The sequence below is a fragment of the Superficieibacter sp. 1612_C1 genome (assembly GCF_015234305.1).
GTDB lineage: Bacteria > Pseudomonadota > Gammaproteobacteria > Enterobacterales > Enterobacteriaceae > Superficieibacter.
On record NZ_JADGMI010000001.1, the window covers coordinates 975107 to 1032777 of the forward strand.

General features: G+C 52.7%; 52 protein-coding genes, 2 tRNA genes, 1 other RNA gene and 1 other annotated feature (1 of these 56 cut by a window edge). Of the genes, 36 read left to right on the top strand and 19 right to left on the bottom strand.

What is annotated here, in order from left to right; genetic code table 11:
* From INT84_RS04670 to INT84_RS04690, 5 genes are all read left to right on the top strand, one after another.
* Nucleotides 1–75, top strand: partial view of a C40 family peptidase gene (locus INT84_RS04670; RefSeq protein ID WP_194206113.1) — the 3' portion only. The gene continues 657 nt to the left of window position 1, outside the view; the window shows 75 of its 732 coding nt (coding positions 658–732); its start codon lies off the left edge, out of view; its stop codon occupies nucleotides 73–75.
* Complete coding sequence (locus INT84_RS04675) at nucleotides 53–640, top strand: tail assembly protein (RefSeq protein ID WP_194205820.1); 588 nt, start codon at nucleotides 53–55, stop codon at nucleotides 638–640. Before INT84_RS04670 ends, INT84_RS04675 begins: the two co-directional genes overlap by 23 nt.
* A gap of 53 nt (nucleotides 641–693) precedes the next feature.
* Nucleotides 694–7149 carry a DUF1983 domain-containing protein gene (locus INT84_RS04680; protein WP_194205821.1) on the top strand — a complete coding sequence of 2152 codons (6456 nt, stop codon included), beginning with the start codon at nucleotides 694–696 and terminating at the stop codon, nucleotides 7147–7149.
* A 303-nt stretch (nucleotides 7150–7452) separates the two neighbouring features.
* Nucleotides 7453–8154 (top strand): hypothetical protein, encoded by a 702-nt coding sequence (locus INT84_RS04685; protein WP_194205822.1) that lies wholly within the window; start codon nucleotides 7453–7455, stop codon nucleotides 8152–8154.
* Nucleotides 8155–8163: 9 nt separating this feature from the next.
* On the top strand, nucleotides 8164–9312 hold the full coding sequence (locus INT84_RS04690; RefSeq protein ID WP_194205823.1) for a pyocin knob domain-containing S74 family peptidase: 1149 nt from the start codon (nucleotides 8164–8166) through the stop codon (nucleotides 9310–9312).
* A gap of 89 nt (nucleotides 9313–9401) precedes the next feature.
* On the opposite strand, the gene INT84_RS04695 is transcribed toward INT84_RS04690, so the two are convergent.
* Both INT84_RS04695 and INT84_RS04700 read right to left on the bottom strand, forming a co-directional pair.
* Nucleotides 9402–9683: a hypothetical protein gene (locus INT84_RS04695; RefSeq protein ID WP_194205824.1), complete on the bottom strand. Its 282-nt coding sequence runs from the start codon at nucleotides 9681–9683 to the stop codon at nucleotides 9402–9404.
* Between the two features lie 356 nt (nucleotides 9684–10039).
* The gene (locus tag INT84_RS04700; protein WP_194205825.1) at nucleotides 10040–10273 is read right to left on the bottom strand and encodes a hypothetical protein; all 234 of its coding nucleotides are present in this window, start codon (nucleotides 10271–10273) and stop codon (nucleotides 10040–10042) included.
* A 990-nt stretch (nucleotides 10274–11263) separates the two neighbouring features.
* On the opposite strand from INT84_RS04700, the gene thrS reads away from it, so the two are divergent.
* The 14 genes from thrS (at nucleotide 11264) to selO (ending at nucleotide 24050) form a co-directional block, all read left to right on the top strand.
* A complete protein-coding gene (thrS, locus tag INT84_RS04705; RefSeq protein WP_194205826.1) occupies nucleotides 11264–13192 on the top strand; it encodes a threonine--tRNA ligase in 1929 nt (642 codons plus the stop codon).
* Nucleotides 13193–13195: 3 nt separating this feature from the next.
* The gene (gene infC / locus INT84_RS04710; protein ID WP_071828920.1) at nucleotides 13196–13738 is read left to right on the top strand and encodes a translation initiation factor IF-3; all 543 of its coding nucleotides are present in this window, start codon (nucleotides 13196–13198) and stop codon (nucleotides 13736–13738) included.
* A gap of 91 nt (nucleotides 13739–13829) precedes the next feature.
* Nucleotides 13830–14027, top strand: coding sequence for a 50S ribosomal protein L35 (rpmI, locus tag INT84_RS04715; protein WP_001124225.1), 198 nt, complete (start codon nucleotides 13830–13832; stop codon nucleotides 14025–14027).
* Between the two features lie 50 nt (nucleotides 14028–14077).
* The gene (gene rplT, locus INT84_RS04720; protein WP_002440151.1) at nucleotides 14078–14434 is read left to right on the top strand and encodes a 50S ribosomal protein L20; all 357 of its coding nucleotides are present in this window, start codon (nucleotides 14078–14080) and stop codon (nucleotides 14432–14434) included.
* A 107-nt stretch (nucleotides 14435–14541) separates the two neighbouring features.
* Nucleotides 14542–14665 (top strand) — a sequence feature (Phe leader region).
* Nucleotides 14547–14591 carry a pheST operon leader peptide PheM gene (gene pheM, locus INT84_RS04725; RefSeq protein ID WP_001386830.1) on the top strand — a complete coding sequence of 15 codons (45 nt, stop codon included), beginning with the start codon at nucleotides 14547–14549 and terminating at the stop codon, nucleotides 14589–14591. Its footprint overlaps the feature before it by 45 nt.
* 38 nt (nucleotides 14666–14703) lie before the next feature.
* A complete protein-coding gene (pheS, locus tag INT84_RS04730) occupies nucleotides 14704–15687 on the top strand; it encodes a phenylalanine--tRNA ligase subunit alpha (RefSeq protein ID WP_176916973.1) in 984 nt (327 codons plus the stop codon).
* A gap of 15 nt (nucleotides 15688–15702) precedes the next feature.
* A complete protein-coding gene (gene pheT, locus INT84_RS04735; RefSeq protein WP_194205827.1) occupies nucleotides 15703–18090 on the top strand; it encodes a phenylalanine--tRNA ligase subunit beta in 2388 nt (795 codons plus the stop codon).
* A 4-nt stretch (nucleotides 18091–18094) separates the two neighbouring features.
* A complete protein-coding gene (ihfA, locus tag INT84_RS04740; protein ID WP_006820203.1) occupies nucleotides 18095–18394 on the top strand; it encodes an integration host factor subunit alpha in 300 nt (99 codons plus the stop codon).
* A gap of 145 nt (nucleotides 18395–18539) precedes the next feature.
* A complete protein-coding gene (gene btuC / locus INT84_RS04745) occupies nucleotides 18540–19520 on the top strand; it encodes a vitamin B12 ABC transporter permease BtuC (RefSeq protein ID WP_194205828.1) in 981 nt (326 codons plus the stop codon).
* Between the two features lie 28 nt (nucleotides 19521–19548).
* Nucleotides 19549–20100 carry a glutathione peroxidase gene (locus tag INT84_RS04750; protein ID WP_194205829.1) on the top strand — a complete coding sequence of 184 codons (552 nt, stop codon included), beginning with the start codon at nucleotides 19549–19551 and terminating at the stop codon, nucleotides 20098–20100.
* Nucleotides 20100–20849: a vitamin B12 ABC transporter ATP-binding protein BtuD gene (gene btuD, locus INT84_RS04755; RefSeq protein ID WP_194205830.1), complete on the top strand. Its 750-nt coding sequence runs from the start codon at nucleotides 20100–20102 to the stop codon at nucleotides 20847–20849. The genes INT84_RS04750 and btuD overlap by 1 nt, the downstream gene beginning before the upstream one ends.
* A gap of 79 nt (nucleotides 20850–20928) precedes the next feature.
* Nucleotides 20929–21393, top strand: coding sequence for a C40 family peptidase (locus INT84_RS04760; protein ID WP_194205831.1), 465 nt, complete (start codon nucleotides 20929–20931; stop codon nucleotides 21391–21393).
* Nucleotides 21394–21831: 438 nt separating this feature from the next.
* Nucleotides 21832–22542: an EAL domain-containing protein gene (locus INT84_RS04765; RefSeq protein ID WP_194205832.1), complete on the top strand. Its 711-nt coding sequence runs from the start codon at nucleotides 21832–21834 to the stop codon at nucleotides 22540–22542.
* Between the two features lie 65 nt (nucleotides 22543–22607).
* Complete coding sequence (gene selO / locus INT84_RS04770) at nucleotides 22608–24050, top strand: protein adenylyltransferase SelO (RefSeq protein WP_194205833.1); 1443 nt, start codon at nucleotides 22608–22610, stop codon at nucleotides 24048–24050.
* Nucleotides 24051–24056: 6 nt separating this feature from the next.
* Here the strand turns inward: selO and hemP are convergent, their stop codons facing one another.
* The 3 genes from hemP to INT84_RS04785 all read right to left on the bottom strand — a co-directional run bounded on the left by hemP (nucleotide 24057) and on the right by INT84_RS04785 (nucleotide 26415).
* Nucleotides 24057–24281, bottom strand: coding sequence for a hemin uptake protein HemP (gene hemP, locus INT84_RS04775; protein ID WP_194205834.1), 225 nt, complete (start codon nucleotides 24279–24281; stop codon nucleotides 24057–24059).
* A 98-nt stretch (nucleotides 24282–24379) separates the two neighbouring features.
* Nucleotides 24380–25426, bottom strand: coding sequence for a 3-deoxy-7-phosphoheptulonate synthase AroH (aroH, locus tag INT84_RS04780; protein WP_176916964.1), 1047 nt, complete (start codon nucleotides 25424–25426; stop codon nucleotides 24380–24382).
* A 155-nt stretch (nucleotides 25427–25581) separates the two neighbouring features.
* Nucleotides 25582–26415, bottom strand: a complete 834-nt coding sequence (locus INT84_RS04785; RefSeq protein ID WP_194205835.1) for a pyruvate, water dikinase regulatory protein — start codon at nucleotides 26413–26415, stop codon at nucleotides 25582–25584.
* A gap of 332 nt (nucleotides 26416–26747) precedes the next feature.
* Here INT84_RS04785 and ppsA point away from each other — a divergent pair, with 332 nt between their 5' ends.
* Nucleotides 26748–29126: a phosphoenolpyruvate synthase gene (gene ppsA / locus INT84_RS04790; protein ID WP_194205836.1), complete on the top strand. Its 2379-nt coding sequence runs from the start codon at nucleotides 26748–26750 to the stop codon at nucleotides 29124–29126.
* A 75-nt stretch (nucleotides 29127–29201) separates the two neighbouring features.
* Here ppsA and rprA read toward each other — a convergent pair.
* Both rprA and ydiK read right to left on the bottom strand, forming a co-directional pair.
* An RNA gene (gene rprA, locus INT84_RS04795) (antisense sRNA RprA) lies at nucleotides 29202–29309 on the bottom strand.
* 196 nt (nucleotides 29310–29505) lie between these two features.
* Nucleotides 29506–30618: an AI-2E family transporter YdiK gene (gene ydiK / locus INT84_RS04800; RefSeq protein WP_194205837.1), complete on the bottom strand. Its 1113-nt coding sequence runs from the start codon at nucleotides 30616–30618 to the stop codon at nucleotides 29506–29508.
* A 198-nt stretch (nucleotides 30619–30816) separates the two neighbouring features.
* Between ydiK and INT84_RS04805 the strand changes: the two genes are divergently transcribed.
* From INT84_RS04805 to lpxP, 3 genes are all read left to right on the top strand, one after another.
* On the top strand, nucleotides 30817–33873 hold the full coding sequence (locus INT84_RS04805) for an FAD-binding and (Fe-S)-binding domain-containing protein (RefSeq protein ID WP_194205838.1): 3057 nt from the start codon (nucleotides 30817–30819) through the stop codon (nucleotides 33871–33873).
* The gene (gene menI / locus INT84_RS04810) at nucleotides 33870–34280 is read left to right on the top strand and encodes a 1,4-dihydroxy-2-naphthoyl-CoA hydrolase (RefSeq protein ID WP_176916955.1); all 411 of its coding nucleotides are present in this window, start codon (nucleotides 33870–33872) and stop codon (nucleotides 34278–34280) included. The genes INT84_RS04805 and menI overlap by 4 nt, the downstream gene beginning before the upstream one ends.
* 193 nt (nucleotides 34281–34473) lie before the next feature.
* On the top strand, nucleotides 34474–35394 hold the full coding sequence (gene lpxP, locus INT84_RS04815; RefSeq protein ID WP_194205839.1) for a kdo(2)-lipid IV(A) palmitoleoyltransferase: 921 nt from the start codon (nucleotides 34474–34476) through the stop codon (nucleotides 35392–35394).
* A gap of 38 nt (nucleotides 35395–35432) precedes the next feature.
* Here the strand turns inward: lpxP and iraP are convergent, their stop codons facing one another.
* Nucleotides 35433–35771, bottom strand: a complete 339-nt coding sequence (iraP, locus tag INT84_RS04820) for an anti-adapter protein IraP (RefSeq protein ID WP_194205840.1) — start codon at nucleotides 35769–35771, stop codon at nucleotides 35433–35435.
* A 434-nt stretch (nucleotides 35772–36205) separates the two neighbouring features.
* On the opposite strand from iraP, the gene sufA reads away from it, so the two are divergent.
* From sufA to INT84_RS04855, 7 genes are all read left to right on the top strand, one after another.
* Nucleotides 36206–36583, top strand: a complete 378-nt coding sequence (sufA, locus tag INT84_RS04825) for a Fe-S cluster assembly scaffold SufA (protein WP_176916952.1) — start codon at nucleotides 36206–36208, stop codon at nucleotides 36581–36583.
* A 2-nt stretch (nucleotides 36584–36585) separates the two neighbouring features.
* On the top strand, nucleotides 36586–38070 hold the full coding sequence (gene sufB, locus INT84_RS04830; RefSeq protein ID WP_194205841.1) for a Fe-S cluster assembly protein SufB: 1485 nt from the start codon (nucleotides 36586–36588) through the stop codon (nucleotides 38068–38070).
* Nucleotides 38071–38088: 18 nt separating this feature from the next.
* Nucleotides 38089–38835, top strand: a complete 747-nt coding sequence (sufC, locus tag INT84_RS04835) for a Fe-S cluster assembly ATPase SufC (protein WP_194205842.1) — start codon at nucleotides 38089–38091, stop codon at nucleotides 38833–38835.
* Complete coding sequence (gene sufD / locus INT84_RS04840) at nucleotides 38810–40084, top strand: Fe-S cluster assembly protein SufD (RefSeq protein WP_194205843.1); 1275 nt, start codon at nucleotides 38810–38812, stop codon at nucleotides 40082–40084. Before sufC ends, sufD begins: the two co-directional genes overlap by 26 nt.
* Nucleotides 40081–41301, top strand: a complete 1221-nt coding sequence (gene sufS / locus INT84_RS04845; protein ID WP_194205844.1) for a cysteine desulfurase SufS — start codon at nucleotides 40081–40083, stop codon at nucleotides 41299–41301. The genes sufD and sufS overlap by 4 nt, the downstream gene beginning before the upstream one ends.
* A gap of 12 nt (nucleotides 41302–41313) precedes the next feature.
* Entirely contained in the window at nucleotides 41314–41730 is a 417-nt protein-coding gene (sufE, locus tag INT84_RS04850; protein ID WP_176916947.1) for a cysteine desulfuration protein SufE, read from the top strand.
* A gap of 97 nt (nucleotides 41731–41827) precedes the next feature.
* Complete coding sequence (locus tag INT84_RS04855) at nucleotides 41828–42856, top strand: L,D-transpeptidase family protein (protein WP_194205845.1); 1029 nt, start codon at nucleotides 41828–41830, stop codon at nucleotides 42854–42856.
* Between the two features lie 65 nt (nucleotides 42857–42921).
* Here the strand turns inward: INT84_RS04855 and INT84_RS04860 are convergent, their stop codons facing one another.
* Nucleotides 42922–43158 carry a major outer membrane lipoprotein gene (locus INT84_RS04860; protein WP_049840772.1) on the bottom strand — a complete coding sequence of 79 codons (237 nt, stop codon included), beginning with the start codon at nucleotides 43156–43158 and terminating at the stop codon, nucleotides 42922–42924.
* A 310-nt stretch (nucleotides 43159–43468) separates the two neighbouring features.
* Nucleotides 43469–44881 carry a pyruvate kinase PykF gene (gene pykF, locus INT84_RS04865; protein WP_176920865.1) on the bottom strand — a complete coding sequence of 471 codons (1413 nt, stop codon included), beginning with the start codon at nucleotides 44879–44881 and terminating at the stop codon, nucleotides 43469–43471.
* 462 nt (nucleotides 44882–45343) lie between these two features.
* On the opposite strand from pykF, the gene fumD reads away from it, so the two are divergent.
* A complete protein-coding gene (gene fumD, locus INT84_RS04870) occupies nucleotides 45344–45556 on the top strand; it encodes a fumarate hydratase FumD (protein WP_194205846.1) in 213 nt (70 codons plus the stop codon).
* 102 nt (nucleotides 45557–45658) lie between these two features.
* Here the strand turns inward: fumD and INT84_RS04875 are convergent.
* The 3 genes from INT84_RS04875 to mdtK form a co-directional block, all read right to left on the bottom strand.
* Nucleotides 45659–45735: transfer RNA gene (locus INT84_RS04875), tRNA-Val, on the bottom strand.
* A gap of 9 nt (nucleotides 45736–45744) precedes the next feature.
* A tRNA-Val gene (locus INT84_RS04880) sits at nucleotides 45745–45821 on the bottom strand.
* A 151-nt stretch (nucleotides 45822–45972) separates the two neighbouring features.
* A complete protein-coding gene (mdtK, locus tag INT84_RS04885) occupies nucleotides 45973–47346 on the bottom strand; it encodes an MdtK family multidrug efflux MATE transporter (protein WP_194205847.1) in 1374 nt (457 codons plus the stop codon).
* Between the two features lie 231 nt (nucleotides 47347–47577).
* Between mdtK and INT84_RS04890 the strand changes: the two genes are divergently transcribed.
* A complete protein-coding gene (locus INT84_RS04890) occupies nucleotides 47578–48216 on the top strand; it encodes a riboflavin synthase subunit alpha (RefSeq protein ID WP_176920862.1) in 639 nt (212 codons plus the stop codon).
* 35 nt (nucleotides 48217–48251) lie between these two features.
* On the opposite strand, the gene cfa is transcribed toward INT84_RS04890, so the two are convergent.
* Complete coding sequence (gene cfa, locus INT84_RS04895; RefSeq protein WP_194205848.1) at nucleotides 48252–49400, bottom strand: cyclopropane fatty acyl phospholipid synthase; 1149 nt, start codon at nucleotides 49398–49400, stop codon at nucleotides 48252–48254.
* 291 nt (nucleotides 49401–49691) lie between these two features.
* Nucleotides 49692–50888, bottom strand: a complete 1197-nt coding sequence (punC, locus tag INT84_RS04900) for a purine nucleoside transporter PunC (protein ID WP_194205849.1) — start codon at nucleotides 50886–50888, stop codon at nucleotides 49692–49694.
* 111 nt (nucleotides 50889–50999) lie between these two features.
* On the opposite strand from punC, the gene punR reads away from it, so the two are divergent.
* Nucleotides 51000–51929 carry a DNA-binding transcriptional activator PunR gene (gene punR, locus INT84_RS04905; RefSeq protein WP_194205850.1) on the top strand — a complete coding sequence of 310 codons (930 nt, stop codon included), beginning with the start codon at nucleotides 51000–51002 and terminating at the stop codon, nucleotides 51927–51929.
* 1 nt (nucleotide 51930) lies between these two features.
* Here the strand turns inward: punR and purR are convergent, their stop codons facing one another.
* Nucleotides 51931–52956 carry an HTH-type transcriptional repressor PurR gene (gene purR, locus INT84_RS04910; protein ID WP_194205851.1) on the bottom strand — a complete coding sequence of 342 codons (1026 nt, stop codon included), beginning with the start codon at nucleotides 52954–52956 and terminating at the stop codon, nucleotides 51931–51933.
* A 298-nt stretch (nucleotides 52957–53254) separates the two neighbouring features.
* Between purR and INT84_RS04915 the strand changes: the two genes are divergently transcribed.
* Both INT84_RS04915 and INT84_RS04920 read left to right on the top strand, forming a co-directional pair.
* Nucleotides 53255–53344 (top strand): YnhF family membrane protein, encoded by a 90-nt coding sequence (locus tag INT84_RS04915; protein WP_176920857.1) that lies wholly within the window; start codon nucleotides 53255–53257, stop codon nucleotides 53342–53344.
* Nucleotides 53345–53510: 166 nt separating this feature from the next.
* Entirely contained in the window at nucleotides 53511–54677 is a 1167-nt protein-coding gene (locus INT84_RS04920) for an MFS transporter (protein WP_194205852.1), read from the top strand.
* Nucleotides 54678–54715: 38 nt separating this feature from the next.
* On the opposite strand, the gene sodB is transcribed toward INT84_RS04920, so the two are convergent.
* Nucleotides 54716–55297 carry a superoxide dismutase [Fe] gene (gene sodB, locus INT84_RS04925; RefSeq protein ID WP_194205853.1) on the bottom strand — a complete coding sequence of 194 codons (582 nt, stop codon included), beginning with the start codon at nucleotides 55295–55297 and terminating at the stop codon, nucleotides 54716–54718.
* Nucleotides 55298–55415: 118 nt separating this feature from the next.
* On the bottom strand, nucleotides 55416–56225 hold the full coding sequence (locus INT84_RS04930) for a C40 family peptidase (RefSeq protein ID WP_194205854.1): 810 nt from the start codon (nucleotides 56223–56225) through the stop codon (nucleotides 55416–55418).
* A gap of 343 nt (nucleotides 56226–56568) precedes the next feature.
* On the opposite strand from INT84_RS04930, the gene INT84_RS04935 reads away from it, so the two are divergent.
* Nucleotides 56569–56916: a Grx4 family monothiol glutaredoxin gene (locus INT84_RS04935; RefSeq protein WP_176920853.1), complete on the top strand. Its 348-nt coding sequence runs from the start codon at nucleotides 56569–56571 to the stop codon at nucleotides 56914–56916.
* Between the two features lie 48 nt (nucleotides 56917–56964).
* On the opposite strand, the gene rnt is transcribed toward INT84_RS04935, so the two are convergent.
* A complete protein-coding gene (gene rnt, locus INT84_RS04940; RefSeq protein ID WP_176920852.1) occupies nucleotides 56965–57612 on the bottom strand; it encodes a ribonuclease T in 648 nt (215 codons plus the stop codon).
* Between the last annotated feature and the right edge of the window lie 59 nt (nucleotides 57613–57671).

Consider the following 57671-nt stretch of genomic DNA (forward strand, 5'->3'; position numbering starts at 1 on the left):
GGGTATTACCTCGATCGCACCATCAAAATTGTGCGCCATAAGGAGCTGCTAAATGCACAACACGACAGTGATTAAACTCAGCGGCTCAATGGCACAGCGCTTTGGCCGCACGCATTACCGCGTTCTTGATTCGTCGCGGGAGGTCTTTCGCGCGCTGTCGGCCACCCTTGACGGCTTTGATGCCTGGCTGCGGGAGGCGCGGGCGAAAGGCCTGGATTTTGTCATCTTCCGCGACCGCCGGAACATCGGGCAGGACGAATTTGAAATGGTCAGCGCCGGGAGTGAACTTCGGATCATACCTGTTATTCGGGGCAGCAAGCGGGCGGGGGTATTTCAGACTATCCTCGGCGCGGTGGTTGTCGCTGTGGGCGCGATCGCCACCTTTGTTTTTGAGCAGCCGTGGGGTGTCAATGTCATGTACGCAGGCGGCTCGATGATGGCGGGCGGCGTTGTCCAGATGCTTTCTCCACAACCCGCCGGGCTGCGTATGCAGCAGGATCCCGATAATAAACCGTCCTATGCGTTTGGTGGTCCTGTAAATACCACGGCTGCCGGGAATCCGGTTCCGCTTCTCTACGGTCAGCGCGATATCGGCGGCGCGATTATTTCAGCGGGCATTTACGCCGAAGACCAGCAATAGCATTTTTCAGTAAATCCCTGCCGCCTTATGGCGGCTTTTTTTATGGATGCGATATGGCAACGATTATTGGTGCAAAGGGTGGCAGTAAACAGGGACATACGCCGGTTGAATCCCCGGACAGCATTCAGTCCATCGCCCGCGCAAAAATGCTTATCGCCCTGGGCGAAGGAGAATATGCGGGCGGGCTTGACGGAAAAACAATTTTTCTCGGTGACGGCACGTCCTACACGCCGCTGCTGAACGCCGACGGTTCAGAAAACTTTCCCGGTGTGGTGTGGGAGTTTCGTTCCGGCACGCAGGACCAGACCTATATCCAGGGTTTTCCGGGCATTGAAAACGAGCTGCAGGTCTCCCAGGTACTGAAGCAGAATGTGCCGTATGTGCGCGCCATCTCCAACACGCAGCTTTCCGCTGTGCGCGTGCGCGTCGGCTGGGAAACCCTGCTCTGGCAGAAAGACAACGGCGATAAGGTCGGTACCCGCGTTGAGTACGCCATCGATCTGTCTGTTGACGGCGGCGCGTACGGGACCGTAGTGAATGGCATTGTGGACGACAAGTCCACCACGCTTTATGAGCGCAGCCACCGCATTAACCTGCCCAAAGCCACGACCGGCTGGCAGCTGCGCATCCGCCGCGTCACGCCTGATGCCACCTCCGTGAACATCGTGGACACGATGAAGGTTCAGGCCAGCACCGAAATCATCGATGCAAAACTGCGTTATCCGCATACCGCGCTGCTGTATATTGAGTTTGATGCAAAACAGTTTCCGAACGGTATTCCGCAGGTGGTGTGCTGCCCGAAGGGACGTATCATTCGTGTACCGGACACCTACGATCCGGAAACACGCGGTTATAGCGGTACCTGGACCGGGGCGTTTAAGTGGGCATGGACCGATAACCCGGCATGGATTTTTTACGATCTGATCCTCAACGAGCGCTTTGGTCTCGGCCAGCGCATCACCGCCGATCAGGTTGACCGCTGGGAACTTTACCGCATTGCACAGTACTGCGATCAGCTGGTGCCCGACGGCAAGGGCGGTACCGGCATGGAGCCGCGCTTCCGCTGTAACGTTTATATTCAGGATCGTGCTGAAGCCTGGACGGTATTGCGCGACCTGGCCGGTATTTTCCGGGGGATGACCTACTGGGGAGACAACCGCCTGTATGTGCTGGCGGACATGCCGCGCGACATCTGGCACGTTTATAACCACGCCAGTGTGGTCGACGGTAAATTTACCTTCTCCGATCCGAGCGAAACCACCCGTTATACCTCGGCAATGGTCAACTGGTCCGATCCGAAAAACCATTACAAAGACACGCCGGAAGTGGTGTACGACAACGATCTGGCGATGCGGTATGACTTCCGCCAGATGGAAATGACGGCGATTGGCTGTGACCGCCAGTCCGAGGCGAACCGCCGCGGGCGCTGGGTACTGCTGACGAACGGGGCCGGGGAAGTTGCGTCCTTTGCCACCGGGCTGGACGTGCCGCCGGTGGGCGAGGTTATCGGCATCGCGGCGAACGAACTGGCCGGGCGGATCATCGGCGGGCGCGTCAGCGCAGTGAACGGACGGAATATTACCCTCGATCGCATCGCTGACATCAAACCTGGCGATCGGCTGTTCGTGAACCTGCCGTCCGGTCCGGCGCAGGCGCGCACGGTTCAGGCGGTGAACGGTAAAACCGTGACCGTGACTACCGGCTGGAGTGAGACGCCGGAAGCGGAAACCAACTGGGCGGTTGAAGCCGACGATCTGTATATTGCCCTGTTCCGCGTGACGGGCGTCAGCGATAACAATGACGGCACCTATGCCATTACCGGCACCACCTACAATCCTGACACGTATCCTGCCATCGATCACGGCACCCGTCTGGATGAGCGCCCGATCAGTGTCATTCCGCCGGGCGTTCAGGGTCCGCCAGTGAATGTGACGGTCGACAGCTATTCCAGCGTCAGCCAGGGCATTGCCATTACCACCCTGCGCGCGTCATGGGAAGCGGTAACCGGGGCGGTGGCCTATGAAGCCGAGTGGCGCAAGGATTCCGGGAACTGGGTAAGCGTGCTGCGTACCTCCTCGCTGGGCTTTGAGGTACCTGCCATTTATTCAGGCCGCTATCTGGTGCGGGTGCGGGCGGTGAATGCCAGCGATGTCTCATCGGTCTGGGCTGTCAGCCCGGAAACCATCCTCACGGGTAAAACCGGTGCACCACCGAAACCGGAAGGACTGCGCACACAGGGTATTGTCTTTGGTGTCGTGCTGAACTGGGATTTTCCGGCCGGTACCGGCGATACCCTCAAAACCGAGATCCAGTACAGCGCGGCGGCCAGCGGCACAAATCCGCTGTTGCTGGCCGATGTGGCGTACCCGCAAAAGACTTACCAGCAGCTCGGCCTTAAATTCGGGGTGACGTTCTGGTACCGCGCGCGGCTGGTGGACAAAACCGGCAACCAGAGCGCCTGGACAGGCTGGGTCAGCGGTATGCCGGCCGATAACGTCGCTGACTACATCGACAACATGGACGAGGCGATCCGCGACACCGACACGTACAAAGAGCTGGACAAGTCGATTCAGGACAACCAGACCGCGATCGCGAAAGAAGTTACTGATCGTGCAGCCGCCCTGACCAAAGAGGCCAGCGATCGCACAGCTGCTATTTCGAAGGAAACTACGGCCCGCACGCAGGCACTGACCAAAGAAGCCTCTGATCGCACAGCGGCAATCGCGGCTGAGGCAACCACCCGCGCGCAGCAGGATCAGAAAGTCGCGTCAGACGCAGCCAATGCTCTTCTTAACGAGCAACTGACGCGCGAAGCGGCGATTACTGAAACCAACCTGATTATTCAGAACAAAACGGACTCGCTGGCGCAGTCGATCGCGCAGGTGGCGGCGGGCAGCGGCACGCAGTTCGATTCCCTGAAAATCTGGCATTTCAACTCTTCGGGCGTTGAAGGCTGGACCGGCAACGGCACACCGACAGTGGTCGATAACTGCCTGCGTCCGGCGAATCACGCTAATAACCCTTACGTTGTCTCTCCGGCATCGCTGGCAGTGGATGCAGCGTCTTATCGCTTCGTTAAGCTGCGTATCAGAAAGGTAGGCAAACCAGCCTGGCGGGGTCAGCTGCGCTGGCGCGATACGGCGGCCTTCAACGACACGAATATGGTGACACTGGCTGAGCCTGCTTTTGATGCCGGCGGCGTGGCCACCATTGATTTCAGCGATATAAAATGGAATACCCTGGCTAACGTGGCACAGATCCGCCTGGATATTGGTGCAACACAGACCGCCAGCGATTATTTCCTGATTGACTGGATAGCGGTGGGTCGCCCGGCACCGGGTGCCAGCACCGCGGCGCTTGAGGATGAAGCGACAGCGCGTATCGCGGCAGACTCTGCCGAAGCCACGGCACGCAGCACCCTGGCGGCGCAGCTGCGCGGCGGTACCGATGGCACCGATCCGTCGAAACTTACCAGCGGCCTGATTTACAACGAACGCCAGGTGCGCATCTCTTCGGAGAAGGCCATCGCCGAAGACGTTGAAGCGCTGGAGACCAGTTTCAACGGTAACAAAGCAGCAGTGCAGCAGTCGCTGGAAATCCTGACCGATGCCCAGACGTCACAGGGTAAAGCTATTACGAACATCAGTGCATCGCTGAAATATGCCAACATTGATGCGGCTAACATGCTGACGAACGGCTCCTTTGAAACGGACTTTGATTTCTGGGACAAACGCGATTATCCGCAGGCTCAGAGCATCATCAATGGCGGCGCATACAGTGGTGATAAAGTTCTTCGTTTCACTGCATACGTCAGCGCTTCACGCATCACGCAGAAAAATATCCTCCTTCTGAAAGGGCGAACCTACCGCCTGTCAGCGGTCTGTAAGTTTTCTTCTGATGCGGTGGCCGGGGCGGGGGACAGTACAAAACTTGCCTTTCGAAACAGCGCATCGGATGCACTGATTAAAAGCGTTACCCTCCTGGCAAATGGCGATACTGCACCAACAGCATGGACAGAAAGAACGCTCGATTACACCGTTGGCAACAATAACGATCTGGTGGTAGCCGTAGCGGTGATGTCATACCTGACCGCCGGGACGATGGATATTGACTCTGTCCGAGTCATGGATATCACCGATACCAAAGCCATTGAGACGAAAGCCGACGCTGGCGCTCTAACCACGCTGGACGGAAAAGTGAAGGCTATCGGCGATACAGTGGATGCGCAGGGCACCGCGCTGACGCAGGTTCAGTCCAGTATCGGTCGACGAACTGTCTACCGGGCTGTATCAGTCGGTAATGGTGGCACTGGTGGTATCGGGGCCGCGGGTATTTTTAAGGAAGATGGTACTAAGCTGGCGACACCGGCGCGGTCATACATGCTGTCAGTTTTCAGAACCAATGCGGACGGCTCTACAACTTTTACATCTACTAACTTTGATGTTTACTCCGGATCGGCAGCGGCATCATCTTTTAATGATGCTGTAGCAGCATTACCCAATGGGACGTATGTAGCCGTCACAACATGGGACGAGCCTAACGGGTACAAATCTCTAATCTTTGATGCTATTGAAAGCCTGGGGGGTAGTCGTGAAGCCATGGGAACAATGGCAGTCCGAAGCGCGTATATCCTTCTTGGATGCAAAGGAATTGGCAAGGGTAATGGGCAAGAGCTGGTAAGTCCATCCGCCAATGGACCTGATGCTCGTGTTTTCGCGGCCATTGAGTTCATCAACGGGACGATGGTTGGTCTCGGTGCCGGCGCATCGGCGATTGCCAATGCTAACGCCTCCGCCACGACCGCGCTTGACGCGAAGGTGACGCAGCAGGGCAAAGATATCAGCACCCAGGCTGATGCCATCACTCAGCTGAAAACGGATGTGGGAGGGAAAGCAAGTCAACAGGCGTTAAGCCGGCTGAGCCAGCGAGTTACAGACGCAGAAGGTGACATTGAAAGCCAGCAGACGGCGATCACCGGGCTGAATAACAGCCTCAAAAATAAAGCTGACGCCAGTGCGTTCAGCAAGCTGGAAACGACTGTTAAAGGTCAGGGCGAGCGTATCGATGCTGTTGAAACAAAAACTGTCAGGGTAGACCTGTCAGCGTTTGATCCCGATACGTATTATCCGGTGACGCTGGCACTGGCTAACGCCGCCCAGATAAGGCAGCGCATCCGCGTTGTTCGTCCATTTAACTCGACCAGTGACTGGACCAAACCAGTCTGGAGTACCCACACTAACAAAAACTTTGGGCTGACGCTTGAGTGGACGACGATCGGGAGCGGGTGGGGGGCAAATAACATTGACCGGAATATTGAGGAATTCCAGTACACGTTTGCCGCTAAATCTCCGGCGGTCGGAATAAATCAGATGAGCCGCAGCTCTCAGGAGTATGTCTATCTCCGGGGCGGGGCTAACTACAATTTTATTCTACCGAAGTCACTACCTGATCCTGTCGTCAGGACCACTGATTTCACTCAGAACGATATTACCATCAGGCCAATTGGACTGAATGATCCGCTGGCCATTCCACCGTCTACTACCCGGCAGGATACGGTTGCCAACGCAACGGCGACGACACAGCTTAAGTCAGAGCTTAAGGAATTCAGTACAAATACGGCAACAGCCATCACTCAGTTAAAGACAACCGTTGAGGAGCATGGCGATACGCTGACGTCTCAGGCTGAAAGTATCGAGGGGCTGAATACCAGTCTGGGTGAAAAGGCTGAAGCGAAGGCGCTGAATGACACTGTTGCGAATGTAACGCAGCAGGGCAAGGACATTACCGCTAATACCAAATCAGTCGGTGAGCTTAAAACGCGTGTGGAGGGCGCGGAATCGGGGCTGGCCCAGACGTTTGAATCCATCGCCCAGGCCGGGCTTGCGCAGTTCAGGGGCTTCTACGATCAGCGCGCTGAAATTGTCAGTAATGACACGAAAATCAGCGCGTCAATCAATGAAGTCAATGTGACTATCGCGAACGAGACCGGCGCGCTGGCGCAGCAGATGAGCACGTTGCAGGCGAGCGTCGGCGATAATGCCGCCGCTATCCAGGTGACGTCCTCCGCGCTGGCGGATGTATCCGGCAAACTGTCGGCGCAGTGGGGCGTTAAAGTGCAGGTAGATGCACAGGGGCGCTCATACGTTGCCGGTATGCAGCTGGGTATTGACGGCAATGGGTCATCTCAGTTTTTGATTGATGCTGACACGTTCGGAATTTATAACCCGAATGCTGCCGGTGGTCGGGTGCTGGCGTTCGCGGTGAGTGGTGCGACCGCTTATCTTCGGGCGGCGATGATTCAGGATGCGAGCATTGATTTCGCCAAAATCAGCGATTCTCTTCAGTCGAGTAACTTTGTTGATGGTCAGACAGGGTGGCGCCTGCCGAAGAATGGCGCGTGGCAGGTTAACGGCAGCGTGGCGGGCGAGGGGCGTATGACAATCAATAATGATGGCATCAGCATTTATGACGGTAACGGTGTGCTGCGTGTCCGCCTGGGGAGGCTGTAATGTCCATCGGGATTGGTACGTGGAGTGCGTCAGGCAGTCCGAATAACTATGGGATCAAGCCCGTCCCTGTGGTCGGGTTTATTTCTCTGGCCGCCGGGCAGAATACCGGCTCATGGTCATTTCCCATTCCGGCGGGTCATAAACTTAGTGTGATTGAGGTACCCACTGGCTACGCATACGACGCAGGGGAGCGTTATGTTTCCGTGTCCGGAAACACGATATCCCTTTCCCCTGTCGGCGGTGGGAACTTCCGTATGCTGGCTAACCCCGGCTACCTCATCGTCTATATACAGAGGACATAGTATGCAATACGGCGGGCTTTTTTCTCTGCCCAACGGTGAAACCTTTACCACGCCTGATGCCATTCCGATGCGGCTCAGACAAACCTATGACTTTCGTTCTTCCATTACCAATGCCACTGCCCGCGCAGCAGGGTTTATTCCGGTGGATTTATCCCGGCCTTTTCTGCCTGTGTTCTTTGCGTGGAATGACGGTAACAGCACTTCTCAGTTAGTCACCTGCAACTGGAATCCTGTCAGCGGTGGAATAAACGTGGAAGGGTTTGCCTATGGCGGAGGTAATACAGTCAATTTCACGATGCGCGTGTATCTGTTTTCCATGGAGCCGAGAAGTAATCCCGGTGGATATGGTCTGGCCGTATACGACGCGCAGGGAAATTTAATTATTACCCATGAGGATAAAGTCTTGACGGATATTCAGTCTTTAGGTGACCGGGGAAGCCAGAATGCCGGAACGGGCATAGATGTAACTTTCGGCGGGCGGTGGGGATATATCCCCGGGATAGCCGGAATACAGTTCTGGCGGTCAGCCGGTGGCGGTCCGGGGGGAACGCTGACACCGATTAACATGAGGTTTGGTAATTATTTCGACGGGACATCCACCCGACTCAGTTCCGCCCTGACGCTGGCCCCTTCGGGTCAGGTCGAAAGTGGAGCAAATGCGTTAAGCCCGATGACTGTTTTCAATCTCAGTATTTATGATTAAGGAAAAAATATGGCAACTATTTCCGATGAACTGGCTGCAGGACTGACAAAGATTCTTCAGCTTGCCCAGCTCGATATCCAGAACCAGGACAAACTGTTTAACGGTAACGGCGACGTGACTATCACCCGCGCCGACGGTTCCACGTTCGCGGCGGCAACGTGGGCCAAAATGATGGCGGCAACCATCGACAATATTAAAAACCGGGGCAGTCTGGGTGTTAATAATCTGAATGAGATTAATGGCACCCTGGACGGGGCCTGGCGCCAGCCCAGCACATCTAATGCCACCACGTCCCGAAACTATCCTGAAACTGTCGCTGGCTCGTTATTTGTTATGCAGAACAGCGCAAATTCTTTGTACGGGTGTACTCAGATGTATTTTCCATATAACAGCAATATTGTTTATGTGAGGACCGGCATCGCTAACGCAAGTGGCATTTCATCATGGACGGCCTGGCAAAAGCTGGCCTTTACCAACGACCCGGTATTTACCGGGAAAGTCGTTTTCCCTAACCAGATTCATATCCGTGACGGTAAGGCGAAAATCACCTCTAATACCGAAAACAGCATGACGTTTACGGTTGGCGGGAATTTTGACGCAATTCAACTCGACGGCGACGGACTTTATAACAACGGGCGAATAGATTGCGTTCGCGGTTACGCGTCACGTAAAGGTGTAGGACAAAATAGCGCCGTAACCGGGAACCTTTATTCTTTTGGGTGGGAAAGTACCGCAAAGATGGGGTTATACGTCGACAGCTCCACTATCGGCTTCCTTGCTATGCAATCTTCGTCAGATCGTGAGCTAAAGAAGAGCATTAAATACAGGTCGAAAGAAGATCGTCTGAAGGCGCTGGGTGAAGTGATGGGCTGGAAAACGGCCACATTTAAATTCAAGGCGCGCGGCGATGGTCTTATCCCTGAATCTGACACTAAACTGGGCTTCATCGCTAATGACCTGAAAGAAGTCAGTCCGGAGTGCGTTGAGGGCGAGGGACTGGCGGAAGGTGATGAACTCGACCCGACAAAAGCGTTTAGCCTGGACACCGTGGCAATGATGGCAAAAATGACATTAGCGATGCAGGCAATGGAAGACCAGATCACCGATCTGCAAAATACGGTTAAAGAATTGAAAGCTCAGCTTCTTTCCCGGCTATAAACTCGTCGATATCTTACTCCAAATAAATCATCCACTTTTAAAATACTCCAGCCATCCATGGCAAATCGGGAGTTGTTAAGAGCCGGCTATTACGCTGGTATATTTGTGGGTAAATATGTAGAAAAAAACACAATCTCCCTCCTGATGCTCATCCTTCTGGATGTTGATGCATCAGTTTTTGGCAGATTAGCTTTAACTAAATTAATGGCCGAAAGGATTGCTTTTTTCCTTTCAGCAATTCTTTCGGCCATCAACATTGATTCCAGTTCAGTCAGAAGAGCCTCAAAACTAACCGGCTCGTCAGAATCCAGTATCTTAATCACAGCTTCGCCAAGAATAATGTCAGTAAGCTTTTTGTCTTCTTTATACATAACAGCCACTTATTAGGTGTAATACGGTGAACTCAGGAAGAAAAGTTTGGGCAGATAGGTATCTGTCTGTGGCTTCACTTAAGACTGTCAGGATGTCCATGCAGACATCTGTTTTACTAACGACACTTCTCGAAAGCCTGGCAGGATTTCTAAGCATAGCGCTCTTATCTGAAAATTCAAACCTTCACGGTAAAAAGCATAGTGAAATTGCCATAAAGGTATGTTTTTTTTAGTTAAGATTGTAGGTTAGAAGCGTAACTTATTGCTGGAGCATCGGGGTATAATTAACTAAGGGAAAAGACTATTTATTAAAAGGTATCATCATATATTTTATATAAGGCATTACATATTATCATTCAAATCTTGCCAAACATTTTTTTATTTTCATTGAGCAAGTCAATTGCAGTTTGCATTGCAATTTTATTATCTCTTCTCTTTTGCTTTTGCTGCGTTACCAGCAGGTATTCAAGCAAGGTTCTGGCGTTTATAGGTCTTCCCTGACGGGCGACTACTAACACTGCATCGCCAATAGCCAGTTTAACATGGGGTAATTGGCTTGGGAACCAGTCAAGCGTGTCTTCAGATTTCATTTTATTTCTCAAAACTTTGTTATCAGTAATCATCTTGATTATTGGAAATAGCTATACCTAAGCGTGTTAAAGCCAGTGCCATTGTGATGAACACAACTAGCCCACCTAAAGGTATTAAAAATATCAACATATTCATGGGTACTCCTTTTGCCATTATTTTTCAGTGAAGAAAAAATAGGCTGCGGACTTATGGAAGAAAACACTATCGTTCTATTACAATGCACGCTAAGTGCTAAAAAAGATACTTAAATTTATGCTGTTTCTTAAAATAAAAAACATTGAAAGTCCTTTAATTCTTATGCTCTTGTTTTGTGGTTGTTTTATCCTTAAGAGGTGCAATGAAAAGTTTTGTCAGTGATTATGGGTTAAGGGGATCGCTTTACTTAAAATTATATTTTTATCTGCTTCATGCCCATTCCCTACATGCACAATAGTGTTTGACGAATTGTTAGATTGCATGACGTGAGGGTGGATAAAAGATAGATGATTTGGTGTAACCTGTCATCAGTCTTTGTAAGACGTTACAGGCAATGATGTTATGGGGCATGGGTGAGATATAGAATCCCTGACATTGTCAGATTAACTTAGCAACCAGAACCCACAACAACACTAACCAAAGGTTACTTAATGCGCTGTAGGACGATCTTTATCGTTTATAAAATCTGCATAGTCATTTACGCAAAATGAAGCTACTTGGTGCTATCATTTTGATGATACTGTTATGACAGAGTGAAGCTTCCCTAAGGGAAAACTCATAATGATTCCCGGTCATCAGCTAAATCTCCCACTTTTAACAATCGGCTCAGACGTGTAGTATTAACAGCGAGCTTATCTTCAAAGGGTAAGGGTACATTTTCAAAGTAGTACACAGGAATGTACACATTCCGCAGAGTGAAGCGGAAAACTTTCCCTAACTGAATGATAATTAACTAAAATGCAATTTTGTATGTGATCTTTCGTGTGGGTCACCACTGCAAATAAGGACATAGAATGCCTGTAATTACTCTTCCTGATGGCAGCCAACGCCAATTCGACCGCCCCGTAAGCCCGCTGGATGTCGCCCTTGATATTGGACCTGGTCTGGCAAAAGCCTGTATCGCGGGTCGCGTTAACGGTGAGCTGGTAGATGCTTCCGATCTTATTGAAAGCGATGCTCAATTAGCCATCATTACTGCAAAAGATGAAGAGGGAGTGGAAATTATTCGCCACTCCTGCGCGCATCTGCTGGGTCATGCCATTAAGCAACTCTGGCCCAACACTAAGATGGCGATCGGCCCGGTTATCGACAACGGCTTCTATTATGACGTTGACCTTGATCATACGCTGACTCAGGAAGATATCGACGCGCTCGAAAAGCGGATGCACGAGCTCGCCGAGAAAAACTACGATGTCATTAAGAAAAAAGTAAGCTGGCACGAAGCGCGTGAAGCGTTTTTACAGCGCGGTGAAATTTATAAAGTCACCATTCTTGATGAAAACATCTCCCATGATGATAAGCCTGGTCTTTATCATCACGAAGAATACGTTGATATGTGCCGTGGTCCGCACGTGCCGAACATGCGTTTTTGCCATCACTTCAAACTGATGAAAACCGCAGGCGCATACTGGCGTGGCGATAGCGACAACAAAATGCTACAGCGCATTTACGGTACTGCCTGGGCAGACAAAAAAGCGCTGAATGCTTATCTGCAACGCCTGGAAGAGGCGGCCAAACGCGATCACCGTAAAATTGGTAAACAGCTTGACCTGTACCACATGCAGGAAGAAGCGCCGGGTATGGTATTCTGGCACAATGACGGCTGGACGATTTTCCGCGAACTGGAAACGTTTGTTCGCTCTAAGCTGAAAGAGTACCAGTATCAGGAAGTCAAAGGCCCGTTCATGATGGACCGTGTGCTGTGGGAAAAAACCGGCCACTGGGACAACTACAAAGATGCGATGTTCACCACCTCTTCAGAGAACCGTGAATACTGCATTAAGCCGATGAACTGTCCGGGTCACGTGCAGATCTTTAATCAGGGTCTGAAATCTTACCGCGATCTGCCGCTGCGTATGGCGGAGTTTGGTAGCTGCCACCGTAACGAGCCGTCAGGCGCGCTGCATGGCCTGATGCGTGTTCGCGGCTTTACCCAGGATGATGCTCACATCTTCTGTACGGAAGAGCAGGTGCGTGATGAAGTTAACGCCTGCATTCGTTTAGTCTATGATATGTATAGCACCTTTGGCTTCGAGAAGATCGTCGTCAAACTCTCCACTCGTCCGGAAAAACGTATCGGCAGTGACGAGATGTGGGATCGTGCTGAGGCGGACCTGGCCGTTGCGCTGGAAGAGAACAATATCCCATTCGAGTATCAACTCGGGGAAGGTGCGTTCTACGGTCCGAAAATTGAATTTACCCTGTATGACTGCCTCGATCGTGCATGGCAGTGCGGTACGGTACAGCTGGACTTCTCGTTACCTGCGCGTTTAAACGCCTCTTATGTGGGCGAAAGCAACGAACGTCAGGTTCCGGTAATGATCCACCGTGCCATTCTTGGTTCACTGGAGCGCTTTATTGGCATCCTGACTGAAGAATTTGCTGGTTTCTTCCCAACCTGGCTTGCACCCGTGCAGGTTGTGGTGATGAATATTACCGATTCTCAGTCCGAATATGTCAGTGAATTAACGCGAAAACTGCAAAATGCGGGCATTCGTGTAAAAGCGGACTTGAGAAATGAGAAGATAGGCTTTAAAATCCGCGAGCACACTTTACGTCGTGTCCCTTACATGTTGGTCTGTGGCGACAAAGAGGTTGAAGCCGGCAAAGTTGCTGTGCGCACCCGTCGTGGCAAAGACTTGGGCAGCCTGGACGTAAATGAAGTTATCGAGAAGCTGCAACAAGAGATTCGCAGCCGCAGTCTTCAACAACTGGAGGAATAAGGTATTAAAGGCGGAAAACGAGTTCAAACGGCACGTCCGAATCGTATCAATGGCGAGATTCGCGCCCTGGAAGTTCGCTTAACAGGTCTTGAAGGCGAAGCTTTGGGTATTGTGAGTCTGAGAGAAGCTATCGAAAAGGCTGAAGAAGCTGGAGTAGATTTAGTTGAAATCAGCCCTAACGCCGAACCGCCAGTTTGTCGTATTATGGACTACGGCAAGTTCCTTTATGAAAAGAGTAAGTCTTCTAAGGAACAGAAGAAGAAACAGAAAGTTATCCAGGTCAAGGAAATTAAATTCCGTCCTGGCACCGATGATGGCGACTACCAGGTAAAACTCCGCAGCCTGGTTCGCTTTCTGGAAGATGGCGATAAGGCTAAAATCACGCTGCGTTTTCGCGGCCGTGAAATGGCCCACCAACAGATTGGTATGGAAGTGCTGACGCGCGTCCGTGACGATCTGAGTGAACTGGCAGTAGTCGAATCCTTCCCTACGAAGATCGAAGGCCGCCAGATGATCATGGTGCTCGCTCCTAAGAAGAAACAGTAAGGCCATCAAGTAATCTTACCTGTGGGCTGATGTCCACAGGTGGATTCGCCTTTGTTTCGTTTATTAACAATGCGAAGTGGAAGTTATTAAAATGCCAAAAATTAAGACCGTACGCGGTGCTGCTAAGCGCTTCAAAAAAACCGGTAAAGGTGGTTTTAAGCACAAGCACGCTAACCTGCGTCACATTCTGACCAAAAAAGCTACCAAGCGTAAACGTCACCTGCGTCCGAAAGCCATGGTTTCTAAAGGCGATCTGGGCCTGGTAATCGCGTGCCTGCCGTACGCATAAGTCGTTAACCCTTTTAACTTTTTAATTAGAATAGATACAGGAGAGCACATATGGCTCGCGTAAAACGTGGTGTAGTTGCCCGTGCACGTCACAAGAAAATTTTGAAACAAGCCAAAGGCTACTACGGTGCGCGTTCACGCGTATACCGCGTTGCCTTCCAGGCTGTTATCAAAGCTGGTCAGTATGCTTACCGTGACCGTCGTCAACGTAAGCGTCAGTTCCGTCAACTGTGGATTGCGCGTATCAACGCAGCAGCACGTCAGAACGGTATCTCTTACAGCAAATTCATCAACGGCCTGAAAAAAGCCTCTGTTGAAATCGACCGTAAGATCCTGGCTGACATCGCAGTATTCGACAAAGTAGCGTTCACCGCTCTGGTCGAAAAAGCGAAATCAGCTCTGGCATAAGCCAGTTGAGAAGAGGGAGCCTGGCTCCCTCTTTTTTGTTTTGATTGACATTTTTCCGTTAAGCCTTTTCAATGACGGCTTACGGTTCCGACTTACACAAGGTAACGCAAGCATGAATGCTGCTATTTTCCGCTTCTTTTTTTACTTTAGCACCTGAAACCGGGAGGCTAGCGCGTGAGAAAAGAAACGGAAAACAGCGCCAGAAAGCCTCCCAGTGGAGGCTTTTTTTGTATCTGGCGTTTATATATCGTCACATAATGAGGAAAATCATGTCACATCTCGCAGAGCTGGTTGCCAGTGCGACGGCAGCCATTAACCAGGCGTCAGATGTTGCCGCGTTAGATAACGTACGCGTTGAATATTTGGGCAAGAAAGGGCATTTGACCCTGCAAATGACGACCCTGCGTGAACTGCCGCCGGAAGAACGTCCTGCGGCAGGTGCGGTGATCAATGAGGCCAAGGAGCAGGTTCAGCAGGCGCTGAACGCGCGTAAAGCGGACCTCGAAAGCGCCGCGTTAAACGCACGTCTGGCGCAGGAAACCATTGATGTCTCCCTGCCTGGCCGTCGTATCGAAAACGGCGGGCTGCATCCGGTAACCCGCACCATCGACCGTATTGAGAGCTTCTTTGGTGAACTGGGCTTTACCGTGGCAACAGGGCCGGAAATCGAAGACGATTACCATAACTTTGACGCGCTGAATATTCCGGGCCACCATCCGGCGCGCGCCGATCACGACACCTTCTGGTTTGATGCCACCCGTCTGCTGCGTACCCAAACTTCCGGCGTGCAGATCCGCACCATGAAAAACCAGCAGCCGCCAATCCGCATTATCGCCCCGGGACGCGTCTATCGTAACGACTACGATCAGACCCATACCCCGATGTTTCATCAGATGGAAGGGCTGATTGTCGACACCAATATCAGCTTTACCAACCTGAAAGGGACGCTGCACGATTTCCTGCGTAACTTCTTTGAGGAAGACTTACAGATCCGTTTCCGTCCGTCCTATTTCCCGTTTACTGAACCCTCAGCGGAAGTTGACGTGATGGGTAAAAACGGTAAGTGGCTGGAAGTGCTGGGCTGCGGCATGGTGCATCCGAACGTACTGCGCAATGTGGGTATTGACCCGGAAGTGTATTCCGGTTTCGCCTTTGGTATGGGCATGGAGCGTTTGACCATGCTGCGTTACGGTGTCACCGATTTGCGCGCGTTCTTCGAAAACGATCTGCGTTTCCTCAAACAGTTTAAATAAGGGCAGGATAGAACAATGAAATTTAGTGAACTGTGGTTACGCGAATGGGTGAACCCGGCTATTGATAGCGTCGCGCTGTCCGATCAAATCACGATGGCGGGTCTGGAAGTCGATGGTGTGGAGCCAGTCGCAGGGGCCTTCAACGGTGTCGTGGTCGGTGAAGTGGTTGAATGCGGTCAGCATCCGAACGCGGACAAGCTGCGCGTAACCAAAATCAACGTAGGTGGTGAACGCCTGCTTGATATCGTCTGCGGCGCGCCAAACTGCCGTCAGGGGCTGAAAGTCGCCGTAGCAACGATCGGTGCGGTGCTGCCGGGCGATTTTAAAATTAAAGCGGCTAAACTGCGCGGCGAACCGTCGGAAGGCATGCTGTGCTCTTTCTCTGAGCTGGGTATTTCCGACGATCATAGTGGCATTATCGAACTGCCAGCCGATGCGCCGATTGGCACCGATATCCGTGATTATCTGAAACTCGACGATAACACTATTGAAATCAGCGTTACTCCTAATCGCGCCGACTGCTTAGGGATTATCGGCGTTGCGCGTGATGTCGCTGTACTGAATCAGTCACCGCTGATTGAGCCAGAAATTAACCCCGTCGCGGCAACGATTAGCGATGTACTGCCGATTGCCGTTGACGCGCCTGATGCATGTCCGCGTTACCTGGGCCGCGTGGTTAAAGGCATCAACGTTAGTGCGCCGACGCCGCTGTGGATGAGAGAGAAACTGCGTCGCTGTGGCATTCGCTCTATTGATGCGGTGGTTGACGTGACCAACTACGTCCTGCTTGAGCTGGGACAGCCGATGCATGCGTTCGATAAAGATCGCATTGAAGGCGGGATCGTAGTGCGCATGGCGAAAGAGGGTGAAACGCTGGTACTGCTCGACGGCAGCGAAGCGAAGCTCAGCGCCGATACGCTGGTTATCGCCGACCACCACAAAGCGCTGGCGATGGGCGGTATCTTTGGCGGCGAGCATTCAGGCGTCAACGCAGAAACGCAAAACGTACTGCTGGAATGTGCTTTCTTCAACCCGCTGTCCATCACCGGTCGCGCACGTCGTCACGGCCTGCATACCGATGCTTCTCACCGTTATGAACGTGGCGTCGATCCGGCTCTGCAATATAAAGCGATGGAGCGTGCGACGCGTTTGCTGATGGATATCTGCGGCGGTGAAGCCGGTCCGGTGATTGATGTTACCAGCGAAGCCACGCTGCCAAAACGTGCCACCATTACCCTGCGTCGTAGCAAACTGGACCGCCTGATTGGTCATCACATTGCTGACGAACAGGTAAGCGATATCCTGCGTCGTCTGGGTTGTGAAGTGACGGAAGGCCAGAATGAATGGCAGGCTGTCGCCCCAAGCTGGCGTTTCGATATGGAAATCGAAGAAGATTTGGTCGAAGAAGTGGCGCGCGTGTACGGCTACAACAACATTCCGAATGCGCCAGTACAGGCGGGTCTGATCATGGGTAACCACCGTGAAGCCAACCTGTCTCTGAAACGTGTGAAAACGCTGCTCAACGATAAAGGCTATCAGGAAGTTATCACCTACAGCTTTGTCGATCCTAAGCTGCAACAGCTGATCCACCCGGCAGAAGAGGCGTTGATCCTGCCAAGCCCGATCTCCATCGAGATGTCGGCAATGCGTCTGTCGCTGTGGACCGGGCTGCTCGGCACCGTGGTTTATAACCAGAACCGTCAGCAAAACCGGGTACGTATTTTTGAATCCGGCTTACGCTTTGTCCCGGATACGCAGGCCAATTTAGGTATCCGTCAGGATCTTATGCTGGCAGGTGTCATTTGTGGTAACCGCCACGATGAACACTGGAACCTGGCGAAAGAGGGCGTTGATTTCTATGATTTGAAAGGCGATCTGGAATCTATTCTCGACCTGACCGGCAAACTCGCTGACATCAGGTTCAAAGCAGAAGCCAATCCGGCGCTGCATCCGGGTCAGTCAGCAGCGATTTATCTGAAAGATGAACGTATTGGTTTTATTGGCGTTGTTCATCCTGAGCTGGAACGTAAACTGGATCTTAACGGTCGCACACTGGTGTTTGAACTGGAGTGGAACAAGCTTGCAGACCGCGTGGTGCCTCAGGCGCAGGAGATTTCTCGCTTCCCGGCAAACCGTCGCGACATCGCTGTCGTAGTGGCTGAAAATGTCGCCGCAGCAGATGTTTTGGCAGAATGTAAGAAAGTTGGCGTAAATCAGATAGTTGGCGTAAACTTGTTTGATGTGTACCGCGGTAAGGGCGTAGCGGAGGGTTACAAGAGCCTCGCTATTAGCCTCATCCTTCAGGATACCAGCCGTACACTCGAAGAAGAGGAGATTGCCGCTACCGTTGCCAGATGCGTAGAGGCACTGAAAGAGCGATTCCAGGCATCATTGAGGGATTGAACCTATGGCGCTTACAAAAGCTGAAATGTCAGAATATCTGTTTGATAAGCTTGGGCTTAGCAAACGGGATGCCAAAGAGCTGGTTGAGCTGTTTTTCGAAGAGATCCGTCGCGCTCTGGAAAATGGTGAGCAGGTAAAACTGTCCGGTTTTGGTAACTTTGATTTGCGTGATAAAAATCAACGCCCGGGACGTAACCCGAAAACGGGCGAAGATATTCCCATTACAGCCCGGCGCGTAGTGACCTTCAGACCCGGCCAGAAGTTAAAAAGCCGTGTCGAAAACGCTTCGCCCAAAGCAGAGTAATCTGAACTAACCAAAAAGGCCGCTTATGCGGCCTTTTTTCTTAACGTGCCTCTGACCGGCCCGGTGTTTCTATTCACCCTGTAATCCAGTATATTTCAGGCGTTTCTTCTCCATGCGGGGGAGTTTTCTTTACGGAGACGTTCACATGCTTGTCTGGGAGCAACGACAACAGCGGCGCAACCGATACTGGCTTCTCAGTCTGTCACTGGCGCTGACGCTGGTCGTGATACTCGGTATTTGTGAAGGCGAGCAGTGGATAAGCCCCGCCTCCTGGTCCACCCCGCAGGGGCATCTCTTTGTCTGGCAAATACGATTGCCCCGCACGCTGGCCGTGATCCTTGTGGGTGCCGCGCTGGCGCTCTCCGGAGCCATCATGCAGGCGCTTTTTGATAATCCGCTGGCAGAGCCAGGATTACTCGGTGTTTCAAACGGTGCGGGCGTAGGGTTAATCGCGGCGGTGCTATCAGGCGAGGGGAGGCTGCCGCAATGGGTGCTGGGGCTATGTGCCATCGCCGGTGCGCTTATCATCACGCTTATTCTGCTGCGGTTTGCCAGACGACATCTTTCCACCAGCCGTTTATTGCTTGCGGGCGTAGCGCTGGGGATTATCTGTAGCGCCTTCATGACCTGGGCCATCTACTTTTCAACCTCTTTTGACCTTCGACAGCTGATGTACTGGATGATGGGCGGTTTCGGCGGCGTCGACTGGCAGCAAAGCTGGTTGATGGTGGCCCTGCTGCCTGTCATGGTATGGGTGTGTTTTCAGTCATCCGCGCTTAATTTACTGGCGCTGGGTGAGACCTCCGCCCGGCAGCTGGGATTACCGCTGGGGCTATGGCGAAATCTGCTGGTGGTGGCGACCGGCTGGATGGTCGGCGTCAGCGTGGCGCTTGCTGGCGCGATAGGCTTTATTGGTCTGGTTATCCCGCATATATTACGGTTATGCGGCCTGACCGATCATCGCGTGCTGTTACCCGCCAGCGCGCTGGCGGGGGCGATAGCGTTGCTGATTGCCGATATTATTGCCCGCCTGGCGCTGGCATCGGCAGAATTACCCGTTGGTGTTGTGACGGCAACACTGGGCGCACCTGTTTTTATCTGGCTATTATTAAAGGCCGGGCGATAAGACCCGGGAAATCCACTAAGGGGACGCTATGCAACACGATATTCTGAATACCGGTGTGACCACCATTGATGGGGAAAACACCACGCTTGAGCACTACAAAGGTGATGTTCTGCTGATAGTCAACGTTGCCTCAAAATGCGGTCTGACACCGCAATATGAAGGGCTGGAGAACATCCACGCTGCGTGGGCAAAAGAAGGCTTTAAGGTTCTGGGGTTCCCCTGCAATCAGTTTCTGGGGCAGGAGCCGGACAGCGAAGAGGAGATTAAAACCTTTTGCAGCACGACCTATGGCGTCACTTTCCCGCTGTTCAGCAAAATCGAGGTAAATGGCGAAAACCGTCACCCGCTATATCAGAAACTGATCGCCGCTGCGCCGACGGCCGTCGCGCCAGAAAGCAGCGGATTTTACGAGCGGATGGCGAGTAAAGGGCGTGCGCCGCTTTACCCTGACGATATTTTATGGAATTTTGAGAAATTCCTCGTCGGGCGCGACGGTCAGGTAGTGCAACGTTTCTCACCGGATATGCAGCCGGAAGATCCTATTGTTATGGAAGCGATTAAACTGGCATTAGCCAAATAATGTCTGTGGTGTTAGAAATGCGTAATGTCGTGGAGGCCGGGCGGGTAGGCCCGATCTCCGCCGACGTTAACGCCGGAGAGATTGTTCATCTGGTCGGGCCAAACGGTGCCGGTAAAAGCACGTTATTAACCCGTATTGCCGGTCTTAGTACGGGCTCCGGTACGGTGGCGTTGAACGATCGGCCGCTGGACCAATGGTCAGCCGCCGGGCTGGCACGCCATCGCGCCTTTCTGACCCAGCTCCAGACGCCGCCTTTTGCCATGCCCGTGTGGCACTACCTGAAACTGCATCAGACGGCTTCTGCACAGACATCGCTGCTTGAGGATGTCGCTACCAGGCTTGATTTGGGTGATAAGCTGGGCCGCCAGGTAAACCATCTGTCCGGCGGTGAATGGCAGCGCGTCAGACTGTGTGCTGTCATTTTGCAAATTCATCCCGGCGGCAATCCCCACGGGCAGCTATTATTACTCGACGAACCGATGAATAGCCTTGATGTCGCACAGCAAGCCGCGCTGGATGCGATGCTCAGTGAGTTGTCTCAGGCCGGAATCGCCATTGTGATGAGCAGCCATGACCTCAATCATACGCTGCGTCATGCGCATCGTGTCTGGTTACTGCGTGGCGGTCAGATGGTGGCTTGCGGGACGCCTGATGAGACGCTTACGCCAGCGTGGCTTGCCGCCACTTACAGTATGCCGTTTCGTCGCCTGGACATTGAAGGGCATCGCATTCTGCTTTCAGACGGGTAGCACGAATGGTCTCTTGCCAGTCTGATAATTAACAGGGTAAATTATTCCGTCATTAAAAGCGTAGAGGGATCGCACGGACATGCGTTGCTGGTTTATTTTATTTACGGCACTCCTTTTAGCCGGGTGTAGCTCGCATCGGGCACCTCCGCCAAATCCGCGACTCGCGGACTCCATTCTCGTTATTGCCAATCTCAATGAGCAGCTCCATGACTGGCGCGGCACACCTTATCGTTATGGCGGCATGAGTCATCGCGGGGTTGATTGTTCGGGTTTCGTGTTGATGACATTTCGCGACAAATTTGCCCTCCAGCTGCCCAGGGAAACCCGCCAGCAGGCCAAAATAGGTACTGAAATAGATAAAGAAGAGCTCCTTCCTGGCGATCTGGTTTTTTTCAAAACCGGGTCGGGTGAAAGCGGGCTGCATGTGGGTATCTATGATACCGACAATACCTTCATCCATGCTTCCACCAGCCGGGGCGTGATGCGTTCTTCGCTGGATAACGTCTACTGGAGCAAAAATTTCTGGCAGGCGCGTCGCATTTAGCAGAGAAAACCGTTATTTGCGGTTTTTCTCAATACAAGAAAAGATGATTTAACGCAAATTACTTAGCTGATTCTGAACGTATTATCAGTTTTCTGATTCCCTGTAGCGGGGTAATCAGCAACATTCTGCATTCGTCCTGGTTTTAACTTTAATTTATAAGCACCTGCCCGCGCCGGGAGAGGCGTTGAAAAAGCGAGCCTGCTAAGCATTATCACCACCACGGTGACAATAAAAAGCCGCGTTGAATTCAGAGATTTCCGCCAGGGACTTTAATTGTATTACTTACCCGACATAGATTACACTGAAGCGCGAAGGGTAGGGAAAATCCGTAATGAAAATGGACAATATGCAACACTCTTTATTAAAAGCTATTTGGCAGAGCCACTTAACTCATCATTCTAAAAAGCCTGTTCTTACCCTTAATGAGGGGTTGGTATAATGATAGTTTCTCTGGATAACGATTATCGTTCAGATCTATTATTTCTGCCTGCCAGAAATGGTAGTGGCGAATTGGTCGGACTTGAAGTTGTCGCCACCTTTTCCGCCGTCAGGGCCGATGTGCGGTTCCCCGTCGAACTCCTTTCTCCTCTTCTTACTGCGGAACAAGAACTTAGCCTTTTTCTGGAAAAACTGGCGCTACTGGAAACCTGTCAAATATTCTTTATTCAACAACAATTATTAGCCTGGATTTCTATTACCCCGGCCATCGTCGAAGCGCTGTTAACGGATGCAGAATTTGCTTCCGTTATTGAACGGTTTCCTTTTCTGGAATTGACCTTAAATGAGAATTATCCAGGATTAAATACATTAACAGAAAGTCATCCGCTGGTACGTCTGGCAAAGCGCTATCCGCTTGTATTAGCCAATTTTGGTGCCGGGGACGCGACTACCCATGCAGTATTCGCCGGGCTATTTAAACGTATTGCGCTGGATAAGAATTTTGTCCAGCGACAATTATCAGGCATTGCTTTCGAACCCTTTATGCGTGCGATGTTTGCGCAGATAAGTCCTTTCTGTACATCCGTTATGATTGCTGGCATAGACAGTGAAGAAATACACCGGCGCGTGACTGCGTTTCCATTCAGTGCGATGCAGGGCACACTATGGCCGATGGTCAATAAAGAAGAGGTCACGTCGCTGGTTCAGTGATAACCCTGTAAACCCTCCGTGTTCACTCCCGGCCTGAGGCACTACACTTACAGGCAGGAGGATCTATGGACCTGACTTTTATTAATAGCTGGCGCGATGAATTGCCAGACTTTTACACCGCGCTGGCCCCAACGCCGTTACGCAATGCCCGCGTAATCTGGCGTAATGAGGCGCTGGCTGACACTCTCAATGTGCCTGATAGCCTTTTTCACCCTGAGCAGGGGGCGGGCGTCTGGGGTGGAGAAACGCTACTACCCGGCATGTCGCCTCTTGCTCAGGTCTACAGCGGACATCAATTTGGCGTATGGGCGGGGCAGCTCGGCGACGGCCGGGGGATTTTACTTGGCGAGCAGCAACTGCCCGACGGGCGAAAATTTGACTGGCACCTGAAAGGGGCCGGAAAGACGCCCTATTCACGCATGGGCGATGGCCGGGCGGTGTTGCGTTCGACGATCCGCGAAAGTCTCGCATCAGAAGCTATGCACTGGCTCGGTATCCCCACCACGCGGGCGCTGTCTATTGTCACCAGCGATACGCCAGTGCAACGCGAAACCACTGAGCAGGGCGCAATGTTAATACGCATCGCCGAAAGTCACCTCCGTTTCGGCCATTTTGAACATTTCTACTATCGTCGCGAGCCGGAAAAGGTGCGTCAACTGGCAGATTATGCGATCCGCCATCACTGGCCCCATTTGCAGGATGAGGCGGATAAATATGCCTTATGGTTCCGCGATGTGGTGGAGCGCACGGCGGTAATGATTGCCCGCTGGCAAACGGTCGGCTTTGCGCATGGCGTGATGAATACCGATAACATGTCGATTCTTGGTCTGACGATGGATTATGGCCCGTATGGGTTCCTTGATGATTATCAGCCCGGTTTTATCTGTAATCATTCCGATCATCAGGGACGGTATAGCTTTGACAACCAGCCTGCGGTAGGACTGTGGAACCTTCAGCGGCTGGCGCAAACGCTCTCGGTATTTATTGATGTCGATACCCTGAACGCGACGCTGGATCATTATCATCATGCGCTCTTTACCGAATATGGGCAGAAAATGCGCCGCAAGCTGGGGTTCTTTAACGAACAACAGGCCGACAACGAGCTGCTAAATGCGCTCTTTGCCCTGATGGCGCGCGAAGGCAGCGATTACACCCGCACTTTTCGCATGCTTAGTCACGCGGAGCAGCATAGCGCCGCCTCGCCGCTGCGCGATGAGTTTATCGACCGTGGCGCGTTTGATAGCTGGTTTGCGCGTTACCGCGAGCGTTTACAAACGGAACAGATTGACGACGCGCAGCGTCAGCAGGCGATGCAAAACGTGAATCCTTGCGTGGTATTGCGTAACTGGCTGGCTCAACGCGCTATTGAGCAAGCGGAACAGGGGGATATCAGCGAGCTTGAGCGGCTGCACGCCGTCCTGCGAGAACCCTTCCGTGAGAGAGACGATGACTATGCCGCCCGCCCGCCGGACTGGGGCAAGCGACTTGAGGTCAGCTGCTCAAGTTAACACGCACTATTTCGTGAGGATCAACTTACCGGCCTGGGTCTGACGCAGCAGATACTGTTGACCATCATGTTCGATGACGACGCGGCCTTCGCTGCCCAGTAATTCATTACTGTCAATGCGGCGATCTTCTGGCTCAGGATGCGGGGTGTAACGTTTGCAGGTGTCGGTAAGGTCTGTGGGTTGCATAGCGTAATGATATAAAATGATTATCAATCTCGTATTGATAATCATTATCACGAATAGTCTGGCTGGCGGCAAGAAATATTGCCGCAGAACCCACAGAAAGAGTGCAAACGCCATCGCAATTGCTATGGCGTTATTTCAGCATCTCAGAAGCGGCTATCCACGGCGGTTGCCAGTTTTTCCAGCAGCTGTTCGCTATCTTCCCAGCTCAGACACGGATCGGTGATCGACTGACCATAGATCAGCGGCTGACCGGCGATGATTTTTTGCGTTCCCTCACGCAGGAAACTTTCTGCCATAATCCCGGCAATGGCGGTTGAGCCATTGCGGATCTGCTGACAAATATCATCACACACCTCTAACTGACGACGATGCTGTTTCTGGCAGTTGCCATGGCTGAAATCGACGACCAGTTGCTCTGGTAAATCGAATTCATGCAGCGTATCGCACGCGCACGCAATATCGTCCGCCTGATAGTTAGGCTTTTTGCCGCCGCGCATAATGATGTGGCCATAAGGATTGCCGCTGGTCTGATAAATGGTCATCTGACCGTTTTTATCCGGCGACAGGAACATATGGCTGGCGCGCGCGGCGCGGATAGCGTCCACGGCGATACGCGTATTACCGTCCGTCCCGTTTTTAAAACCGACCGGGCAGGAGAGCGCCGAGGCCATCTCACGGTGGATTTGGCTCTCCGTGGTCCGCGCGCCGATAGCACCCCAACTGATCAGGTCAGCAATAAACTGACCGGTCACCATATCGAGAAATTCAGTTGCGGTGGGAACGCCTAATTCGTTAACCTGAAGTAAGAGCTTACGTGCCAGTTCAAGACCGTGATTAACGCGATAGCTGCCGTTGAGGTCCGGATCGGAAATTAGTCCTTTCCAGCCGACTACCGTGCGCGGTTTCTCAAAATAGGTGCGCATCACGATTTCCAGCCGCGACTGATATTTCTCGCGCATCGGTTGCAGGCGGCGCGCATAATCCATCGCGGCATCCAGATCGTGAATGGAACACGGCCCAATAACCACCAGCAATCGGCGATCTTCACCGCTGAGTATTTTCTCAATGCCACGGCGCGACGCGGTAACATGATCCGCGACGTCAGGCGTGACGGGATAGCGTGACGCCAGCTCAGCAGGCGTCACGAGGCTGTCGATCTGCGCGGAGCGCAGTTCATCTGTCTTATTCATCAAATGTCTCAAAAATTTTTTACTTACGCGACATCAGTGCCGGGAAGTGATGCGCATCACGATAAACCAATCCCTGTCGATTTCAAGTGCAGGGCGTGTGGCGTCTGAATTCTGGAGACAGATAATAACTGAATTTGAGATGTTGTACTAGTTTATTAGTACATGCGACGACTTAACCCCATAATGTCGAGGATCTTAGTCGCCATTTCTTCAACGGAAAAGTTGGTGCTATTAAGGAACGGGATTTGGTTTTTGCGATACAGCGCTTCGACCTCGGCGACTTCCATTCGGCACTGGCGCATAGAGGCGTAGCGGCTGTTTTCGCGGCGCTCCTCGCGGATCGCCGCGAGCCTTTCGGGGTGAATGGTCAGGCCAAACAACTTATGCTGCAATGGTTTTAAGGCCGCCGGCAGGACAAGGTTATCCATGTCATCGGCAATAAAGGGGTAGTTGGCGGCGCGAACGCCAAACTGCATCGCCAGATACAGGCTGGTGGGTGTTTTGCCGCAGCGTGAAACGCCCAGCAGGATCACCTGCGCCTGATCGAGATTACGCAGGGAAATCCCGTCGTCGTGTGCCAGAGTGTAATCAATGGCGGCAATACGCGCATCATACTTGGTCAGGTTGCCCGGCGTCAGACCGTGGGTGCGGTGGGCAATGGGCGTCGGATCGAGCTTCAGCTCCTCCTGTAGCGGCGCAACCAGCGCCTGCACGATGTCCTGACAGAACCCCTCGCTTTGCAAAATAATCATGCGGATTTCCGGGATCACGATTGAATAAAACACCAGCGGACGAACGCCAGTCTGCTGGAAGATGGCATCTATCTGATCTTTCACGGCCCTGGCACGACTTTCACTTTCCACAAACGGCAGCGTGATACTGTTTATTGCCACCGGAAACTGCGACATCACCGCATGTCCTAACACTTCAGCGGTAATGGCCGTACCATCAGAAATATAAAAAACATGACGATCTACAGAGCTATCCATTTTATTCATCCCGATTATTTTGCGTGGTCAATGGGTTGTATGAATTAAGTTAAACACATTCCAGACTTTTTTGTCGCCGACTAAAAATGAAATGCTGTTTTTATATTTTCTGAAATAACTGGTTCAATTTCAGGGCCGGCAATAGACCGCTGGTCTGCAAGGGAATCTATCTGAATCATAGCCTTAGCATAAACGGGTAAACTCTCCTAAAAAATAAAAAAATAGGGTGCTTGAACGATTCACCGTTTTTTTTAACGGGTTAACTATGTCAGGATAAATGACGAATCAGTAGATTCTTATCTCTCGCACATAAATCACAAAAGGATTGATCGATGTCCAACAATGGCTCGTCACCGCTGGTGCTTTGGTACAACCAACTCGGCATGAATGATGTAGACAGAGTCGGAGGCAAAAATGCCTCCCTGGGAGAAATGATTACAAACCTGGCTTCTGTGGGTGTCGCCGTACCCAACGGGTTTGCCACAACCGCTGATGCGTTTAATCAGTTTCTTGATCAAAGCGGCGTCAACCAGCGTATTTATGAACTGCTGGATGAAACCGACATTGACGACGTCTCTGAACTGGCGAAAGCCGGGGCACAGATCCGCCAGTGGATCATCGATACTCCGTTCCAGGGTGAGCTGGAACACGCTATTCGTGAAGCCTATGACCAGCTTTCGGCTGATGATAGTGAGGCCTCTTTCGCGGTGCGTTCTTCTGCTACAGCAGAAGATATGCCGGACGCCTCCTTTGCCGGACAGCAGGAAACGTTCCTTAACGTGCAGGGCTACGACGCCGTGCTGGTGGCCGTGAAGCACGTTTTTGCATCGCTGTTTAACGACCGCGCGATCTCATACCGTGTCCATCAGGGATACGATCACCGCGGCGTGGCGCTCTCCGCTGGCGTACAGCGCATGGTGCGCTCCGACCTGGCCTCGTCTGGCGTGATGTTCTCCATCGATACCGAATCTGGTTTCGATCAGGTGGTCTTTATCACGTCGGCCTGGGGTCTGGGTGAGATGGTGGTGCAGGGCGCGGTGAATCCGGACGAATTTTATGTGCACAAACCAACGCTGGAGGCGGGGCGTCCCGCTATCGTGCGCCGTACCATGGGATCGAAAAAGATCCGCATGGTGTATGCGCCGAGCCAGGAGCATGGCAAACAGGTCGACATCGAAGATGTGCCGCAGGCGCAGCGAGATGTGTTCTCCCTCACCGATGAGGAAGTGCAGGCGCTGGCACAGCAGGCGGTGCAAATTGAGAAGCACTATGGCCGGCCAATGGATATCGAGTGGGCGAAAGACGGTCATACTGGCAAGCTGTTTATTGTCCAGGCGCGTCCGGAAACCGTGCGTTCGCGTGGACAGGTCATGGAACGCTATACGCTGCACGCGCAGGGTAAAATCATCGCCGAAGGCCGCGCCATTGGTCATCGCATTGGTGCCGGCAAAGTGAAAGTCATCCACGACATCAGTGAGATGAACCGCATCCTGCCGGGAGACGTGCTGGTCACCGACATGACCGACCCGGACTGGGAACCGATCATGAAGAAGGCGGCCGCTATTGTCACTAACCGTGGCGGACGAACCTGTCATGCGGCGATCATTGCGCGCGAACTGGGGATCCCGGCTGTCGTTGGCTGCGGCGACGCCACCGAGCGGATGAAGGACGACGAGGAAGTGACCGTCTCCTGTGCCGAAGGCGATACCGGCTACGTGTATGCCGAAAAACTCGACTTCAGCGTTAAAAGCTCCAGTGTAGATAAAATGCCCGATCTGCCGCTGAAAATTATGATGAACGTGGGCAACCCGGATCGCGCGTTTGATTTTGCCTGTCTGCCTAACGAGGGTGTCGGCCTGGCGCGTCTGGAATTTATCATCAACCGTATGATCGGCGTTCACCCGCGTGCGCTGCTGGAATTCGACGATCAGGACGCGAAGCTGCAAAACGAAATCCGCGAAATGATCAAGGGCTACGACTCGCCAAAAGAATTCTACGTTAGCCGCCTGGCGGAAGGTATCGCCACCCTCGGCGCGGCATTCTGGCCGAAGCGGGTGATCGTGCGCCTGTCAGATTTCAAATCGAATGAGTACGCGAACCTGGTCGGCGGCGAACGCTACGAACCGGAAGAAGAAAACCCGATGCTTGGCTTCCGTGGTGCGGGGCGTTATGTCTCCGACAGCTTCCGTGACTGCTTCGCGCTGGAGTGCGATGCCGTTAAGCGGGTGCGTAATGAGATGGGGCTGACTAACGTCGAAATTATGGTGCCTTTCGTGCGTACCGTCGATCAGGCGAAAGCGGTAGTGGACGAGCTGGCGCGTCAGGGGCTGAAGCGCGGTGAGCAGGGACTGAAAATCATCATGATGTGTGAAATCCCGTCGAACGCCCTGCTGGCTGAGCAGTTCCTTGAACATTTCGACGGTTTCTCCATTGGCTCTAATGATATGACGCAGCTGGCGCTGGGTCTGGATCGCGACTCCGGCGTGGTCTCCGAGCTGTTTGATGAGCGTAACGATGCGGTGAAAGCGCTGCTGTCGATGGCAATTAGTGCAGCGAAGAAACAGGGTAAATACGTCGGCATTTGCGGTCAGGGACCTTCCGACCACGAAGATTTTGCCGCCTGGTTAATGGAGGAGGGGATTGATAGTTTATCCCTCAATCCTGATACCGTGGTGCAAACCTGGCTGAGTCTGGCTGAGCTGAATAAATAACGTATCCGGCAGTTTTTATTGATCCCTGGCAGAGATGCCGGGGATTTTTTTTATTATTACGCCAAATAAAAAAGCATAAAAAAAAGCCCATCATAGGAGATGGGCAAAGACTACACACAGCAATTCGTTGTTTCACTCAGGGGATTTCCATGCTTATAAATCAAGGCGTTGATTTATAACCGTGACCTAATAGTAGAGTGCGCCATCTCCGGCGTCGATCAGATTCATCTCATTAGTTTAATGAATATGATGGTTGCGGAAGCGATATTCCATCTGCACAGGGAAAATAACCGTCTGGTGCGCTAACAAGCTAAACTTTTAATTAGCCATGCTTAACTATTAAATAAAACAGCCTGCTAAAAAGCAGGCTGTTTAGCGATCAATGACTGGACGACTCAGGTGGCGTAAATTCGTCTGTCACCTCGTCAGCATTATCCAGCGGCGGCGGTACTTCCTTCACCCAGGCATCAAACAGACGCCAGGTGACGGCCAGCAGCACCGGACCGATAAACAGGCCGATCATACCGAAGGCGACCAGTCCGCCAATCACGCCGGAGAGAATAAGGATCATCGGTAAATCGGCACCCATGCGGATCAGTACCGGGCGCAATACGTTGTCAATAGTACCGACGACGCAGCTAATCACCAGCAGTACCGTTCCCCAAGTGGTATCTCCACTCCAGTACAGCCAGATAATAGACGGGACCAGTACCGGCAACGGGCCAAGCTGGATCAGGCAGGAGAAAAGCATCACCACGGTGAGGATGGTCGCGTAAGGAACCCCGGAAATCGCCAGACCAATCCCGCCGAGCACCGCCTGCACCAGTGCGGTCACCACCACCCCCAGCGCAACTGCACGAATGGCTTGTGCGGCGAGAACCACCGCCGCGTCACCACGTTTGGCCGCAAGACGGGTGGCAAAGTGGCGGATACCACGCGCCACTTTTTCACCCTGCCAGTAGAGCAGCGCGCTGAATAAAAGCATTAACGCGCAGTGCATCATAAAGCGGCCAATATGCGCGGCCTGACCCACAAACCAGGTGGTCGTCGTGCCGATATAGGGGCGGATTTTGGCCATAATCGCCGTGCCACCCATATCCAGCAGGTTATGCCAGCCGGTATAGAGACGTTCACCGACCATGGGAATACTGTTAAGCCAGTTCAGGTCTGGCAGCGTCATCTCTCCCGACGATACTGAGCGGATCAGCGGCACGCCGCTATCAACCATACTGTTGACCAGCAGCGCAATCGGAATAATAAACAGCAGAAACAGCAGCAGCGTCATTACCAGCACCGCCAGCGCCCGTCGTCCAAACAGCAATCGCTGTAAACGAATTAAGACCGGCCACGTAACAATGACCACGGTTCCTGCCCAGGCGAAGCCGAGAATAAAGGGCCGCACGATCCACAGGCAGGCGACAATCATGAGTGATAAAAACAGCACCGACAGCAAAATTTGCGGTACATCCCTGGGCTGGTTTGGATTAACCATAACGTAAATTTACCTTTTTAATCTCGCCACAATGCGGGCGCGGCATAAAGCTGGACCATTAATGATACCAGTGATTTCGACAGCGTTTATAGTCCGTAATTCTGTCAGGCAGGTAAGAAAAAAATGTGGTAAAACGATGAATGCACAACGCAAACGATTAATCACTCACATTACAACAGTCAGGCAGGGTCAACGGTAATGATCCCACAGATTTCTCAGGCTCCAGGTGTCGTTCAACTGGTGCTGAATTTTTTGCAGTCACTGGAGCAACAGGGTTTTACAGGTGATACCGCCACCAGTTATGCCGACCGGCTAACCATGGCGACCGACAACAGTATTTACCAGCTTCTTCCTGATGCCATCGTTTTTCCGCGCTCTACGGCGGACGTTTCGCTGCTGGCACGGGTGGCGGCGGAGGAGCGCTTTAAAACGCTGATCTTCACGCCGCGCGGCGGTGGTACGGGCACCAACGGGCAGGCGCTGAACCAGGGCATCATCGTTGATATGTCCCGCTATATGAATCGCATCATTGAAATTAACCCCGAAGAGGGGTGGGTGCGCGTCGAAGCCGGGGTGATCAAAGATCAGCTCAATCAATACCTGAAACCGTACGGCTACTTTTTTGCCCCGGAATTATCGACCAGTAACCGCGCTACGCTTGGCGGCATGATTAATACCGACGCCTCAGGGCAGGGATCGCTGGCCTACGGTAAAACCTCCGATCACGTACTTGGCGTACGCGCGGTATTAACCGGCGGCGATATTCTGGATACCCACCCGATGCCCGTGGCGCTGGCGGAAACGCTGGCGAAAGAGCAGTCCGCATCCGGACGGATTTACCGCACGGTGTACCAGCGCTGCCTGGAGAATCGCCAGTTGATACTGGATAAATTCCCCAAACTGAATCGCTTTCTCACCGGTTATGACCTGCGTCACGTCTTTAATGACGCGATGACCGAGTTCGATCTGACCCGCATCCTGACCGGTTCCGAAGGAACGCTCGCATTCATCACGGAAGCACGGCTGGATATCACCCGGCTGCCGAAGGTGCGTCGTCTGGTCAACGTGAAATATGACTCTTTTGATTCAGCGCTGCGCAACGCGCCGTTTATGGTGGAGGCGAAGGCATTATCTGTTGAAACCGTCGATTCGAAAGTGCTGAATCTGGCGCGGGAAGATATTGTCTGGCATTCGGTCAGCGAACTGATCACCAGCGTGCCAGATAAAGAGATGCTCGGGTTGAATATCGTTGAATTTGCCGGCGATGATGACGCGCTGATTACCCGTCAGGTTGACGGGCTCTGTGCCGGTCTGGACGCCTTAATGGCGCGAGGGGCCGGTGGCGTTATCGGCTGGCAGGTATGCGACGACCTCACGGGGATAGAACGCATCTATGCCATGCGTAAGAAAGCGGTGGGGCTACTGGGTAACGCAAAAGGGATGGCGAAACCGATTCCTTTTGCCGAAGACACCTGCGTTCCGCCAGAGCATCTGGCCGACTATATTACCGAGTTTCGTGCGCTGCTGGACGGTCACGGCCTGAGCTACGGGATGTTTGGTCATGTGGATGCCGGCGTATTACACGTGCGTCCGGCACTGGATATGTGCGATCCGCAACAGGAAATGCTGATGAAGCAGATTTCCGATGAGGTGGTGGCGTTGACGGCCAAATATGGCGGACTGCTTTGGGGTGAACACGGCAAAGGGTTTCGTGCCGAGTATAGCCCGGCGTTTTTTGGCGAACAGCTTTATGGCGAACTGCGTAAAATTAAAGCCGCGTTTGATCCCGATAACCGCTTAAATCCGGGAAAAATCTGTCCGCCGGAAGGTGTGGACGCGCCGATGATGAAAGTGGACGCCGTTAAACGCGGCACCTGGGATCGGCAAATTCCGATTGCGGTGCGCGGTGCCTGGCGTGGTGCAATGGAGTGTAACGGCAACGGTCTGTGCTTCAACTTCGACGTGAAAAGCCCGATGTGTCCGTCAATGAAAATCACCAGCAACCGCATTCATTCGCCGAAAGGCCGCGCGACGCTGGTCAGAGAGTGGCTACGCTTGCTGGCGGACCGGGGAATCGATCCGAACCAGCTGGAAAAAGAGTTGCCTGAGCAACGTGCCAGTCTGCGCACGCTAATTGAGCGCACGCGCAACAGCTGGCATGCGCGTAAAGGCGAATATGATTTTTCCCATGAGGTGAAAGAGGCGATGTCGGGTTGTCTGGCCTGTAAAGCCTGTTCGACCCAGTGTCCGGTGAAGATCGACGTGCCGGAGTTCCGCTCGCGTTTCCTGCAACTTTATCACTCCCGCTACCTGCGCCCGCTGCGCGATCATCTGGTGGCGTCGGTGGAAAGCTACGCGCCGCTAATGGCGCGGGCACCGAAAACCTTCAACTTTTTTATGAGCCAGCCGTGGGTGCGCAAGCTCTCAGAAATGCATATCGGAATGGTCGATTTGCCGCTGCTTTCATCGCCATCGCTTCAGCAGAAAATGGTGGCGCATCGTTCAGCGAATATGACGCTTGAGGAGCTTGAAGCGCTGGATGCCGGGCAAAAAGCGCGGGTTGTACTGGTGGTGCAGGATCCGTTCACCAGCTATTACGATGCGCAGGTGGTTGAAGATTTTGTCCGGCTGGTGGAAAAACTCGGTTACCAGCCAGTGCTTTTACCGTTTTCCCCTAACGGTAAAGCGCAGCACATCAAAGGCTTTATGACCCGCTTTGCGAAAACCGCCCGTAAAACGGCTGACTTTCTCAACCGCGTCGCGCAGCTTGGCATTCCGATGGTGGGTGTGGACCCGGCACTGGTGCTCTGTTATCGCGATGAGTACAAACTGGTGCTGGGGAAAGAACGCGGCGATTTTCACGTCATGCTGGTTCATGAATGGCTACCGCTGGCGCTGGAAGGCGGCGCTCGCCAGGAGGTGAGCGGCGAATCCTGGTATCTGTTCGGCCACTGTACGGAAGTGACAGCGTTACCTGGCGCGCCAAACCAGTGGGCCGCTATTTTCGCGCACTATGGCGCAAAACTGGAAAGCGTTAGCGTCGGCTGCTGCGGTATGGCGGGAACCTACGGTCATGAAGTAAAAAATCATGCGAATTCATTGGGCATTTATGCGCTCTCCTGGCAGCAGGCAATGCAGCGCTTGCCGCGCAATCGCTGTCTGGCGACCGGCTACTCCTGTCGCAGCCAGGTAAAACGTATTGAAGGTAATGGTGTACGCCATCCACTTCAGGCGTTGCTGGAGATAGTGGGATGATCTGGAAGCGTGCAGTGACCCTTGAAGCTCTGAATGCGATGGGAACGGATAATATGGTTGGGCTACTGGATATTCGTTTTGACAGGATCGCTGACGATAGTCTGGAAGCCACGATGCCGGTAGACGGTCGAACGCATCAGCCATTCGGTTTACTGCATGGCGGCGCGTCGGTGGTGCTGGCAGAAACGCTGGGTTCTGTGGCGGGCTATTTATGCACCGAAGGTGAACAAAAGGTGGTCGGCGTCGAGGTCAACGCAAATCACCTTCGTTCCGTGCGAAGCGGCCGGGTACGCGGCGTGTGTAAAGCCTTACACCTCGGACGCAGACACCAGGTGTGGCAGATCGAGATCGTTGATGAGCAAGGACGCCTTTGCTGCTCATCCCGGCTGACGACCGCCGTGCTATAAATCGTCGGGCACATTTCTGAAAAGAAGCGTGCCCGCGTGTAATATCCTTTTACTTTAAATCGCCTGTGATATTCTCCGCCGACGGATTTGTTTCCCTTTCTGGTTGTCTCAGTTAAAACCGTATCGCGTAATGACTAATGAATACTTTCGTTTCTCCTTTAAGCGCTACACTACTTCCGCTTAAGGAAAAAATATGGCTCGTCCAACGTTCGAACTCGCATTTCTGCACCCGCGTCACTGGCTGACCTGGTTTGGTTTAGGCATCCTCTGGCTGCTGGTGCAACTCCCTTATCCTTTTTTATTCTGGTTTGGCTCCGCGCTGGGCCGTACGTCGCAACGTTTTCTCCAGCGGCGGGCAACTATTGCCAACCGCAATATTGAACTTTGCTTTCCGGGCATGGATGCGCAACAGCGCAAGATGATGATTGAGAAAAATTTTGCCTCTCTGGGAATGGCCCTGCTTGAAACCGGGATGGCCTGGTTCTGGTCGGATCGTCGGGTGCGCAAATGGTTTGATGTCGAAGGTTACCATTATCTGCTGGAAGCGCAGCGCAAGCAGAAGGGCGTCATGGTGGTTGGTGTACACTTTATGTCGCTTGAACTGGGCGGTCGCGTGATGGGGCTTTGCCAGCCCATGATGGCTACCTATCGTCCGCATAACAGCCCGGTCATGGAATGGGTGCAAACGCGTGGCCGTCTGCGCTCTAATAAATCGATGATCGACAGACATAATCTGAAGGGACTGGTCAACACATTGAAAGGCGGTGAGGCCGTCTGGTTCGCGCCGGATCAGGATTACGGTCCGAAGGGCAGCACTTTTGCGCCATTCTTTTCAGTTGAGAATGCGGCAACCACCAACGGAACTTACGTGATTTCACGGCTTTCGGGGGCAGAAATGCTGACTATCTCGATGGTGCGTAAAGATAACGCTCGCGGTTATGCCCTGCATATCGGACAGATGATGGAAGACTTCCCGCGTGCAAACGAGTACGAGGCGGCGAGCTACATCAATAAAATGATTGAGCACGAAATTTTACGCGCGCCTGAACAGTATTTATGGATCCATCGCCGCTTCAAAACCCGTCCGACGGGTGAAGCTTCACTGTATGTCTGATTCATACTAGCCTTCATCGGGGCGGCGGCCCCGATGGACTATTGCTTATTCTCATCCCCGGACGTGACGGCTTTCATTGCCTCAACGTCGAGTTCAGCGCCCACCCTGGTCAGCAGCTGTGCCATTGACAGAATATCATTAAATTCATTAAGCAAAATTTCGGCATCCGATCTCAGCGGATTGTCGGCCATTTCGACCGCAGCATTGATGGCTTTCTTAACGGCTTCTACCATTTCCATCACGCCACCTTCTTTCCCGGCCGCGAGTAAAAACGCGCTGAGCAGAAGAGACTGAGCTTCGATTCGCGCGGTAAGCTGTTTCGTTTCCGCGTCCATTCTTGATATCTTGGCAATCATGCCTAAAATAATATTGGTCATCTTTTTCTCCCTGTTAGCATCGGCGCTAACGGCAAACATAGTCCCGGCCATGTGGCGAGTCATTAAAGGCACAATAGCTATAATGAAATGCGACGAGCCAGTGTTACATTTTCTCAGCTCTCCCGCACGTAGATTAAAACGAAATTATTACTACAAATCGCATAATTGCCTTTTTTGATTTCAAAAATAGGTATTGCCTATACATCTTTTCCATTGTCCGCTTGCAGCCACATCTGTCTTAGTAAAACCGATAAAAATCAGTCAGATAATTCCTTCCATTTCCCCGTTATAAGGTTATCTCCACGGTCTATGCTTAGTAGATGTGCAGTGAAAAGCCCATTATACACAATACCCATACTGCAAGTGGGTTGAAGTGATAATCATTATCACTAACATAGTGTTAACTTTTCAGTCTCTTAACGTGAGGTGGACCGATGGATGTGCATGCAGGGACTTTTGATCCCAATGAGTTTGCCTGGCATGGCCTGACGATGACCCCGGCTGCTGCCGCGCATATTCGCCAGCTGGTCAGCAAACAGCCTGGAGTACAGGGTTTGCGGCTGGGCGTGAAGCAGACCGGCTGCGCGGGGTTCGGTTACGTGCTGGATACGGTGAATGAGCCACAAAAAGACGATCTTCTCTTTGAAGTCGATGGCGCACGTCTGTGGGTTCCCTTACAGGCGATGCCGTTTATTGATGGCACCGAAGTCGATTATGTCCGTGAAGGCTTAAACCAAATCTTTAAATTTCATAACCCAAAAGCCCAGCACGAATGTGGCTGTGGTGAAAGTTTTGGGGTGCAGGCGGAATAATTATGTCGCGTAATACTGAAGCAACTGACGATGTCAAAATGTGGTCCGGCCCGCTCAATTATAAAGAAGGGTTTTTTACCCAACTCCAGACGGACGAGCTGGCCCACGGTATCAGCGAGGATGTCGTTCGCGCGATATCCGCGAAACGCAACGAGCCGGAGTGGATGCTGGAATTCCGGCTGAGTGCTTACCGCGCCTGGCTTGAGATGGAGGAGCCACACTGGCTTAAGGCCCATTACGATAAGCTGAATTATCAGGACTACAGCTATTACTCCGCGCCGTCCTGCGGCAACTGTGACGATACCTGTGCGTCCCAGCCTGGCGCGGTGCAGCAAACCGGTCCGGCGTCTTTCCTGACGGACGAAGTTGAAGCGGCGTTTAATCAGCTTGGCGTACCGGTACGTGAAGGCCGTGAAGTGGCGGTGGACGCCATTTTTGACTCGGTCTCCGTCGCCACCACCTACCGCGAAAAACTGGCCGAGCAGGGCATTATTTTTTGCTCATTTGGCGAGGCGATCCACGATCATGCTGAGCTGGTGAAAAAATATCTGGGGACCGTTGTCCCGAGTAATGATAACTTTTTCGCCGCGTTGAATGCGGCAGTGGCATCGGACGGCACATTTATCTACGTGCCGAAAGGGGTGACCTGTCCGATGGAGCTTTCGACCTATTTTCGTATCAACGCGGAAAAAACCGGCCAGTTCGAGCGGACTATTCTGGTCGCTGACGAAGGTAGCTATGTGAGCTATATCGAGGGCTGCTCGGCTCCGGTACGTGACAGCTATCAGCTTCATGCGGCGGTGGTCGAAGTGATCATCCATAAAGATGCCGAAGTGAAATACTCCACGGTGCAAAACTGGTTCCCTGGCGATAACCATACCGGCGGGATCCTGAACTTCGTGACCAAACGCGCGCTGTGTGAAGGTGAGAACAGCAAAATGTCCTGGACCCAGTCCGAGACGGGGTCGGCAATCACCTGGAAATACCCAAGCTGCATTTTGCGCGGTGATAACTCCATCGGCGAGTTCTTCTCCGTCGCCCTGACCAGCGGTCATCAGCAGGCCGACACCGGTACCAAAATGATCCATATTGGTAAAAACACCAAATCGACCATTATCTCCAAAGGGATTTCTGCCGGACATAGCCAGAACAGCTATCGCGGGTTGGTTAAGATCATGCCGACTGCCACCAATGCGCGCAATTTTACCCAGTGTGACTCCATGCTGATTGGCCCGGACAGCGGGGCGCATACCTTCCCGTATGTCGAGTGCCGTAATAACAGCGCTCAGCTTGAGCACGAAGCAACCACTTCGCGTATTGGCGAGGATCAGCTTTTTTACTGTCTGCAACGTGGGATCAGTGAGGATGACGCTATCTCGATGATCGTCAACGGGTTCTGTAAGGACGTCTTCTCTGAACTGCCGCTGGAATTTGCCGTTGAAGCGCAAAAACTGCTGGCTATCAGCCTCGAACACAGCGTCGGTTAAGTATCTAAGGGAACAACCATGTTAAGCATTAAAGATTTACAGGTATCGGTAGAAGACAAAGAAATCCTGCGTGGACTGAACCTTGAGGTTCGTCCGGGAGAAGTACACGCCATCATGGGACCCAATGGTTCCGGGAAAAGTACGCTCTCGGCGACGCTGGCCGGGCGTGAAGATTATGAAGTCACCGGTGGCAGCGTTGAATTCAGGGGAAAAGACCTGCTGGAGCTTGCGCCGGAAGATCGTGCGGGCGAGGGCATTTTTATGGCCTTCCAGTATCCGGTAGAGATCCCCGGCGTCAGCAATCAGTTTTTCTTGCAAACGGCGCTGAATGCGGTGCGTACTTACCGTGGCCAGGAGACGCTCGACCGCTTCGATTTTCAGGATCTGATGGAAGAGAAAATTCAGTTGCTGAAGATGCCGGAAGATCTGTTGACCCGTTCGGTGAACGTGGGCTTCTCCGGCGGCGAGAAAAAACGCAATGATATTTTGCAGATGGCGGTACTGGAGCCTGAACTGTGCATTCTTGACGAATCAGATTCAGGGCTGGATATCGATGCGCTGAAAATCGTCTCAGAGGGGGTGAATGCCCTGCGTGACGGCAAGCGAGCCTTTATTATCGTCACTCACTACCAGCGTATCCTGGACTATATCAAGCCGGATTACGTCCACGTCCTGTATCAGGGGCGGATTGTGAAATCGGGTGATTTTACTCTGGTCAAACAACTGGAGGAGCAGGGCTATGGCTGGCTTACCGAACAGCAGTAACGCACTGCAACAGTGGCATCATCTCTTTGAAGCGCAGGGCGTACAGCGCTCGGCGCAGGCCCGGCAGCACCTTCAACAAATGCTGCGCCTCGGCCTGCCAACGCGTAAGCATGAAAACTGGAAATATACGCCGCTGGATGGGCTGCTGGGCAGCACGTTCGTTACGGTCCCTTCCGCTGAAGTGACCGCCGCTCAGCGTGATGCGCTGGCGCTTAAGGTGGATGCCGTACGACTGGTGTTTGTCGACGGGCAATTTAGCGCAGCACTGAGCGACAGCGTGGAAAATAGCGGCTACGACATTCATATTGGTCAGGAAAGCCCCGCTTTACCCGCCGCCATCCAGCCGGAAGTGTTTTTGCATCTGACGGAAAGCCTGGCGGCCAGCGTGACCACCATCCGCGTCGCCCGTAATCAGCGCCCGGCTAAGCCTTTACTGCTGATGCATATCACCCGTGGCGTCTCTGGCGAAGAGATGAATACGGCGCATTATCGCCATCATATTGAGCTGGCGGAAGGCGCTGAGGCGACGCTGATTGAACATTATGTCAGTCTGAATGATGAGCGTCATTTTACCGGCTCAAGGATCACCATGAACGTCGCGGCGAATGCGCAGTTACATCATATGAAACTGGCGTTTGAGGCTCCGGTCAGCTATCACTTTGCGCACAATGACATTGTCCTTGGTCAGGATGCGGCAGCCTTCAGCCACAGCTTCTTGCTGGGCAGTGCGGTACTACGCCACAACACCAGCAGTCAGCTGAATGGCGAAAATACCACGCTACGTCTGAACAGCCTGGCTATGCCGGTGAAATCAGAAGTCTTCGACAGCCGAACCTGGCTTGAGCACAACAAGGGATACTGTAATAGTCGCCAGTTGCATAAAACTATCGTCAATGACAAAGGCCGCGCGGTGTTTAATGGCCTGATTAACGTGGCGCAACATGCGATTAAAACTGACGGTCAGATGACCAACAATAACTTGCTGTTGGGGCGGCTGTCGGAAGTGGATACTAAACCACAACTGGAAATCTATGCCGATGACGTCAAGTGTAGCCACGGCGCAACGATTGGACGTATCGACAACGAACAACTGTTTTATCTGCGCTCGCGCGGTATTGATGAACAGGCCGCGCAGCAGATGATTATCTATGCCTTTGCCGCTGAACTGACGGAAGCCATCAGCGATGAAGCGCTAAAACAACAGGTGCTGGCCCGCATCGGCCAGCGTCTTCCCGGGGGCAAAGCATGACATTTTCCGTTCAGCGGGTGCGGGAAGATTTCCCGGTCCTGACGCGTGAAGTTAACGGTCAGACGCTGGCGTATCTGGACAGCGCGGCCAGCGCCCAAAAACCCAGCCAGGTCATTGACGCTGAAAGCGAATTCTACCGCCACGGCTACGCGGCGGTGCATCGTGGCATTCACACACTCAGCGCGGAAGCCACGCAGCGTATGGAGCAGGTACGGCTCAAGGCGGCGACCTTCCTCAATGCTCGCTCGCCGGAGGAGCTGGTATTTGTCCGCGGCACGACCGAGGGCATCAACCTCGTTGCGAATAGCTGGGGCGAAAGCCAGATCCAGCCGGGCGATAACATCATCATCACGGAGATGGAGCATCACGCAAATATCGTTCCATGGCAGATGCTCTGTGCGCGTAAAAATGCAGAATTGCGGGTCATCCCGCTCACGGCTGAGGGCACGCTTGCGCTGGACGCACTTCCGGGCCTGCTCGACGCCAGAACCCGTTTAGTGGCCGTGACGCACGTCTCTAACGTCCTGGGGACCGAAAATCCGGTAGCGGATATTATCCGCATTGCGCATCAGCACGGGGCAAAGGTGCTGGTCGATGGCGCACAGGCGGTGATGCATCACACGGTTGACGTTCAGGCGCTGGACTGCGATTTTTACCTCTTCTCGGCGCATAAGCTTTATGGGCCGACCGGTATCGGCGTGCTGTATGTGAAAGAAGCGATCCTCCAGGATATGCCACCCTGGGAAGGCGGTGGCTCCATGATCGCCACCGTCAGCCTGACTCAGGGGACGACCTTCGCCAAAGCGCCGTGGCGTTTTGAAGCGGGTACGCCCAATACGGGCGGAATCATCGCTCTCGGCGCGGCGCTGGATTATGTCAGCGAGTTGGGGCTTGAGAATATTCATGATTACGAGCAGGCACTGATGCAATACGCGCTTAGTGAGCTCGCTACCGTGCCCGAGCTGACGTTGTATGGCCCGCAACAACGGCTGGGGGTGATTGCCTTTAATCTGGGGCAGCATCACGCTTACGACGTCGGCAGCTTCCTGGATAACTACGGCATTGCCGTTCGCACCGGGCACCACTGCGCGATGCCGCTGATGGCGCATTATCAGGTGCCGGCGATGTGCCGGGCGTCGTTAGCCATGTACAACACCCATGAAGAAGTGGATCGGCTGGTGGCAGGATTAAAACGCATTCATCAGCTACTGGGATAGCAGGGAGATTTTATGGCTGCATTACCGGACAGAGAAAAGTTGCTGAAAAATTTCCAGCGCTGTGACAACTGGGAAGAGAAGTATCTGTATATTATTGAGCTGGGTCAGCGTCTGGCACCCCTTAGCGACGATGCCCATAGCCCGGAAAATAGTATTCAGGGCTGCCAAAGCCAGGTCTGGATTGTTATTGGGCGCAATGAAGAGGGGATTATTGAGCTTCAGGGCGATAGCGACGCGACCATTGTCAAAGGGCTTATCGCCGTAGTGTTTATTCTCTACGATCGGATGACGGCGCAGGATATCGTCGCGTTTGATGTTCGCCCCTGGTTTGAAAAAATGGCTCTTACGCAGCACCTTACCCCGTCCCGCTCACAGGGACTGGAAGCAATGATCCGCGCCATTCGCGCTAAAGCCGCAAATCTCAGCTAAACTCAAAAAACAGCTTTCATTCTGTTACGCGAGGCGTTTATACGCCTCGCTGGTTTTCAGCTTTCTGGCGTTCAGCCAGTGATTAAGGAATTCCAGTATGAAACGCGCGTCTCTTATTACTCTAAGTCTTATCGGCTCGCTCAGCGCCTTTCAAAGCGTTTGGGCGGTGGATTATCAGTTGCCTGCGCCTGGCAGCCGGATTATTGGGCAAAACCAGATCTATAAGGTGCCGACCGATGGCAAAAATCTGGAGTCGATTGCCCAGCGTTTTGATACCGGTATATTGCTGTTGCTGGAGGCCAATAATACGGTCGACCCTTTTTTACCGATGCCGGGCAGCGAGCTGACCATTCCTTCGCAGATGTTGCTGCCTGACGCGCCGCGAGAAGGCATTGTCATTAACCTGGCTGAGCTGCGGCTGTACTATTATCCGCCAGGCAAAAACATTGTGCAGGTGTTCCCGATTGGCATCGGCCAGCAGGGGCGAGAAACGCCGGTCATGACCACCCGTATTATCCAGAAGATCCCGAATCCGACATGGACGCCTACGGCAAACATCCGCGCCCGTTCGCTGGCGCAGGGGATAAAACTGCCAGCTGTGATCCCTGCCGGGCCAAATAACCCGCTGGGACGTTTTGCACTGCGTCTGGAGCAGGGCGGAGGGGAATACCTCATACATGGCACCAACGCGCGCAACAGCGTAGGCTTACGCGCCAGTTCTGGCTGTATGCGAATGCGTGCCGCAGATATCCAGACCCTCTTCTCGCAGGCAGCGTGGGGAACACGGGTACAAATCGTCAATGAGCCAATCAAATTCTCGGTCGAACCCGATGGCCGACGTTATGTGGAGGTCCACCAGCCGCTGTCACAAAATGACTGGGAAGATCCTCAGACGGTGCCAATTGCCGTGACTGCAAGCTTTGGTCGTTTTGCCGATGATGCGGGGAGTGACAGTAACGGCATTAACCGCGCCATTACGCGACGCGCTGGTTATCCGGTACAGGTGAATGCAACAATGGCTCAACCGGTGCCTGTAACGCCCGCACAGAGCGTGAGAGTGGCTCCTGCACCCGTTACTCAGGCAGAGGGAACGCTGGTGACGGCGAACAGCCTGGTCGTGCAGTAGGAAGGGGAAAACAGAAGGCAAAAAAATGGCGCACACTGTGCGCCATTTTATTAGACCAGGAACACTTATTTTTTGTAAGTGCGAGTCTGGTTGTCCAGACGCTGGTTAGCACGTGCTGCGTCGTCTTTAGCAGCCTGAACGTCGGAACGGATTGCGTTCACGTCGTTGCTCAGCTGGTCAACTTTAGCGTTCAGAGTCTGAACGTCAGAAGACAGCTGGTCGATTTTAGCGTTGCTGGAGCAACCTGCCAGCAGAGTAGAACCCAGGATTACCGCGCCCAGTACCAGTTTAGTACGATTCATTATTAATACCCTCTAGATTGAGTTAATCTCCATGTAGCGTTACAAGTATTACACAAAGTTTTTTATATTGAGAATATTTTTTTGATGGGAATGCGCTTATTTTTGATCGTTCGCTCAAAGAAGCATCGACTGGCCCCGTTACATCAAAAAAACTGTGTGAAAACAGGAGGCTTCCATCGGATTCATCTTAGATAATGGGCGATTTAAATAGTAAAATACGATTTGCTTTCCTAATGAAATCTTCGTCGGTGCTAATAAAAAAAGCGCCCCGGAGGACGCTTTTTAAACAAATGAACACATCTGTTAATAATTACAGTACGTGCACAGAGGCCGTATTTGTTGTGCCGCTCGGGACCAGTGCACCAGAAACCATCACGACGACGTCGCCTTTCTGCGCCAGGCCGCTCTCTACCGCGACTTCTTTACCCAGACGGTAGAAATCATCAGTAGAGTTGATTTCTTTCACCAGCTGCGCCACAACGCCTTTGCTCAGTACGAGCTGACGTGCGGTCACTTCATTGGTGGTCAGCGCCAGGATGGTGGCATCCGGGAAGTATTTACGTACTGCACGCGCAGATTTACCGCCGTTGGTTGCTACCACGATCAGCGGAGCTTCAAGTTTCTCAGCAGTTTCAACCGCACCACGGCACACGGCTTCGGTGATACGCAGTTTACGGCTATCGTGATTATCATCCAGACGGCTGGTCATCACGCGGTCGGTACGCTGGCAGATAGTAGCCATGATGGTCACTGCTTCCAGCGGGTATTTACCTTTTGCGGATTCGCCTGACAGCATGACGGCGTCGGTACCGTCCAGGATGGCGTTGGCTACGTCGCCAGCTTCAGCGCGGGTCGGACGTGGGTTTTTGATCATGGAGTCGAGCATCTGGGTGGCAGTGATTACCACTTTACGGGCGCGAATACATTTTTCGATCATCATTTTCTGCGCGAAAATAACTTCTTCAACCGGGATTTCAACGCCCAGGTCGCCACGCGCAACCATGATGCCATCAGAAGCTTCAAGGATTTCGTCGAAGTTGTTCAGACCTTCCTGGTTTTCAATTTTGGAAATGATCTGAATGTGTTCGCCGCCGTGGGCTTTCAGGTGCTCACGAATTTCAACCACGTCAGAGCGCTTACGGATGAACGAGGCAGCAACAAAGTCTACGCCCTGTTCGCAACCGAAGATCAGGTCCTGTTTGTCTTTTTCAGCCAGTGCTGGCAGAGCGATAGACACGCCTGGCAGGTTAACGCCTTTGTTCTCGCCCAGGTCACCGTTGTTCAGCACTTTACAGATGACTTTGTTACCTTCAATAGCGGTAACTTCCATGCCGATCAAGCCATCGTCTACCAGAACAGTGTTGCCGACGGACAGGTCAGAGGTGAAACCTTCGTAAGTGACTGCAACGGTGTCAGAGTTACCCACTACGGTTTTATCCGTGGTGAAAGTGAAGGTCTGACCTGCTTTCAGCGAAACGTCATTGCCACCTTCAAGTTTGATGGTACGAATTTCCGGACCTTTGGTGTCCAGCAAGATCGCCGCTTTTTTACCGGTTTTGCTCATCACGTTGCGCAGGTTCTGGATGCGCTGACCATGTTCAGCATAGTCACCGTGGGAGAAGTTAAGACGCATAACGTTCATGCCCGCGTCGAGCATTTTGGTCAGCATCTCTTCAGATTCGGTTTTCGGGCCGATGGTGCAAACAATTTTGGTCTTTTTCATGACAGTCTTAGTCTTTAAGTTGAGAAGAATATGGAGGTAACGCTCCGGAGCGATGTGAGCACGGAGTCAAACCTGTGATACGAAAACTGCGATGCCACGTGATAAGAATAGGTGACATCAAAAAAGCGTGCAGAGGAATGTGCGCTGGTGGTTCAGCCCAGGAGGTTAAATGAAGATATACGCGTTTGAGTAGATAGTTCAAGGCGCTGAAACCATTCAATTAAGAAACGGTGCGCATTATACGATGTTACAAAGTAAAAGGAAAATAAAAACAGCGTTTTAATATGGATTTGGGCATCCTGCCAGAGGTTGTTGGATGAATGTTAGAACGGAGTAATGTACCTGCTTTGCTCCCCGCTCAGCCGTCCTTTTAAAAGCGGCCTGCCGCGCGGGTGTCGTTTGATTTGCATCGATTTTTTGGCAATAATGTAATTGTGTTGTTAAAACTTTCAGGAATATATCATGGGCAACCGGGCAAAAGATGACGAGCTGTATCAGGAAATGTGCCGGGTCGTTGGCAAAGTCGTTCTTGAAATGCGCGATCTGGGTCAGGAGCCTAAGCATATCGTTATTGCCGGCGTGGTAAGAACCGCACTGGCAAATAAAAAAACGGTTCGCTCGGACCTGAACCGGGAAGCGATGGAGCAGGTAGTGAAAGCGCTGGCGAGGTCATAGCTTGTAGTCGCTGGTGCGGCTAGCGGGTATATCGCGAGAGAAAGTCATCGTTATTGACGACGGCTGAAAAAACAAGGGAAGAAAAACCGGAAACATCATGAATGGTGCGTCCGAGTGGACTCGAACCACCGACCCCCACCATGTCAAGGTGGTGCTCTAACCAACTGAGCTACGGACGCACTGAAGGATGGTGCGTTCAATTGGACTCGAACCAACGACCCCCACCATGTCAAGGTGGTGCTCTAACCAACTGAGCTATGAACGCATTGTTGTGCCTGACAACGGGGACGAATATTAGCGGCAGTGTCGGGATGTGGCAAGAGGGAAACGCGATTTTTCTTTCATAATTCACGCGATTGCAGAACTACTGCGCAAAATGTTGAGAAAGTAGCCGCCCGCTGGCGGCTACCCTGAGCTTAGCGTGCGGCGCGTCGCAAAATGACGGCCGAAGGCTGACGTTGCAGAAAACGCATTCTTACCATCATCATCACTGCCGCGGAGGTCAGGCCGATGATAAATCCAAGCCAGAAACCTGCTGGCCCCATCGGTTCAACGACCCAATCGGTTAACGCCAGTACGTATCCGCTCGGCAGACCTAACACCCAGTAGGCGATGAAGGTAATAAAGAAAATCGAGCTGGTGTCTTTATATCCGCGCAGAATGCCGCTGCCAATCACCTGGATAGAATCTGAGATTTGATAGATGGCTGCCAGCAGCATCAGGTGCGCGGCCAGAGTAACCACTTCAGGGTTGTCATTATAAAGCAGGGCGATATGTTCGCGCAGTGAGACCGTGAAAATCGCGGTCAGAACGGCCATACACACGCCGACGCCAAGACCGGTACGTGCCGAGGTCTGCGCTTCAAACGTTGATCCCTGGCCGAGGCGATAGCCCACGCGGATCGTCACCGCCGCGCCCAGCGACAGCGGCAGTACAAACATCAGCGAGCTGAAGTTCAGCGCAATCTGGTGCCCGGCAACATCCACGATCCCCAGCGGAGAAACCAGCAGGGCCACCACCGCAAACAGTGTCACCTCGAAGAAGAGCGCCAGCGCGATGGGTAAGCCCAGCTGCCCGAGACGCAGCATCGTCGCCCATTCTGGTTTGCTAAAACGCATCGTGTTACGTATATCGCGCATTGAACTGGCTTTCTTAATGTATGAAAGCATGCACAACAACATCACCCAGTAGACCGAAGCCGTTGCCACGCCACAGCCAACGCCGCCCAGTTCTGGCATACCGAAATGGCCGTAGATGAAAAGGTAATTCACCGGAATATTGACCAGCAGTCCGCAAAAACCGATAAACATCGCCGGTTTGGTTTTCGCCAGGCCATCGCACTGGTTGCGCGCGACCTGAAAGAACAGATAGCCAGGCGCGCCGAATAGCAGCGCACGCAGATAGCGAACGGCTTTATCTGCCAGCTTAGGATCGATGTTATGCATGGCGTGGATGATGTGGCCGGCATTCCACAGCACCACCATCACCAGTACAGAGACAAAGCCCGCCAGCCAGAAACCCTGACGCACCTGGTGTGCGATGCGATCGCGTCGTCCGGAGCCGTTTAGCTGGGCGATAACGGGGGTGAGGGCCAGCAGCAGGCCATGACCAAACAGAATTGCCGGCAGCCAGATGGAGGTGCCGATAGCCACGGCGGCCATGTCGGTAGCGCTGTAGCCGCCCGCCATTACCGTATCGACGAAACCCATCGCCGTTTGCGCCACCTGCGCAATAATCACCGGAATTGCCAGCGCCAGAAGCTGACGCGCTTCATTGAGATACTTCTGCACGTGAACACCTTTAGTATTGTTGTTATTTGAGAGACTAAAAAAGCCGCCATAAAAGGCAGCAAGAAAGAGTTAACAAGAGGTTATGCTGCTATTGTAACGAGGATTACCCATTAAGCCAGTGAAAAAGTGGATAGCGCACAGACTGGACTGGCAAGCCTATTTTCCACCTGTTATTGTGCCTGACAGAATGGCGGGGAACAGACCGCCTTGATGGCATACAGGAGTTTAAGCATGTTTACTGGTATCGTGCAGGGCACAGCAAAAATTGTGTCCATTGATGAGAAACCCAATTTCCGTACTCACGTCGTGGCATTACCCGACGATATGCTTGACGGGCTGGAAACCGGGGCTTCGGTGGCGCATAACGGGTGCTGCCTGACAGTGACAGAAATCAACGGTAATCATATTAGCTTTGATTTAATGAAAGAAACGCTGCGTATTACTAACCTCGGTGATTTACAGCCAGGTGATGTTGTCAATGTTGAACGTGCGGCAAAATTCAGCGATGAAATTGGCGGGCATTTGATGTCGGGCCATATCATGACCACGGCTGAGGTATCGAAAATCCTTACCTCAGAAAATAATCGCCAGATCTGGTTTAAATTGCAGGACCCGACGCTGATGAAATATATCCTCTATAAAGGATTTATCGGTATCGATGGCATTAGCCTGACGGTGGGAGAGGTGACCGCGACCCGTTTCTGCGTGCATCTGATCCCGGAAACGCTCCAGCGCACTACGCTCGGTCAGAAAAAACTGGGCCAGCGAATTAATATTGAAATCGATCCGCAAACTCAGGCGGTAGTGGATACGGTTGAGCGGGTACTGGCGGCGCGGGAAGCGGCGCTGTTACAGAAAGTGGCTGACTGAGGTTAAACACCCCGGCAAGCCGGGGTGTTTACAGGTTAGCGGGCGACGCGTAAACCATTTTCTACACCGCGCGAGAAAACCACCTGCCAGAGCTGAATATCCCGTGCACGAAACGCACCGGCGCAGGCATTCAGATAATAACTGAACATACGCTTAAAGCGTTCAGAGTAATTATCGGCAATTTCTGGCCATGAGGCTTCGAAACGTTCGTACCAGGCCATCAGCGTTTTGTCATAATCTGCGCCAAAATTGTGCCAGTCTTCCATGATAAAATGGGGTTCGCTGGCAATCGCAATATGTCGCACTGATGGCAGACAGCCGTTGGGGAAAATATATTTGTTTATCCACGGGTCGACGTTATTGTCGGTTTTTTTCGCCCCAATGGTGTGCAACAGAAACAGCCCGTCCGGCTTCAGATTACGATCCACGACGTCAAAATAGGTTTTGTAGTTTTTAGGGCCTACATGTTCAAACATGCCGACGGAGACGATACGGTCAAACTGGTCCCGCAGGTCGCGATAATCCTGAAGCAGGATTGTCACGTCAAGTCCCGCGCAGCGGGCCTGAGCGAGTTTCTGCTGCTCGGCAGAAATGGTCACGCCGGTCACGCTCACGTTGTAGTGTTTTGCCATCCATGAAGCCAGACCACCCCAGCCGCAGCCGATATCCAGCACGCGCATGCCTGGCTCAAGCTGAAGTTTTTCGCAAATAAGCTGTAGCTTCGCCTGCTGAGCGTCGGCCAGATTATCAGCCTCTTTCCAGTAGCCGCAGGAATACTGCATATAAGGGTCAAGCATGCGGGTAAACAGATCGTTACCCAGATCGTAGTGCTCTTTGCCGACAATCCAGGCGCGCTTTTTACTTTGTAAGTTAATCAGGCGTGAGGCGGCGACACGAAACACATCTTTCAAATGGTGCGGTAACTGGTTATCCAGTCCGGCGCGCAGAACCCGGGTAAAAAATATATCCAGCCGGTCACATTCCCACCAGCCATCCATATAACTTTCGCCTAAACCAAGCGAACCCTCCTGAAGCACGCGTTTAAAGAAATGCGGGTTTTTAACCCGTAAATCACAGGGAGCGGTACCGTTAATAGCAATACCTGCGCGGCTTAATAACTCATTGGTAATACGATACCAGTCGTCGTTCGGTATGCTAACGTCTTCTATACACGATGAACTCATAGCTTCTCCATCACGCGTATGTGATCAGAACCTTAAAACAGCGTAGATGCTATTTTGGTTTGTGAGAAATCTTACGGGAAATCCGTAAGCCTGCTATCCGACGTAGAAACAGAGGAAGGGAGAGGACCCTTGCCGAAATGCCGTCCATGGTAGAAACGGGTGAAATCCATCACCCGCTAAATAATACGCTTTTTATCATAATAATATGGCAACGAAAACGAGTATAGGACGCTAAACTCGCTGATTCAACACAAAAATGTTAGCACCCTAACTAAATGGCTATTTATGAGGCTACGCCCGACAGGTTTCTGCCGCCATTTTGTGCTGAGCAGCACGGCTCGCCACCAGTTGCATCCAGTAACCTGCACCCGCCAGTAGCACTGTGAACAACATCACGCTGGTGGTGGTGAGAAGCGGTGTTTCCACCAGCCAGGAGACCACCAGGCTTGCCAGAAAGCACAACCCAAGCTGGAGGGTGTTCTGTAACGCGGCAGCCCGACCGGTCGCCTGAGGGAAAGGACGCAGGGCCTGCGCCACCACAATCGGGTAAATCGCGCCGTTCGCAATCGCCATCACACAGAAAGGGATTAACAGCGCCGTCAGCGAGCCGCCATCTAACAGGCCCGTCACCCAGGTTGTCACCACGCTGAAGGCGTATAGTCCCAGTAGCCATGGCAGTAACTGTTGTCCCTGCCATTTTTGCAGCGCCGCGCGACAGCCGTAGCCCCCTGCGAGGAATGCAATGGTCTGCGGGACATAGCTCAGGCCAATCGCCGCCGGACCGTAGCCCATTTCACTGAGGATAAAAGGTGATCCGGTGAGCCAGGCAAAGAAACTGGCCGAGCAGGCGGCATACATTAGCACATTGCCGAGATATAACCGTGAGCGCAGCAGCGTGGTAAAGGTCAGTTTCTCTCCGCTATTCGGTTTTCTATGCGCAACGGATCTCAGACGCAGCGCTGGCAGCATCAGGAGCAGAGTGATGGCAAATAAAGTGGCGAAAATAGCCTGCCAGTCAAAATGTGTCAGGATCCAGCTGCCGAGCAACGGTGCCAGGGCGGGGGAGAGTCCGACCAGCGGCATAATGGTGGCGAAAATCCGGTTAACGCGCTGGGCCGGATAATAGTCAGTCACCATCGCCTGCCAGGTCACGGCGGCAGCACAAACGCCCGTCGCCTGAACAAAACGCAATACCAGCAGCATCGTGGCACTTTGCACCCACAGCATCCCCAGGCAGCCAACGGCAAAAATGGCCAGCCCGATGAGCAAAATGGGACGCCGTCCGAAGCGATCCGACAGCGGTCCCCAGACGAGCTGGGCCAGAGCGAAACCGGCCAGAAATAAACTCAGGCTGGCGCTGACCGCGGCGGCCGGGGAGTGAAGATCGTGCTGAATTGCCGCAAACGCGGGTAAATACATATCAGTGGCCAGAAATCCCAGCACGCTTAGTCCGGCGAGCCAGACCAGAAAACCTTTTCCAGGCTGCATATACATTCTCTTTTTAGAAGCAGGTGACAGGCGCAAGAGTGTAGGCAGTGCATTCAGCGTTGTGAAACGCTAATATTTGCGTAATGACATCAAAAAATTTGCAGGCAGAAAATGTGGTCAGAATATTCTCTCGAAGTGATTGATGCGGTTGCCCGCAACGGCAGCTTTAGCGCGGCGGCGCAGGAGCTGCATCGTGTCCCGTCAGCGATCAGTTACACCGTGCGTCAGATGGAAGAGTGGCTGGGTGTGCCGCTGTTTGAGCGGCGGCATCGCGATGTGGAGTTAACCCCGGCGGGCAATTGGTTTTTAAAAGAAGGACGCACTGTTATCAAAAAAATGCTGATCACCCGTCAGCAGTGTCAGCAAATCGCGAATGGCTGGCGCAGTCAGCTCCCCATTGCCGTTGATAACATCGTCAGGCCCGAGCGTACCCGGCAAATGATTGTCGATTTCTATCGCCATTTTCCTGACGTCGAGCTGATTGTTTTTCAGGAAGTCTTTAACGGCGTGTGGGATGCGCTGGCCGATGGACGGGTTGAACTGGCCATCGGCGCAACCCAGGCTATCCCGGTCGGGGGGCGCTACGCGTTTCGGGATATGGGGATGCTGAGCTGGAATTGCGTTGTCGCCTGCGATCATCCCCTGGCAAAACAGCCGGGGCCGTTAAGCGATGATGAATTACGCAACTGGCCTTCACTGGTTCGCGAGGATACCTCACGTTCGTTGCCAAAACGCACGACGTGGCTGCTGGACAATCAAAAGCGGGTCGTGGTGCCGGATTGGGAGTCATCGGCGACCTGCATCTCGGCGGGTCTGTGTGCGGCGATGGTGCCTTCACATTTTGCCCGGCCATGGACCGATTCAGGCGACTGGACAGCGCTGGTCCTTGAGAACCCGTTTCCTGATGCGGCCTGCTGCTTAACCTGGCAGCAGAGCGATATCTCACCTGCACTGGGATGGCTGCTGGAGTATTTGGGGGATAGCGATACGCTGAATAGAGAGTGGCTGCGGGACCCGGAAGAAACGGCTCCCGCAGATTAACTTAACGGCGGTAGTCGACGAACGGACCGTCGGCTACCGAGCGGCGTTCAATCAGGCGAGGGTGTACCTCAATGGATTTTGATTCAACGCGCTTATTCACAATGCGATCCAGCAGCGTATTAAACGCGGCTTCGCCGAGGGAATCTTTCGGCTGGTGGATAGTGGTCAGCGCTGGCGTAAAGAAACGCGCATTGCGCACGTTATCGTAGCCAATCACTGAAATATCCTGCGGCACGCGCAGGCCCATCTCATCGGCTGCACATAACGCCCCCATCGCCATGATATCGCCCCCGCAGAAGACGGCGGTCGGGCGCTGGGACTGATTAAGGATCTGTTGCATCGCCTGATAGCCGGATTCCGGTTCGAAATCACCCTGCACGATCCACTGCTCGGGAATAGCGACCTGAATTTCTTCCATCGCTTTCATAAAACCGGCCAGTCGCCCGGCCCCGGTATTACGCTCCAGCGGGCCTGGAATAATACCGATATCACGATGGCCGCGTTCAATCAGATAACGCCCGGCCATATAGCCACCTTTAAAGGCATTATCAATCACCGAGTCGGTAAAGTCCGCTTTCGATTCGCCCCAGTCCATCACCACCATCGGAATGTGACGATACTCTTCGAGCATGCTTAATAGCGATTCTGGATATTCAGAACACATGACCAGCAGGCCATCGACGCGTTTTTGCGCCATCATCGACAAATAGGCGCGCTGCTTTTCAATATCGTTCCACGCGTTGCCGAGGATCAGGGTATAGCCTTTCTGGAAGCAGCTTTTTTCAACCGCTTCGATAATTTCGGCAAAATAGGCCGCTTCGCTGCTGGTCGCCAGCAGGCCAATCGACTTGGTATGATTAACCTTCAGGCTACGAGCAACCGCGCTTGGAGAATAGTGAAGTTCTTTTATTGCCGCCCACACTGCATTACGCGTATCTTCAGCAACAAAACGGGTTTTGTTGATAACGTGTGACACAGTTGTAGTGGAAACGTTTGCGCGTTTCGCGACATCTTTAATTGTTGCCATTACATCTTACTCCGGACCCTGGCCTGAACGCCTGCAAATGGGAGGGTAAACGTTTGCCTTCACACACCCCTGGCGCAATTTTGTGAGCATTGCTTTAGGTCAGGAAAACGACACAGAACGTCAGGTGGGGGTCAATGGCTGGTACGCTTATAATTAAGCGTGGAATTTTGGCCGATCCTGATGAAAAGGGAAAGAGAAAAAATGTATATCAATCTAAATCCTGCAAGATTTTCGTCCTTAAGTATGTAAAAATGAACAGGCTCACTTTTCACAGGGTCATAACAAGGAGTAAAAATTGATGAGTGTCGATCTTAAGTTTTCTCTGGTAACGACCATTATTGTGCTGGGTTTGATCGTCGCCAGCGCGTTGGTTGCCGTACTGCATTGATTTATCCGAGGGAGAGTCTTCTCCCTCACGCCCCTTCTGTCGATTTTGCACTTATCAGCAAAACTCTTTTGCATTTTGCCTTACTTTTGTTTTTTTGTGATTAATGTCATGCTTTTGACTTCTTTGCGTCGTGTCGTGGTGATGTCGGCCAAAACGGAGTCTGTTCATGAAAGTTAATTTTCCCCTGCTGGCGCTGGCTATCGGTGCGTTTGGGATCGGCACCACTGAGTTTTCTCCGATGGGGTTATTGCCCACGATTGCCAAAGGGGTGGATGTTTCTATTCCAACTGCCGGTATGCTCATCAGCGCCTATGCGATAGGGGTGATGGTGGGTGCGCCGATCATGACGCTTCTGCTCTCCCATCGCGCCCGGCGTAACGCGCTGATTTTTCTGATGGCGATTTTTACCCTCGGCAATGTGCTTTCTGCCATCGCGCCAGATTACACCACCCTGATGCTTTCCCGTATTGTCACCAGCCTTAACCACGGGGCGTTTTTTGGTCTGGGGTCAGTGGTTGCCGCAAGCGTGGTGCCAAAACATAAACAGGCCAGCGCCGTCGCGACCATGTTTATGGGACTCACCATTGCCAACATCGGCGGCGTTCCGGCGGCGACCTGGCTGGGTGAAGCGATTGGCTGGCGGATGTCCTTTTTTGCAACTGCGGGTCTGGGGGTTATTGCCATGCTGAGCCTGTGGTTCTCGCTACCGAAGGGCAGTGCAGGAGAGCGACCCAACGTGCGGCAGGAACTGACGGTGCTGATGCGCCCGCAGGTCCTTAGCGCGCTGCTGACGACCGTGCTGGGGGCAGGGGCGATGTTTACCCTCTACACCTATATCGCTCCGGTTCTGCACAGCCTGTCTGCCGCGACGCCGCTCTTTGTCACCGCGATGCTGGTACTGGTTGGGATTGGGTTCTCCATCGGCAATTATCTTGGCGGTAAGTTTGCCGATCGGTCAGTGAATGCCACGTTGAAAGGTTTTCTGCTGCTGTTAATCGCGATCATGCTGGCGATCCCGCTGCTGGCGCGCAATGAGTTTGGCACGGCGTTCAGTATGCTGGTATGGGGTGCCGCGACATTTGCCGTGGTTCCACCGCTGCAAATGCGCGTCATGCGCGTGGCCAGCGAAGCGCCGGGCTTATCATCGTCGGTGAATATAGGGGCGTTTAATCTCGGCAATGCTTTGGGAGCGATGGCTGGTGGAGCGGTGATCTCCGGCGGGCTGGGCTATAGCTTTGTTCCGGTAATGGGAGCGATCATTGCGGGTCTGGCACTGCTGGTGGTGTTCTTTTCAGCCCGCCAGCCCACGCGTGAGGTCTGCGCCAGCCGTTAAGCGATAGCGCAGAAGGCAAACGCCTTCTGCGCATTGACTCAGGCTGCCAGGTTTTGTGCCACAAACGGCCAGTTAACCAGCGCCCAGAAATGCTCCAGATAACCCGGACGGGCATTACGGTAGTCAATATAGTAAGCGTGTTCCCAGACATCCACGGTCAGCAACGGTGTGTCACTGGTGGTCAGCGGCGTGCCGGCGTTAGACGTTGACACAATCGCCAGACTGCCGTCCGCTTTTTTGACCAGCCACGTCCAGCCAGAACCAAAGTTCTTGATTGCCGCATCGGTAAACTGCTTTTTAAATGCCTCGACGCTGCCAAAGCTATGGCTGAGCGCATCTGCCAGTTCACCCGCAGGTTCACCACCGGCAGCGGGGGCCAGGCAGTTCCAGTAAAACGTATGGTTCCACACCTGAGCCGCATTATTAAACATGCCGCCTTCAGAGCCGCGAACGATCTCTTCCAGCGATTTATTTTCCCAGTCCGTATCTTTGATGAGCGCGTTGAGATTGGTGACGTAGGTCTGATGATGTTTGCCGTGATGATAAGCGAGGGTTTCCGCGGAAATATGCGGTTCCAGCGCGTCTTGTGCATATGGTAATGCAGGTAATTCGAACGACATTGCGATACTCCTTTTTTATTTTGATAACTTAATATCCACATAGTAAGCATGGATATATTAACAAAATAATGGAGGCGTAACAAAGGCATATCCTGCTGCGTGAGCAGCAGGATAGCGATTAGCGGATGGTTTTGGGCGTCATTACCCGGCGCGCCCCAACGTAGTGGCGTACCCAGTAATCTTCACTCAACGATGAGATTTGGATATCCTGGCCGCTGCGCGGAGACTGAATAAATTTACCGTTGCCAACGTAAACGCCGACGTGATCGGCGGTGCCGCGTCCCTGAGTACGGAAGAAGACCAGATCGCCGCTTTCGAGGCTGCTGCGCTCAATCGGTGCGGCATCACGCAGATGATACATTTCGTTCGCCGTGCGCGGGATGGGGATCTTGACCAGATCTTTATACGCGTAATAAACCAGACCGCTGCAATCAAATCCGGTACGCGGTGACGAACCGCCCCAGTGATAGGGTTTGCCAATCTGATTCATTAACTTGGACATCGCCGTTTTCTGCGCTTTCTGCATACGGACCTTGTGAACTTCACTCAACGCCAGCGGTTTGGCAGAGGCATTGAGGCATTTATTCTTGTAACCTTTACGCACCGTACATTTTTTATCTGCCAGTTTTACGGCAGCCGTTTTGGTGGGTTTGGTTTTATCACGTCTGGATTTACTGGCGGTGAGGGTCGTTTTGGTTTTCGTTTTGCTGGTACTTTTACTGGATTTCGTCGCTGTTTTATTGACGGTCTTGCTGGTTTTTTTACTGGACGTCTTACTTTTCGTTTTTTGTTCTGAGGCTTTTGCCAGATGCGTTTTCTGTATGGCAGACGCTCTCGTCTGCTCAGAAGCCTGAGCAAGTGGTGAAAAAGCAAGCGATGTAAACAGTAAAGCACAGAGCGTGATCGAGACTTTATTTATCCGCGCCACTGAGCATTCCCCTGGTTCGGGCAGGCATGAAGAGATGCCTGCGCATGATGATGACAAAAAGCCAGTCGATTCTAATGCATAAAAAGCCTGAAAGTTAATAGTCTTTTTGCATCTAAAATACTGATTCGTTACCGAGCGCAAAAAAAATCACCCGTTGGCGGGCAAACTGCGCACAATTTGTGCGATTAATTTGTGTCATCAATAATAAAACGGTATTGATAAAGCATCTTTTGGCTTCAGACGATAGAATAATAGCGAGTGAATAAAATGTTATTTTCGGTCCAGGGCCTGAAACGCTACAATGACAGACTACTGCCGTAAAAGAAGTTAAGGAAGCATGACAATGAGTACGACAATTGAAAAAATTCAGCGTCAGATCGCTGAAAACCCGATCCTGCTGTACATGAAAGGCTCACCGAAATTACCGAGCTGTGGTTTCTCTGCTCAGGCCGTGCAGGCGCTCTCCGCCTGTGGCGAGCGTTTTGCCTATGTTGATATCCTGCAAAATCCGGATATCCGCGCAGAATTGCCGCAGTACGCGAACTGGCCGACCTTCCCACAGCTGTGGGTGGATGGTGAACTGGTTGGCGGCTGCGACATCATTATTGAGATGTATCAGCGCGGCGAGTTGCAGTCACTGATCAAAGAGACTGCCGCCAAACACGCGACTGACGGCACCGACGCTCAGTAAGCTACCGGCAAAAACAAAAAAGCGACTCATGAGTCGCTTTTTTTATCGCTATTGTTCGCTCGCGACGGGCAGCGGCCAGCCGCCAAGGCGTTTCCAGCGATTCACGATTTCGCAAAACAGCAGCGCGGTTTGTTCCGTGTCATACAGGGCGGAATGTGCCTGCGTACTGTCGAAATCAAGCCCGGCGGTAGCGCAGGCTTTGGACAGGACCGTTTGCCCGAGTGCCAGCCCGCTTAACGAGGCGGTGTCGAAGGTGACGAAAGGGTGGAACGGGTTACGCTTCAGCGATGCACGCTCGGCAGCGGCCATCATAAAGCTATGGTCGAAGGTCGCATTGTGCGCCACCATAATCGCCCGGTTACAACCCTGATCTTTAATGCCTTTACGCACCGCTTTGAAAATTGCATGCAGAGCGTCATGTTCGCTGACGGCTCCGCGCAGCGGATTGGTGGGATCGATACCGTTAAATGCCAGCGCTTCAGGCTGTAAATTTGCCCCTTCAAAAGGCTCAACGTGAAAATGCAGCGTCGTGTCCGGCATCAGCCAACCGTGTTCATCCATTTTCAGGGTAATAGCAGCGACTTCGAGTAGCGCATCCGTTTTGGCGTTGAATCCAGCCGTTTCAACATCAATGACGACAGGATAAAAACCACGAAAACGGTCGCACAGACCAGTCAGTTGAGCGTTATCGGACATCAGTATCTCTTAGTAGAAAAAAGTAGCGCGCATTATGGCAAATTTTGCCCGGCGTTGCA

Excerpts from the sequence above, each read along its gene's own strand:
- INT84_RS04675 (WP_194205820.1), top strand. The coding sequence starts at position 53 with ATGCACAACACGACAGTGATTAAACTCAGCGGCTCAATGGCACAGCGC.
- INT84_RS04680 (WP_194205821.1), top strand. The coding sequence starts at position 694 with ATGGCAACGATTATTGGTGCAAAGGGTGGCAGTAAACAGGGACATACG.
- INT84_RS04685 (WP_194205822.1), top strand. The coding sequence starts at position 7,453 with ATGCAATACGGCGGGCTTTTTTCTCTGCCCAACGGTGAAACCTTTACC.
- INT84_RS04690 (WP_194205823.1), top strand. The coding sequence starts at position 8,164 with ATGGCAACTATTTCCGATGAACTGGCTGCAGGACTGACAAAGATTCTT.
- INT84_RS04695 (WP_194205824.1), bottom strand. The coding sequence starts at position 9,683 with ATGTATAAAGAAGACAAAAAGCTTACTGACATTATTCTTGGCGAAGCT.
- INT84_RS04700 (WP_194205825.1), bottom strand. The coding sequence starts at position 10,273 with ATGAAATCTGAAGACACGCTTGACTGGTTCCCAAGCCAATTACCCCAT.
- thrS (WP_194205826.1), top strand. The coding sequence starts at position 11,264 with ATGCCTGTAATTACTCTTCCTGATGGCAGCCAACGCCAATTCGACCGC.
- rpmI (WP_001124225.1), top strand. The coding sequence starts at position 13,830 with ATGCCAAAAATTAAGACCGTACGCGGTGCTGCTAAGCGCTTCAAAAAA.
- rplT (WP_002440151.1), top strand. The coding sequence starts at position 14,078 with ATGGCTCGCGTAAAACGTGGTGTAGTTGCCCGTGCACGTCACAAGAAA.
- pheS (WP_176916973.1), top strand. The coding sequence starts at position 14,704 with ATGTCACATCTCGCAGAGCTGGTTGCCAGTGCGACGGCAGCCATTAAC.
- pheT (WP_194205827.1), top strand. The coding sequence starts at position 15,703 with ATGAAATTTAGTGAACTGTGGTTACGCGAATGGGTGAACCCGGCTATT.
- ihfA (WP_006820203.1), top strand. The coding sequence starts at position 18,095 with ATGGCGCTTACAAAAGCTGAAATGTCAGAATATCTGTTTGATAAGCTT.
- btuC (WP_194205828.1), top strand. The coding sequence starts at position 18,540 with ATGCTTGTCTGGGAGCAACGACAACAGCGGCGCAACCGATACTGGCTT.
- INT84_RS04750 (WP_194205829.1), top strand. The coding sequence starts at position 19,549 with ATGCAACACGATATTCTGAATACCGGTGTGACCACCATTGATGGGGAA.
- btuD (WP_194205830.1), top strand. The coding sequence starts at position 20,100 with ATGTCTGTGGTGTTAGAAATGCGTAATGTCGTGGAGGCCGGGCGGGTA.
- INT84_RS04760 (WP_194205831.1), top strand. The coding sequence starts at position 20,929 with ATGCGTTGCTGGTTTATTTTATTTACGGCACTCCTTTTAGCCGGGTGT.
- INT84_RS04765 (WP_194205832.1), top strand. The coding sequence starts at position 21,832 with ATGATAGTTTCTCTGGATAACGATTATCGTTCAGATCTATTATTTCTG.
- selO (WP_194205833.1), top strand. The coding sequence starts at position 22,608 with ATGGACCTGACTTTTATTAATAGCTGGCGCGATGAATTGCCAGACTTT.
- hemP (WP_194205834.1), bottom strand. The coding sequence starts at position 24,281 with ATGATTATCAATACGAGATTGATAATCATTTTATATCATTACGCTATG.
- aroH (WP_176916964.1), bottom strand. The coding sequence starts at position 25,426 with ATGAATAAGACAGATGAACTGCGCTCCGCGCAGATCGACAGCCTCGTG.
- INT84_RS04785 (WP_194205835.1), bottom strand. The coding sequence starts at position 26,415 with ATGGATAGCTCTGTAGATCGTCATGTTTTTTATATTTCTGATGGTACG.
- ppsA (WP_194205836.1), top strand. The coding sequence starts at position 26,748 with ATGTCCAACAATGGCTCGTCACCGCTGGTGCTTTGGTACAACCAACTC.
- ydiK (WP_194205837.1), bottom strand. The coding sequence starts at position 30,618 with ATGGTTAATCCAAACCAGCCCAGGGATGTACCGCAAATTTTGCTGTCG.
- INT84_RS04805 (WP_194205838.1), top strand. The coding sequence starts at position 30,817 with ATGATCCCACAGATTTCTCAGGCTCCAGGTGTCGTTCAACTGGTGCTG.
- menI (WP_176916955.1), top strand. The coding sequence starts at position 33,870 with ATGATCTGGAAGCGTGCAGTGACCCTTGAAGCTCTGAATGCGATGGGA.
- lpxP (WP_194205839.1), top strand. The coding sequence starts at position 34,474 with ATGGCTCGTCCAACGTTCGAACTCGCATTTCTGCACCCGCGTCACTGG.
- iraP (WP_194205840.1), bottom strand. The coding sequence starts at position 35,771 with ATGACCAATATTATTTTAGGCATGATTGCCAAGATATCAAGAATGGAC.
- sufA (WP_176916952.1), top strand. The coding sequence starts at position 36,206 with ATGGATGTGCATGCAGGGACTTTTGATCCCAATGAGTTTGCCTGGCAT.
- sufB (WP_194205841.1), top strand. The coding sequence starts at position 36,586 with ATGTCGCGTAATACTGAAGCAACTGACGATGTCAAAATGTGGTCCGGC.
- sufC (WP_194205842.1), top strand. The coding sequence starts at position 38,089 with ATGTTAAGCATTAAAGATTTACAGGTATCGGTAGAAGACAAAGAAATC.
- sufD (WP_194205843.1), top strand. The coding sequence starts at position 38,810 with ATGGCTGGCTTACCGAACAGCAGTAACGCACTGCAACAGTGGCATCAT.
- sufS (WP_194205844.1), top strand. The coding sequence starts at position 40,081 with ATGACATTTTCCGTTCAGCGGGTGCGGGAAGATTTCCCGGTCCTGACG.
- sufE (WP_176916947.1), top strand. The coding sequence starts at position 41,314 with ATGGCTGCATTACCGGACAGAGAAAAGTTGCTGAAAAATTTCCAGCGC.
- INT84_RS04855 (WP_194205845.1), top strand. The coding sequence starts at position 41,828 with ATGAAACGCGCGTCTCTTATTACTCTAAGTCTTATCGGCTCGCTCAGC.
- INT84_RS04860 (WP_049840772.1), bottom strand. The coding sequence starts at position 43,158 with ATGAATCGTACTAAACTGGTACTGGGCGCGGTAATCCTGGGTTCTACT.
- pykF (WP_176920865.1), bottom strand. The coding sequence starts at position 44,881 with ATGAAAAAGACCAAAATTGTTTGCACCATCGGCCCGAAAACCGAATCT.
- fumD (WP_194205846.1), top strand. The coding sequence starts at position 45,344 with ATGGGCAACCGGGCAAAAGATGACGAGCTGTATCAGGAAATGTGCCGG.
- INT84_RS04890 (WP_176920862.1), top strand. The coding sequence starts at position 47,578 with ATGTTTACTGGTATCGTGCAGGGCACAGCAAAAATTGTGTCCATTGAT.
- cfa (WP_194205848.1), bottom strand. The coding sequence starts at position 49,400 with ATGAGTTCATCGTGTATAGAAGACGTTAGCATACCGAACGACGACTGG.
- punC (WP_194205849.1), bottom strand. The coding sequence starts at position 50,888 with ATGCAGCCTGGAAAAGGTTTTCTGGTCTGGCTCGCCGGACTAAGCGTG.
- punR (WP_194205850.1), top strand. The coding sequence starts at position 51,000 with ATGTGGTCAGAATATTCTCTCGAAGTGATTGATGCGGTTGCCCGCAAC.
- purR (WP_194205851.1), bottom strand. The coding sequence starts at position 52,956 with ATGGCAACAATTAAAGATGTCGCGAAACGCGCAAACGTTTCCACTACA.
- INT84_RS04915 (WP_176920857.1), top strand. The coding sequence starts at position 53,255 with ATGAGTGTCGATCTTAAGTTTTCTCTGGTAACGACCATTATTGTGCTG.
- INT84_RS04920 (WP_194205852.1), top strand. The coding sequence starts at position 53,511 with ATGAAAGTTAATTTTCCCCTGCTGGCGCTGGCTATCGGTGCGTTTGGG.
- sodB (WP_194205853.1), bottom strand. The coding sequence starts at position 55,297 with ATGTCGTTCGAATTACCTGCATTACCATATGCACAAGACGCGCTGGAA.
- INT84_RS04935 (WP_176920853.1), top strand. The coding sequence starts at position 56,569 with ATGAGTACGACAATTGAAAAAATTCAGCGTCAGATCGCTGAAAACCCG.
- rnt (WP_176920852.1), bottom strand. The coding sequence starts at position 57,612 with ATGTCCGATAACGCTCAACTGACTGGTCTGTGCGACCGTTTTCGTGGT.